The following is a 57671-nucleotide window of genomic DNA, read 5'->3' as shown; positions in this document are numbered from 1 at the left end:
GCCTTTGTATAAAGAGCTTGCAACATCTGCCAAAGGAAAAACATGGGCACAAGCGGTTTATAAAAAAGCACGTCCAGGTTATCACCCGTTAGCACAGGGTACAGTAGACGCTATTTTATTAAAATAAGCGTTAGCCTAGCTCAACTTAGTCAGGTTTATTTAAACTTAAGTTGAGCCTTCAACAATATTATTAATTAACGTTGTTGATAAAACTCAGACATAAAAAAACATCGCAATTAGCGATGTTTTTTTATGTCTGCAACCAACGGATAAAAGCGCTAATACTATGGAGCTGTTAGCCGTTTATCGACGATAACATCCACTTGGCGCAATTTATTTTGTTGTGAAATAACCACACGTATTTGCTGTAAATCTTGTTGATAATTTAAGGTTAAACGACCACGTTTACGTTCGCGATCTATCGGTTCACCGTAACTTTTATTGTAAAAATCTATCACGTTATCTTCGGTGTTAGTGGTGAAGTAGTTGATAACCGCGGGTGTTTGTTCATCAAACTTAGCAAATACGCGCGCGCCTTCAATAACAGGTATATTAACCTTCGCCATCATACTTTTATCTGTATCAGTGGTTTCTGCGTTGATACTACAGCTGAACATAAGCAGTAAAAAAGTACGAGATAAAGTTAAACTCTTTGGTATAAAGCGTAATGCAGGCATTACCAGATCCTTTTAAGTTTTTGGGATTATATAAATAAACAAACTAACAATATATTGAGTGTGCACGTTGATGTTTTTACTGTCAAACTTTAGTAAAAATGTCCGCTTAGTTCAATGGTTACTATTTAAACGTGCGATCAAACAAGCAACAAATTATGGGTAAAGCTTATGCTAACTGTTTATTTGTTGCTAACATACTGATTATTATTTGATTTGCTATGCACGGTCAACAAATTCATTGCGGTAATGATCAACCCATAGTGCCGTAGCACCACAAATAGCGACTGGCATCACGACTAAATTAACTAACGGGATCATTGAAAAAACCGCGGTGGTTATACCGAAACTGTAACTTAATCCTTGTCGTTGTTTCAAGGCTTGACGCATTCTAGTAAAGCTAATTTTATGGTTATCAAAGGGATAATCTTTATATTGCACTGCCATCATCCAAGCAAGAAATAGAAACCAAAGTATCTGACCTACAACGGGTAAAATCCAATAAAGTAAAAAGAATCCCGCTGCACGTGGCAAGTAATAACCCAGTTTACTCATCTCGCGACTTAACGTTCTAGGAATATCTTTTACCACATCAAACGCACTACCTTCATGTAAGGGTTGATCTGTTAACAAGGCTTCTACTTTTTCTGAGAGCAAACCATTAAAGGGGGCAGCCAACCAATTGGCGACAGAACTGAAGATAAATGAAAACACCACTAAAATAAATAATACTGCTAATGGCCAAATGAAATTACTTAGCCATGAAAACGACTCTCCTAGCCAATCTTCTAGGGTCAACATGTAACTTTCTAGCTGTAAAAACATATAATAAAAAGCATAGCTAAACAGCACTAAATTTACCGACAATGGAATAAATACGAAACGACGAATTCCAGGGGTACGGATCAACTCAAAGCCTTTGATAAAATATCCGGCACCACCGTTTGCTAAATGGGGTTTGCTATTATTGTTCATTGTTGTTTTATTAACCTAACTAATTGATATTCATAGCACGATTATAGGATCCTTAGCATGATATGAACAGTATTGTGATGTTACAAAATACATCAATGTCTGATACAGTGTCGATAGTTACTGATGTTTAATGTTAATTCTATTAGGTTACAAAATTTTAACCAATAGATACTGTGATTAGGTTTTTCGATTTAATGCGACTCAAGCATATAAAATTGGCAGGTTTTAAATCCTTTGTCGATCCCACCAAAGTCCCCTTTGAACAACAAATGACCGCAATTGTTGGGCCAAACGGTTGTGGAAAATCGAATATTATTGACGCCGTTCGTTGGGTATTAGGCGAAAGCTCAGCGAAAAATCTTCGCGGCGAAGCCATGACTGATGTTATTTTTAATGGTGCAGCCAGCAGAAAGCCTATTGGCCAAGCTAGCGTTGAACTTGTATTTGATAATACCCAAGGCCGCATTCAAGGTAACATGGCAGATCGTACTGAAGTCTCAGTACGCCGAGTGGTTAACCGTGAAAGTACTAATACCTATTTTTTAAATGGTACAAAGTGTCGCCGACGCGATATTACCGATATTTTTTTAGGAACCGGTTTAGGTCCTCGCAGTTACGCTATTATCGAGCAAGGCACTATTTCTCGCTTAATTGAGTCCAAGCCGCAAGAATTACGCATATTTATCGAAGAAGCGGCTGGCATTTCAAAATATAAAGAACGTCGCAAAGAAACAGAAACCAGAATACGACATACCCGAGAAAACCTAGTTCGACTCAACGACATTCGCCTTGAGCTTGATTTACAAATTGATAAACTGCATCAACAAGCACAAGCCGCTAAACGCTTTCGTACATTAAAACAACAAGAACGAAAATATAAAGCTGAGCTGGCCGTTTTACGCTGGCAAAAATTTGATCAACAACGTCAACAGCATCAAACACGTATAGTTGCACTTGAAAACAAAGTGGCAAGCCAAAATGCTGAGCAAAGTCAAAATGATGTTGTGATCATTGAACTAAAAACAATCATGAACGCATGTAATGATAATAACCAAACGTTGCATCAACAAAAGCTTAATGTCACCCAAGATATTGCTCGTGCAGAGCAGCAAGTTAAATACTTAAAAGAACAATCAGACAAAACTCAAACCGATAATGAACTTACTCAGCAACAATTACTAAATGCACAACAATTAATATTAGCTGAACAAGAACAATTAACGTTGTGCAATACACAACTGAATGAACAACAACCTGAGTTACAAACAATAGAAGCGGCTTTAGAAGCTTGTCAAAGTGAATTAACGCAACATCAAGCTCAACTAAAAGCGTTGCAAAGCCAATGGCAGCAAGAACAGAAAAAACGTAATGCGAACCAACAGCAAAAACAAACCTTGCAGGCTAACATTACTCAACAAGAAACCATTATCGAACAGGTTAAGCAGCAAGTAACTAATTTGCGCGAACAAATCGCCTTGCAACCTTTACTTGAAAATGGCGGAGGGCAAGCGTTACAACAACAGAAAAATAACGTTGTAGCCGCCTTATCAAAACTGAAAAATCTGCATAACGAGTTAGCCGAGAAAGAAACAAAGCTACAAAAAACATCAGTAGACTTAAACCAACAACTTGCGGTGATTTCAGCTCAACTTACAGTGAAAAATCAAAAAATAACAGAGTTGCAGGTAAAGCTTAGCGATAAGTCTCCTTGGAGTGAAAAACAAGCCACATGGTTTAATCAGCAAAATATGACCGACTTTGTGACATTACAAAGTCAACTTGATGTAGAAGAAGGTTGGGAGCAAGCGACCGAAGTAGTGTTATCTCACTGGTTAGCTGGGCATGTGGTTAATGGTTTACCTAACGCGGATGCAGAAGGTAACTTAAGTGCGGAAAACTTGTGTTTTATTTACCAGAGCATAGAGCAAGCTATTGACCAAAGCTCTGAGCAAGACAATGCGAATAATGGTCATAGTGATCCGGTGATAAAAACTAACACTTTAGCCAGTAAAGTCAGTGGAGTTAACGTTTTAACAACATACTTCAACGGTATTTTATTGGCAGAGAACTACCTTGAGGCCAAGCAAAAACTATCAAGTTTAGCGAGCCATGAAAGTGTCATTTGTCCGGATGGAACATGGTTACATCATCATATGTTAACCAAAGGGAAGCTTGAACAAGGCTATGATTATATTAGCTTACAGCGTCAGCTTGATACTGAGCAATTAGCGCTTGAACAGCTTATCAACAGTCAACAAAGCATTGAGCACCAGCAAAAACAAATAACTGAAAAGCTAGCCTTATTAACGCTGGAAAAAAATGCTAATAGCGAAAATGTCACGCTACAACAAACGAAGCTTAACGAATGCGATAATGCTATCTCACTAAAAGCTCAGGCGAATCAACAACAACAAAGTCAGCAAAATAAATTAACTCAGGAAGTAGAAGCACTACTCAAAAGTGAATTGTCGGCTAAGCAAAAGTTAACTGAATTTCAACGTCAATTAACTCAAGTATTCGATAACACTGCACCTAGCGTTGATGATTTCTCTCAACAACAAACCGAGTTGCAGCAAACAATAGAAGTAATACAAGCACGAAGCCAAACATTACATCAAAGCAGACATCAGCTGAGTTTAGTGGTTGAGCAGCTTAAAAGTCAGCGTTTGCAGCGCGAGCAGAGTATTCGCTCAAATCAAGAAAATGTTAATTTACTAACTCAAAGGTTAACCAGTAATAGCCAAGTTTTTACTGACAACAGCCAACCAATTCAAGAGTTTGAACTGCAATTGCCACAATGGCTTGATAATTTAACGGCCATTAATGAGAAATTACAATTTAATCAAAAAACCTTGAATGACAGCCAAACACGTTTAGCTGAATTAGAAATACAACAAAAAACCAGTCAAAATAAAATCAGTGGTCTAAATGAGCAATTAGCACGCTTACAGTTAGACAGTGAAGGTTTTAAATTAAGGGCTGAAAGCGCCTTAGAGGTTTTAGCTGAGCTACAACAAAGTATCGACAATGTGGTTGAAGCTATGCCTGAAAACGCTAAAGAGTCAATTTGGCAGGCGCATTTAATCAAGTTGGCTAAAGACATACAAATGTTAGGAGCAATAAATTTAGCCGCCATTGAAGAATACGAAACACAGTTTGAACGTAAAAGTTATCTTGACCAACAAGATCAAGACCTTAATAATGCAATAACTACGTTAGAAGCGGCTATAGCTAAAATTGATAAAGAAAGCCGTCATAAGTTTAAATTAACCTTTGATCAGGTTAATAAAGACCTACAGGTGCTATTTCCTAAGGTCTTTGGAGGAGGTCAAGCGTATTTAACGTTAACAGGTGAAGACTTACTGGAAACAGGAGTTACCATCATGGCTAGACCGCCAGGGAAAAAAAATAGCACAATTCATCTATTATCTGGTGGAGAAAAAGCGCTGACCGCATTATCATTAGTGTTCGCGATTTTTCGATTGAATCCTGCTCCATTTTGTTTACTTGATGAAGTGGATGCACCTTTAGATGATGCAAATGTCAGTCGTTTTTGTAATCTAGTGCGAGAAATGTCGCAAACAGTGCAATTTATATATATAAGTCATAACAAAATAGCTATGGAGATGGCGTCACATTTAACCGGAGTAACCATGTTTGAACCAGGTGTTTCACGTATGGTAGCGGTAGATATTGACGAAGCAATCGCCATGGCAGAAGTATAAGAATAGGTTAGGTAATGGAAGATAATTTCAGAAATACATTAATTATTATCAGTGCTATCGTGATAGCAGCCATTTTTATTCATGGTTACTGGACCATAAGAAAAAATAAAAATCCTTATAAATTGAAAGCTAAGGCGGAGCCAGTTGTGCCTCAGTCGCGTGGTTTCGATGGCTCTGGTTTTGATCAAGATGGCGTAAGTAAACCTAAAGTGGTCGGTTCAAACGCTCAAGCAGATGGTGTTGTAAAATCTCATCAGGTTGAAAGCCATGCTGATTTTCACAGTGATGAGCCTATGCCTAGCGCAATTCCTCCTCGAAATTTTGAAGACAAATTTCATGAACAAGGTGATAACTTTGGTGAGTTACTCAATGATACCGAAGCTGTACCTGAGCATTTAAAACAGCAAGCCTTATCAGATGCACCTAATTACGGCGAAGAGTTACTTTCTGAATCTGAGGTTGATCTTGAAGATAGTAAAGAAGTTATTGTTAAAAAACCGATATATTCTGAACCGGTTTATCAACAGCCTGTGACTCAAGCAAAGCCAGAAATACTAATAAATAAACCCGTTTCACGTAAAAAAAGCGTGCGTAAACCTGTTGTTAAACGCAACCAAATGGAAATTAACTTTGGTGATGAAGCAATAAAGGATATGCCGAGTATATCGGCGACCAATGAAAACAAAAAACCAGCGCCTGTTGAAATTGAGCCACAAGTTATTGTGTTATCTGTTGTCATGCCAGAAGGGCGAAGTATGTCGGGTGCTGCGTTATTACCCTCATTGTTGACCTTAGGCATGAAATACGGCGAAATGAATATATTTCACCGTCATCAAGATAACGCAGGTAACGGTAAAGTTACTTTTAGCTTAGCGAATATGATGAATCCAGGGACATTTAATTTAGATGATATCGAAAACTTTAGCACGCAAGGCATCACTCTCTTTATGACCTTACCTAACCCTGGTGATGCTTTTGAAGTATTTGAGCAAATGTTAAATGCGGCAAAACAGCTGGCCGTTGAATTTCGTGGGCAATTGCTAGATCACAAGCGCAGTGTAATGACCAAGCAAACCGAGCAGCATTATATTGGTCTAATTCGCGAGTTTGAACGCAAAAGTCGTATTGGCTCACTTTAGTATTCTTATCGCTAAAATTTACCGTCAATAATATAAGTTAAATAAAAATATATTATCGACGGTAAAATATTCACCTTCAAAGTAAATAAATCTTATGTCTGAACAAACCGTTATTAATCGAATCACTGAAATTTGTCAGTTGATCAATCACTATAATCATCAATACTACGTGCTTGATGAACCTAGTGTGCCTGATGCAGAATACGACCGATTAATGCGTGAGTTAACGACATTAGAAACAGAGTATCCGCAGTTAAAAACTGTTGATTCGCCAAGTCAAAAGGTTGGCGGAGCGGCGCTAAAATCGTTCAGCCAAGTGACGCACCAATTACCAATGCTGTCGCTAGATAACGTGTTTTCTGAACAAGAGTGGTTGGCATTTGTTAAACGTTTAGGCGATCGTCTAACTAAAAGCGGTGTGAAATCAACGCTTGATTTTGCTATTTGTGCAGAGCCAAAACTTGATGGTTTAGCAGTGAGTATACGCTATGAAAAAGGTGTTTTTGTACAAGCCGCAACCCGTGGTGATGGAACGGTTGGTGAAAATATCACTGAAAATGTTCGTACCATAAAGTCGATTCCATTACGTTTACAAGGCAACAGTTTTCCTGATGTTTTAGAAGTGCGTGGTGAGGTTTTTATGCCCAAAGCGAGCTTTGAAGCGTTAAATAAGCAAGCAATTAAAAAAGGCGAAAAAGGTTTTGCTAACCCACGTAATGCTGCCGCTGGTAGTTTACGACAATTAGACTCTAAAATTACAGCAAAACGAAATTTAGCTTTTTACGCTTATGGCATTGGTTATGTTGGCGCATTAGCCGATATCGATAATACCTTAGCTGGCGAAGCTGAAAGTATTGACGAACGTTGGCTTGCTAATTCTCATCACCAACGTTTATGTCAAATAAAAGCATTGGGTCTACCTATGTGCCCTGAAGTTCGGTTATTGAACAATGCCACTGAGGTGGAAGCTTTTTATCAAGATATTTTACAGCAACGTGAAGCATTAAGTTATGAAATTGACGGCACCGTATTTAAAGTTGACGACATTGCATTGCAACAAAAACTTGGCTTTGTAGCACGAGCACCGCGTTGGGCCACGGCCTATAAATTTCCAGCTCAAGAAGAACTTACCATACTAGAATCGGTCGACTTTCAAGTGGGCAGAACAGGTGCAATTACGCCTGTGGCACGTTTAAAACCGATATTTGTTGGTGGGGTTACTGTGAGTAATGCTACGTTGCATAATCAAGACGAAATTGACCGTTTAGGCATACAAATAAACGACACGGTTATTATTCGTCGTGCGGGAGATGTTATCCCTCAAATTGTTAGCGTTGTACTTGAACGCCGCCCTGATAATGCCATCGCTATTGCTTTTCCAAGTGAGTGTCCAGTGTGTCAATCAGCTGTGTTAAAAGCTGAAGGCGAAGCTGTTTTGCGTTGTACTGGCGGTTTATATTGTCAAGCCCAGCGTAAAGAAGCTATAAAGCATTTCTCTTCTCGTAAAGCACTAGATGTTGACGGTTTAGGTGATAAATTAGTTGAACAATTAGTTGATGAAGGTCTAATTAAAACCCCAGCAGATTTATTCAAATTGACCGAACTTGATGTTAGTACCATGGAACGCATGGGACAAAAGTCAGCGACTAATTTAATTAAAGGACTAGAAGCGGCTAGAACTACAACGTTGGCAAAATTTGTTTATGCGTTAGGTATTAGAGAAGTCGGTGAAACAACGGCTGCCAACTTAGCGCAATATTTTCTGAACTTTGATGCAATTAAATCGGCAAACGCAGAGCAATTACAAAAAGTTCCTGACGTTGGTGTCATAGTTGCAAAAAACATTGTCAATTTTTTTGCTCAAGATCATAACGTTGAGGTAGTTGAAGAGCTTGAAAATATTATGTCTTGGCCTGATATTGAGCGTAAAAGTGATGATGAGTTACCCTTAAAAGATCAAACTTTTGTGTTAACAGGCACTTTAAGTAAAATGGGCCGAAATGAAGCCAAAGCTGCACTACAAGCGCTAGGGGCGAAAGTTTCAGGTAGCGTTTCTGCAAAAACAGATTATTTAGTGGCTGGTGAAAAAGCGGGCTCTAAATTAGTAAAAGCACAAGATCTTGGTGTCAGTGTTTTAACCGAAGATGAAATGATCACACTGCTAAGTAGCTAAGATAGAGAAACAGTTAAATAGCTAAACGGATAAAAGCATAAATAAACAATACTATTGGCAAAGGGAGTAACACCGTAAATAGTATTGTTTCACACCACTCTATGGCTCGATAAAACTTAAACAAAGACACATTTTCCTCTCGAGTTGAAGGTAGCACCTGAAAGAAAAACATAAACGCAGCCACTACCAAGCTTTCAATCGCAATAAATAATATTAAGATCGCTAACCAAACTAATACACTGGGTGTTTTAAGTTGAATTTGCGACTGTAAGCCAATAAATAATATGAAGAAAAAACAACTCCACGCTAAAAGTTGCCATTTAAATCGGGCAAATGTAATGGCAATATAATTAAAAAGTTCTGGACTGATGGAAGAAAGCATTAAGTAAAAAATAACTCCTGCTGGATATTTTTAAAGTAAAGAAACATAAACGGGTGAAAACTCAGGTGAGGAGACAAAAGTTTATGTTTTTGTAAAGTTGAAAATATCAACGTACCTGAAGTATATCGATTAACGCGATGAAATGTCAGTGATAGGTTACTATTACAGAATAAAAATTAACTCAGGTGTGTATGCCGATGTAAATTTTTTCGTGCAGACTTTCGACTCCTCTTGTCATAAAATAGTAGCATTAACTTGAAAGCACGAGTTTAAAAATATTAACTTAAGTGCATGAATTTTCATCACTCAATAAACTAGGTCATTGAATGAATATTAATTTTAAAATTACGGCTTTATCTGCGCTATTTGTAACGCTTAGTGCTACAAATATTGTGGCTACGGCAAGTGGATATATTGAACAACTTAACGCTGATAAAGAAACTGTCTCGGTTATATCAGAGCAAAAAAAATCGTTATTAATAAATAACGATATGACTAAAAATGTTGATACTGAAGTAAAGCATAAACCACTTACACAACAACAAAAATCGACACCATTAGCTAGAGCACTGGCGCAGTCGGATAATAAACTGACAGAAAAATCGTTTTACGAAGACAGAACCCTAAACCTTGAGATTAGTGAGCTTAGAGATAACAGCGGTTTAGTTTATTTAGGCGGTAAAGTTTCAGATGCTGAGTTAAGCGGCTATTTAGAGCAATTGAAAGCTGAGTTAGGTGAAGAACAATTTGCTATATATCGACAGCACCAAGCGGCACGTGATCATCAATCTTTCCATGTTACTTTAATAAACCCTTACGAATATCAAACCATTGATAAAGCTAAATTAGCACCGAAGACACAATTTCGTGTTATTTTACATGGCTTAGGACGAGTTGAAAAAGACGAGAAAAAGAGCTACTTTGTTGTTGCCTCCTCACCTGATGGACAATTTATTCGTCAAAACTTATTGTTAAAAAATAAAGACTTCCATGTTACTTTAGGTTTTTATCCTGAAGACATTTTTGGCGTGAGTAAAGGTCGTGACACGCTAATTAACAAATAAATTTCATTACTTTTAAATTATAAAATTGTGACACATTTGTGATAACTCTGTGAAAGTTTAGCAATGTTTGCTTTGCATACTAAGTGCGTAATCATTTAGTCATCAAGGGAAACTTATGAAACTTATTAAAACTGCATCTGCTATTGCACTGGCCTGTTCAAGCTCGGTGCTAATGGCACAAACTATTGATATTCAAATTACCAACCTCACACATGCTCAACACTTTACGCCACGTTTAGTGATAGCGCATGACAATACAGTTGACGCTTTTGAACCTGGTGTTGAAGCAACATCTGCTTTAGCTTGGCTTGCCGAAGCTGGCGTGATTGATGATGCTCAAAATGCTGCATCTTCAGGGCAGAACTTTGAAGCACTTTTAGGACCAACAGATACTGATAATACTTCAAATACTTGGCATCGTATTGATGGTTTAAGCGCACCATCAACCACTGAAAACTATACCTTTGATACCATGGATAAAACGCATCTTTCTATTTTAGCCATGTTAATACCAACCAATGATGCCTTCGCTGGCTTAGACAGCATTAAAATACCTACTACACCTGGCACATATACTTATATGGTAAACGCCTATGACGCAGGTACAGAATTAAATGACGAATTAAATAGCACGCGAACAGATATTGTAGCGCAGGGCGGTACACCATTAGGTGGTTATGGCGCACCAGGTGTTGCGGGTGCAGGTGCATCTCCAGTGCCATTAGGTGTTGGTGGTATGGGTGTTGCGGCCAAGGTAGGTTTTGCAGAAGATGGTAGTGCAATTGGTGCTAACGAAGTGGTAGATGGTACAGACGGCCCAGTACATATTCATAGAAATGTTTTAGGTGATACCAGCCTTACTGATGGCGCTAGTGATTTAGTGTCAACTGAACACCGCTGGTTAAACCCTGTTGCACGCGTAACTATTACTATCCCAGCCTCTTAATTTAGGGAGAATTGATCATGAATATGAACAAACTAACGTTAGCTTTGCTGCCTTTAATTGCAGTTTTAGCAACTGGTTGTGGTGGCGATGATGGCGAAAGCGGCGCTACAGGTCCTGCAGGTAGTGCTGGTGTTGATGGTACAAATGGTACCGATGGCACAAATGGCTCTGACGGCACTAATGGAAACCTTGCCGTTTTCACTGTACAGGTCACTAATTTAACTTATGCTCAACCATTTTCACCGGCGGCTGTAGTGTTACATGAGTCTGGCTTTAATACTTTTATCGATGGCGAAATGGCTAGTCTAGGTTTAGAACAGCTTGCAGAAGGTGGCGACCCATCAGGGTTAATATCAGAAGCTTTAGCTGCTACTCAGTATTTAGATGCTGTAACAACCCCAGGTGCAACATCGCCTAAATCTATCGGTACGATGTCGACACTTTTAGTGCCGCTTTTAGATGTTGACGACTTACGCATTAGTTTTACCACTATGCTAGTTAATACCAACGACGCCTTTACGGGACTAAATGCTGCAGACATTAGTAATATGACAGTGGGTCAAACTATGAGCTTTATGGCACCGACTTGGGATGCTGGTACCGAAGCAAATACCGAAACAGCTGACACAATGCCAGGGCCAGCAGCCGGTGCGGCAGGAGGCGGTGGAGCCAGTGCAGGTTTTAATGCTGAACGTGATGATCTTTTTGATAGTGTTCATTTTCATCGTGGTGTTATTACTAACGAGAATGCAGCTGATGAGAGTAAAGAAGGTTTAAGTACCTCGGTGCTTACCGAAGCTGATCGTTGGGACAATCCAACCGCGCGTATTGTTGTAACCCGAACACGATAATGAGTAGGGCGTTTTTAAACGCCCTCAGGTTTTAAATTATTGATGTCATTGTTATTGAGTTTAAATAACTCGCTTTATTAATAAAATCACGAAAGTATTTCTGTGCTGGCAAGTTCTTATGTAAAAGGCACAGAAATATATCGAATTTTAATTATAAGACAAAAATATTTTACATAATTAAAAAATTCTTTACATACCTATTGGAGTTAATTCAGTCTGTGCTAAGTTCTTGTGAAAAAAACATAATAACGGAGCAGAACATGGATACCATTTTGGTAGTTGAAGACGATCAAGACATTGCAGATTTAATCAGCTTAAACCTGCAAGAAATTGGTTTAACCGTTGAACATTGTTTATCTGGCGAAGTAGCGTTAGAGAAGCTAGCAAATAATCAATATGATCTTGTTATGCTTGATGTCATGTTGCCGGGCATATCAGGCTTAGATGTTTGTCGGCAATTACGTGAACAAAAACCCGAGCAAGTCATTCTAATGGTAACTTCAAGAAACAGTGAAATTGATCGTGTACTTGGCCTTGAGCTAGGCGCTGATGATTATATGACGAAGCCATTTAGTGTTCGTGAATTGCAAGCTAGAGTGCGCAGTCAATTGCGGAGAGTACATTTGTTATCAAAAATTAGCCAACAACAAATAGAAAAGCAATCACCAGAGCAGTATTTGACCTTAGGTGTTCTGAAGATAGATTGTGTTTCTCATTTAGTTACATTAAACGGCAATAATGTTGAATTGACATCAACCGAATTTGACTTGCTTTTTTACTTAGCTTCTCACCCAGACCAAGTATTTTCTCGTGAACAATTACTAAGCTCAGTTTGGGGATATCACCATAGCGGTTACGAACATACGGTAAATTCACACATTAATCGATTACGTAATAAAGTTGAAACTAATGCTACTAAACCTGCCATTGTACAAACTGTATGGGGTGTAGGATATAAACTTTGTCGTCATGGTGTTGCAGCGTGAGATTATCACTTTACCACAGACTATCGTTGTCACTGTTAGTGGTATTTATTGTCATTATTAGTGTGTTTTTTGTTTGGGCAGAAAATTTAGAGCAAACAACACGCTATGAGTCAGAACAAAACTTACATCTATCACTTGCCGCTAATTTAGCTCGTGATAACCCGTTGTTACAAGAAGGGGCTTATGATCATCAAGCCTTAAAAAACCTTTTTCACACCTTAATGGTATTAGGACCAGCATTTGAATTTTATTTTGTTGACCCTAATGGCGTTATTTTAACTCATTCAATTACACCGTCATTAATTAAACGCGATCGTATTGATCTAAAACCATTAATTCAGCTAACACAAAATGAGATCAGCTTACCTATTTATGGTGATGATCCACAACATGAGAGCCGTGAAAAAATATTCTCAGCAGCCCCCGTTTTTAATGGTAGCCAGTTAATTGGCTATCTGTATGTTATTGTCACCGGAGAGCGTTATGAGTCTGCTTATAACCGTCTAGACTCTGACCGACAAGCTGAACTTTCTATGGTTATGCTGGTGGGAGCATTGGTATTTCTCTTCATTGTTATGCTGGGCATTTTTTACTACTTTACTCGACCACTTCGTCGCCTTAACCATGATATTCAGTTATTAAAAAATGCAGGCTTTGATAAATCATCGCTAAAGTTAACCTCTTGGATGCCTAATAGCAGTAATGAAGTACATCAATTGGGCGTGGCTTTTGAAGAAATGGTTAATCAACTCAATGAGCAATTAAACCTTTTACAACAAAGTGATGTGAAACGAAGAGAGTTGTTAGCTGATATTTCTCATGACTTACGAACCCCCTTGTCATCATTACAAGGTTATATTGAAATGATCGCCCATAAAGGCAATGAGTTAACGGCTGAGGTACGAGAAAAACACATTAATACCGTACTAAAAAATACCCTACAGTTGAAGTTACTTATTGATCAAATATTTGAGCTTACACACCTTGAAGGTGGTCAAGTTACCTTAAACTTTGAAACTTTTAATCTAGCCGAATTGCTCTACGATATTATGGCAAAGTTTAATTTGCAGACCAACGCAAAGCACATCGATATTTCAGTAAAACCCAACAGTTCTTATACTCAAGTTTATAGTGATATTGCTAAACTTGAACGAGTGATCAGTAATTTATTAGAAAACGCTATTCGCCATACTCAAGAGAGAGGAAAAATTGAGTTAATTATCGAAGAGTTAAATGAAAATCAATGTAGCCTTACAATTTCTGACAACGGAACGGGTATAAAAGCAGAAGAGCTATCGTATATTTTTGACACCCGTTATCGCGCAAGTAACGCCATACAAGATAAAAATAAACATACGGGCTTAGGGTTAGCTATTACTAAAAAGTTATTAGAATTATTGAAATCTGATATCAAAGTAAAAAGCACCTTAGGCAAAGGTACTGCGTTTTCGTTTAACTTAAGACGAGTAATACCAATAGAAGAAATTAAGTAACTAAATAAGTAGGTCAATTGATATAGCTTGCACTGACCTTAACGCTTTGAGTCTTTAAGACTGTAATTTTATTTTTCTGTCGTTAAAAAATCAGAAAACAATTCATTGTGCATAAATATAAACAGCAACAGCGATACAAATATATTCGATAGTGAGTTCATATTAGCCGCTCGGTTAAACTCTTACCGCTCATCACTAGACCTTAATCCAATAAATAATAGATATTTAACTTTTCATTACTTAGAATAAGCTATTAACGTATTTATTTTAAAGTAAATTTTTTTAGGAGAGCAGATGAAAATTAAATTGGCGATATGTTTAGCAATAATCACCTTAACCGGTTGTACCAAATCTTCAACAGGTCGTTCGCAGTTAATGATGATGTCTGCAGACGAACTCAATAAAATGGGAAGCGCATCTTTTGAAGAAATGAAAACCAAAGAAAAAATAAGCCAGTCACCTAAAATCAACCGCTATGTGCAATGTGTTGCTAACGCTATTACTGTCAATGTACCAAAGTCTGCACATGACGGCGCGTGGGAAGTGGTGGTATTTGACTCCGAACAAGTCAATGCCTTTGCATTACCCGGTGGAAAAATTGGCGTTTATACTGGCATATTAAAAGTAGCTGAGAACCAAGATCAATTAGGCGCTATTATTGGTCATGAAGTGGGGCATGTTATTGAGCAACACTCGAACGAGCGTTTATCATCAAGTCAAGTGAGCCAAATGGGTCTTTCTATTGTCAGTGTAGTGCTTGAAAGCCAGAATGTAGAAAGTCGAAATATGATGATGGCAGGTTTAGGTTTAGGCGTGCAGTATGGGGTATTGATGCCATATGGTCGTAGCCATGAAAGTGAAGCAGATATTGTCGGCCAAGATTTAATGGCTAAATCTGGTTTCGATCCTAAAGGCAGTATTAAACTTTGGCAAAATATGGCAAAAATCTCAGCAGGTTCGCCACCTGAATTTATGTCGACTCATCCATCAAATGAAACGCGTATAAAGCAGTTAACTGAACATTTGCCGAAATCATTACCTATTTTTAAAAAATCAACATCGCCTAACTGTGTTAAACCCACTATTTAGCATTACGTTGTAATGTTTAATCGCTTGGTATTTTGATTAGTTAACGTTGAATAAACTAACTTCTTATTGAAAGAAAAAGCCCGTTAATTCGGGCTTTTTGTTGTTAAGTGTATGACCCATACTAGGACGGGTCAGTAGGAAGAATTAAAAGAGATAAAGGTTATTTTCTGGTAATTCGCCAAAAAGCAAAACTAGCCACGAAAAATAAAATCATAGGGTAGTAGGCATTTGCCACTACGTCTAAAGGGGATATTTTTAAAGTCGCGCCAAGCAGTAAAGCTTGTGCTCCATAAGGCAATAATCCTTGGTTGATACAAGCAAAAATATCTAACATGCTGGCTGAATGAGCAGGGCTGAGCTCTCCATCTTGTGCTAAGCCTTTAGCGGTTTCACCAGTAACAATAATAGAGACGGTATTATTGGCAGTAAAAAAGTTACAACAAAAAGCTAAAGCGCCTATACCAATGCCTGCGGCACGCTTTTTGTTATGAGGACTAAGCTTTAGCGTTAATCGTTCAATACTTGCTGTTAGGGCACTTAATCCGCCTTGACGTTTAATTAGCTCACTTAAGCCACCAATAAATAACGACAAAATAAAGATGTCTTGCATACTGGCAAAACCTTTATTGATATCGCTTACCCATGTTGCTAATTGATAGTCATTGTTCAACATGCCAATAACGGCTGCCAAAACTATTCCGATGATCAGCACCATAAAGACATTCATACCTGAAAGTGCCAGTGCCAGAATAACGATATAAGGCAAAAAACCGATAACGTCGAGTTCTTGGCTAGCTACATGGCTTATTGTAACGCCATTAGCTGCGAGTAGTGCTAAACAAATGAGTGCGGCAGGGACAGCGAATTTAAAATTAACTCGAAACTTATCTTTCATTTGCGCGCCTTGGCTTCTCGTCGACGCTATGGTGGTGTCAGAAATTATCGATAAGTTATCACCAAAAATAGCACCCGAGATAATACAGCCGGCAATCAAGCTAGCATCAATATCGGCAGACTCTACAAATCCTAAGGCAATCGGTGCAATAGCGGCAATGGTGCCCATTGAGGTTCCCATGGCTGTAGCAAGAAATGCAGCGACTAAAAACAAACCAGGCAAGAGAAAATAATCAGGAAAAAGTGACAAACCTAATTGTACGCTAGCATCTACACTGCCTGTTGCTTTAGCAACCGCCGCAAATGCGCCAGCGAGCAAATAGATAATACACATGGTTATAATATTTTGGTGCCCAGCCCCCGCTATAAATTGATTGATTTGCTCGTTGACTGTTTCTTTGCCCATATAAATAGCCAGTAATATGGCTGGAATAATGGCAATACTGGCGGGGAGTTGGTAAAAGGCAAAGTCAGCCCCTTGGAGCGTTAGTACTATACCCGTTCCAAGAAATATCCCCAGGAAAGCACCAAAAGGTATGAGGCTTTTCAAGCTAGGCGCTGAACTGCTTTTGTTTGATGAGTTTGATGCTGGTATTGGCGAATTATTGTTGGTCATTAATCAAATCTTTTCAGTTATTGTTTTTATTCAAAGTAAACAATAACTTTTTCTCAAGGAATGTCTATGTTGGATTGCATTATATGACGTTTAAATTGCTTGTCAATCTAGACGTCTAGAAGTTTAAATTTGATAATTCATTAGTGATGAGATATTTTTTTATTTATGCTTTATTTGTATTCGAGCTTTAATGGTAATTTTTATAGCTAACTTAACTATATTGAAACTTGCAGATTTTTGTCTTTGAACAAAGTGATTATTAAAAAGTAATAAATTATTATATATTTATTTTCTATAGGTTATTACCAATATTACAAAGTAACCAATAGCCTTTTTACTTGTTTATTCATTTTTAATGTCACTTTAAGTACGCTATATTTTATGTGCTTATTTGATGGTGGCTCTGTTTTTTATTTTGTTAGTGGTTGTATTTACTGTTTAATTTTTACTGTCTTTAGGGCGTGTGTTGTTAAGTGAATACTGTGTTTTATTGTTGTTTAAAATATCACCACGTAACCTGTGTTAACTTTTTGTATTACCAAAATTCATATGCCTTTAATCGTTATTGGTAATGTTGGATTGTAATGTAAATGTAACCAATGTATAAGTAATCCCTAGATTGAAAACTTTTGTATATATTCACATTATTGATATAGCGGCTGGTAGGGTTAGATTTGAAATAGAGCAGGTCAATTTACTGAGCTCATTTATGCTAAATAAATAATCAAATCAACAATATTAGTTCTTCAATAGAAGTTCTATAATAAATACAATGGACATAAAAAGCATAACGACAACTAATGGAGTTAACAACATGACATCGATAAAAAATAATATTGCCCCAGGTGTAATTACCGGCGACGAAGTTCAACAACTTTTTGCCTATGCAAAAGCCAATGCTTTTGCATTGCCAGCTGTAAATGTTACAGGAAGCAATACTATTAATGCTGTGTTAGAAACCGCTAGTGAAATTAACTCACCAGCCATCATTCAATTTTCTGGCAGTGGTGCAGCATTTTATGCTGGTAAAGGATTAAATAACGATAATTTACGTGCTTCTATTGCGGGTGCGGTAGCTGGTGCTAAGCATGTTCATGAATTAGCTCCACTTTATGGTGCACGTGTGATGACTCATACCGATCATGCCGCCAGAAAATGGTTGCCTTGGATTGATGGCTTGCTTGACGCAGGCGAAGCTTATTTTAAGCAACACGGTAAGCCGTTGTTTACTTCTCACATGATTGATTTGTCTGAAGAGCCACTCGAAGAGAATATTGAAACGTGTAAGCGCTACCTTGAGCGCATGAACCGTATGGGCATGACGTTGGAAATAGAGTTAGGCATTACCGGTGGTGAAGAAGACGGAGTCGATCATTCTGACGTAGATAGCTCACGTTTATACACCCAACCTGAAGAAGTCGCTTATGCATATAAAGAATTAGGTGAAGTGAGTAACAAGTTTACTGTTGCGGCTGCCTTTGGCAATGTGCACGGTGTTTATAGTCCAGGTAACGTTGAATTACGTCCTACTATCTTAAAAGATTCGCAACAATATATTCAGAAAAAATTTGCTACGGGTGAGCAACCAGTCGATTTTGTTTTTCATGGTGGCTCAGGCTCAAGTGCTGCAGACATTAAAGAGGCGATTGGTTACGGCGTAATAAAAATGAATGTCGATACTGATTTACAATGGGCATTTTGGAATGGCGTAAGAGAGTACTCTGCTGAAAAGCATGCCTTTCTACAAAGCCAAATTGGCAACCCTGACGGTGAGCATAAACCTAATAAAGGAAATTATGACCCGAGAGTTTGGCTTAGACATGCTGAACAGTCATTTAAAGAGCGCTTAGTTTTGATCTGTAAAGATTTAAATAATATCAACTCGTTAGGTTAAGGTGACATAAATTGCATCAGTACATAAATATATTTAACGACTTTAGCCACGTACAGCAAAGTGAGATATTATTTTGAAAGCCAATGATGACATTGCACTGCGATTACTCGCGAGTGAATACCCGTCAATAGCTTCTGTAACCGATGCAATTAGTAAACTCGAAGGTGAATTGGACCTGCCAAAAGGAACAGAACATTTTGTTTCTGATTTACATGGTGAATATGAGTCTTTTTGTCATATTATTAAAAATGGCTCAGGTTCAATCGCTCAGTTAATTAGTCAATTGTTTAACAAGCAATTAAGTGCTGATGAACAACATCAATTAACGGCGTTAGTTTGCTACCCAGAAGAAGTACTTTCGTTTAATAGCGAAGGCAGTGACCAAGATGCAAAATGTTCAATGCAGTCACTGGTAAACTTGGTGCTAATTTGTCGTAAATATAGTCAAGTGTATGCGCGGTCAAAAATTCTAGCATTACTGCCTGATATCTTTACTAAAGAAATAGCAACGCTAATATACGAGCCACAATCGGACATGGGTTTATCTGAGAGCGGCCATGCTACTCAAGACAACTTAGAAACTCTTTCAAACAATATTCTCACAGACAATGTTATCTCAGACAATATTCTCACAGACATTGTTAGCTCAGGTCAGACTAAAGCATTTACTTTTGCCGTTGCAGAATTGATTCAAAAGCTAGCAATCTCAAAGCTGCATGTTGTTGGTGATATTTATGACCGTGGTCCAGGTGCTCACCACATCATGGATATGCTAATGAAATATCATAGTGTTGACGTGCAATGGGGCAACCATGATATTTTATGGATGGGGGCTGCTGCAGGTAGTGAAGCATGTATTGCTACCGCGATTAGGATTGCGTTGCGCTATACCGACCTTGAAACACTACAAAGTGGTTATGGTATTAATTTACTGCCACTTGCTGCTCTTGCCGTTGAACTTTATGGTGATGACCCTTGTGAACAATTTCAGCCTAAAGTGCCCGAAGATCAAACGTTAGAGAACAACGAACGTAGTTTATTAGCGCAAATGCAAAAAGCGATAGCGATAATACAATTGAAACTTGAAGGTCAAATCGTCAAAAGACGCCCGCAATATCAAATGGATGATCGTTTGTTACTCGACAAGATAGATCATGCTGCAGGTACGGTTAGTATTAACAAGGTTTCTTATGCATTAATTGATCAACATTTTCCTACCATTTCGGCTGATGACCCGTATACCCTGAGCAAAGCAGAACAAGTTGTTATTGAACAACTAAAACAGGCATTTTTGAATAGTAAGCATTTACAGCAGCATACACGTTTTCTTTATAGTCATGGTGCAATGTATCATGTTAGCAATGAGCATTTGTTATTTCACGGTTGCGTAGCGATGAATGATGATGGTTCGTTTAAATCATTTAAGGTCGCAGGCGAAGAGTTTTCAGGAAAGGCCTTTGTCGACAGGGTAGATACACTGGCAAGACAAGGCTACTTTGCACCTGCTGGGTCAACAGAGAAAACTTATGGCGAAGATGCCATGTGGTATTTATGGTGTGGTGAACAATCGCCATTATTTGGTAAGCAAAGAATGGCGACCTTTGAGCGCTATTTTATTGCTGATAAAGCCGTACATTCAGAAGGTCGTAATGCTTATTATGACTTGCGTAACGAAGCAGAGTCAGCGAAAAAAATATTGCACGAATTTGGTGTTAACTCGGATAACGGACGCATTGTAAATGGCCATGTTCCCGTAAAGGTTAAAAAAGGCGAAAGTCCGATTAAAGCCGATGGTAAGCTATTAGTGATTGATGGTGGTTTTGCGAAGGCTTATCGTGGAACAACAGGTATTGCTGGTTATACGCTAGTGTCTAACGCTGATGCATTATCATTAATAGCGCACAAACCGTTTGAGTCGATTGATAGCTACATAAAACGTGGCCCGCAGGTTGATTTTGATATCGAATGTATCGAGACTATGACTCCAGCACTTAAAGTTAAAGACTGTGATGAAGGCATTGAAATCAATAAGAGCATTGTTGAGCTGAAAAATTTACTCAATGCCTACCAAAGTGGACAGATTTAAAAGCTTTAACAGCAATAAAGTCTATTACTCTACAGATCTTACTAAGCGCTTAATAACCCCCAATCATCCTGAAATTCCTAACCTTTTTTATATGACATAAAAAAGGTTAAATACGGCAAATACCTGAAGATATAACTAACCAGAAGTTTCACTTCTCTTATTTGAAAGCTTCAGCTGCATTTCTGCAAACTCTTGAGATTCAATGAGTGCCTCTATTAAATTCTTTTTCTTCAACAACACCTTACATATTTGTAGTCCTAAATAATTGCCAATGGCGGGGAATTCAGGAATATTTACAAATTGAATACCTTGATAAGGACTATTTTTAGACGATGAATTAACAGTACTCGCACGTACAATTTCATGAAAAACAAAGTCACTAAACGGAGCGCTGTTTTTATAATGTGGATTTTTATAGGTTGAATAGCGTGTGCCCGGGGGGATAGAGATCCAGTTACTTTGCTTAGCGACTTCATTTATGTATTTTTTCGATGTTGCCCATTCAATAAAATTTTGGGCATTATCATATGAGCTTGATGAAGCCGGTATTGCTAGGGCCCAAGTCCATTGCCAGCTTGCCCCTTCAGCAGTTACTTCATAAGGCGCAGCTGCAAATCCCGTTTTATCGTGTACAGTAGAGTTTTTAGGATTAAACAAAGTACCCGCAGCTACGGTAGCATCGACCCATATCGCACATTTACCTTGAGAGAATAACTCAAGGTTTTCTTGATATCCTAAAGTCTGAGCATTTATAGGGCCATATTTTTGCATTAAATCTATGTAAAGAGATACTCCTGCTTGCCACTCTTTCGATGTTAATTGTGGTTGCCAACCTTGGTTAAACCACTTGCCACCATAGCCGTTAACAATGGTTGCTATTAAAGCAATGTTTTCTCCCCAAGCTGGTTTTCCACGTAAGCATATGCCGTTTATACCTTTGTTTTTATTATTTAACTTTTTAGCCATCGCATAAATTTGAGACCATGTCGGTTGACTAGGCATGTTAATCTTTGCCGCTTCAAATAAGTCTTTACGATAGTATGTCATCGAGCTTTCTGCATAAAATGGTAATGCATAAAGTGTATTTTTATAACTTAAATCATCTTTAATTGAAGAAATAATATCAGAGACTTCATAATCGTGCTTTAGGTCTTTTATTGGATGTAACCAACCCTTTTCTGCCCAGAGCATGGCTTCGTATGCTCCTATAGTTATAATGTCAAATTCGCCCCCAGAAACCGCAAGATCACTCATTAATCGTAATCTTAATACCGACTCGTCTAGAACACGCCATTCTAGTTTTATATTAGGATGATGAGCCAGGTATTGATGAGATAATTCTTTCATCATTAACAGCTCTTTATTGTCAACGGTGGCTATTCTAATGGTGTTTTTATCATGTTGACTTTCAAATGCTAACAAGCCGTGCTTGTATAAAATTTTGTTCACTAATCCGGTTGCACTAATGTGTTTAAGCCCTTGATTAAATGCTGCTAAAATTTTCTCTGTTTCTGAGGCGTTGTGTTTATAAAACGCTAAATGTACACTTAAATAATCGCTGCTAGCAGGAACAAAATCTAATTGACCAATCAAATAAGGCAGTGTTTTTACAATTAAGTCAGACGCTGTGTGTTTATCTATAAGAACATAGTCTAGCCTTCCCACATCTAACATTTTCAGTAACTGTTCGAGGCTATTTACTTCTACCATAATGGCGTTTTTAAATTCAGACTTTACTACTTTAAAAGTCGTGCCTCTTAGTACACCAATGTGCTTTGAATCGTATGATTTGAAAGCGGTATTACTCTTTTTCTTCAATAATCCTAACTGAATGCCGGGTAAGGGATCTGAAAGAGTATAGTTTTCAATTGATACTGTGTTTTCTATAACCGGAAAAACACCTAAATATTTTTTACTGTTTTTTATCGATTTGGCTCTAGCGGCAGGAAAATAAGATATTTTTATTTTGTTATTGGATTGCGCAAATGCCGAAGCAATAATTTCTGCAATCGCACCTTCTTGTTCCAAGGATGCTCCTACATATGGCTCCATCTCATAGCTCGCAAAATTTAATTCTTTACCGTATACCTTCTGAGTAAATATTGATAAGAAAAAAATAATGTAACTTAAGAATATAAAATGTGAACTACGCTTCATATATTTTCCTAAAATGAATAAGCCTAAATGAGCATTTAAGCGGCTAACTTATTGCATGTACTACTGACTATGAATCTCAACTTGTTGGTTTTAGTTCGACATTGAGGAGGGACTTGCCAGCTAAATAAGAAAAGTTGCTGTAAATTACTAAGGGAATAAAAGATGAGGTTTATGATTTTGATTGGAAAATACTTTTGCTGGGATTTTAATATACTGTTAATATTTAATAAACTAGCGCGAAAATTAATTTCAGCTAAGTAGGTGTTAAAAGTATTAGCTGTATTGGTATTTTTCATTGGTTAAACTCCCTTTATGTTGAACGATAAACCTTAGTTTAATTGACTGAGATTTAAAGCTCATACTGAAAAAAACAGGTCGCTGTTTTCAACCCTTTTAAATCATGACTTTATTTTATTGTAATATAACTACTATTATCACCTACTTTTGAGTATAGCGACGAATTCGTCATTAGCAAAAACTATATTTAGCTTTATGAACAATGTCTTACCCAGTGGTATTGCTAACGGATATTACTTTTTAAAATTTATGCTCTCTACCTAGGTTTAGGTTAATTTAACACAAGGTTATGTGATATTTGAGGTTACCTAATTATCCATATTAATGACAATTTATTACTGTGTTATTACTATTTTAATGCACTTTTTAACGAGGTATTGTGAGTGTTAATTTTGTTGGAAAGGTTAAGAGCACAGCCATTAATCTTATTTTTATTGTACTAGCTTACATATTTATAAATAGATAAGTGGAGGGGTTAACAATCGATAGTATTGATGAACATTTATTGCGACATGAAAATTAAATTAGCCCCTATAACAAATGAGTTACAGAGGCTAAAAGTTCTATTTACTTAGTGCTTATTTAACTGATGGTGCGTCTTTTACGGCAAATGTTAATCAAGCCTTTAGTTGAACCATCCATATTAAGTGGCATATCAATATTAGAAAGCTTACTAAATATTTCATTACCTAGTGCTTTACCTAATTCTACACCCCATTGGTCAAATGAGTTTATTTGCCAGATCACACCTTGCACAAATACTTTATGCTCATATAAAGCAATCAGACTCCCTAAAGCTTTAGGGGTTAATTTTGGCATTAATAGGGTATTACTAGGTTTGTTACCTTTCATGACTTTATGAGATGACAAATAGCTTATTTCATCAGTGCTACATTTTGCTTTAGTCATGGCTGCAATCACTTGTTCTTGTGATTGACCTTCCATTAACGCTTGGCTTTGACCCAAGCAATTAGCAATGAGCATGTCATGATGATCTGAAATATCAACATGCGGGTTCAGTGGCAAAATAAAGTCGACAGGAATTGGCGTTTTACTTTGATGAATCAATTGATGAAATGAATGTTGCCCATTTGTACCTTCACTACCCCAAATAATTGGTCCTGTATCGTAATTAGTTTCGTGGTTATCTAAATTAACCGATTTGCCGTTACTTTCCATATCAAGCTGCTGTATGTAGGCAGGCAAGCCTCGTAAATAATGATAGTACGGCAATAATACTTGCGATTGAGCACCATGGAAGTTTCGATACCAAACACCTAGAAGCGCCATAATTACCGGCATATTTTCTTCATAAGGGGCTTGTCTAAAATGTTCATCCATTTCAAACGCGCCATTTAAAAACGCTAAGTAATTATCATAGCCAATGCCTATGGCAAGCGGTAAGCCAATGGCTGACCAAATAGAGTATCGACCACCGACCCAATCCCACATTGGAAATATATTTTTCTCATTAATACCAAAGCTTTTCGCCGCTTTAATATTACTCGAAACGCAGGCAAAGTTATGTTCAATATCAGTAACTTTAGCTTGTTTTAAAAACCATTCTTTCGCCGATTCAGTGTTTCTCAGCGTTTCTTGAGTAGTTAATGTTTTTGATGAGGTGATCACTAAGGTGGTTTCTGGATCTAAAGTCGATAACACATCGTGAATATGACAACCGTCAACATTGGCAACGTAGTGCACATTTAAATGTTTTTGGCGGTAAGGCTTTAATGCCTCTGACATGATTTTAGGCCCTAAAAATGACCCACCAATACCAATAGCCACAATATCTGTAAAAGCTTTACCGCTATAACCTTTTGTAGCACCAGACGAAACATCATTAACAAAGGTTTTAATTTTTTCTAAGGTACCTTTAACCAATGGCATAATATTTTCGCCATCAACATAAACCGGCTCATCAGAAAAGTTACGCAAAGCGGTATGTAAAACAGGGCGGTTTTCAGTGGTATTAATTGGCGCACCAGAAAACATCTGCTCTATTTTTTCTTTAACACCACATTGCTCGGCCAAATCAACCAACAATTTTTTTGTTTCGGGTACTAAATGGTTTTTTGAGTAATCTAGGGTGAGCCCTGATGCTGTTATGGTGAATTTATCAAATCTTTCAGGGTCAATTCGAAACAAAGACTTTAAATGAATTGTTTTACTATCTAAGTAATGAATTTGTAAGTTTTGCCATGCCAGAGAATTAGTTAACATGTTTAATAAGCCTTATAAAATTTAAGTTTGTTTCAAAAAATAAATGAGTAGGTAACTAAAATAATTTATTTCAGTTTAGCTTAGCTTTACGCGCAGCAGAGCTCATCTAATTTACTTAATACTTCTGCATGTGTTGGCGGTTGACAACCAATTTTAGACACATTGATTGATGCTGCAAGAGAACCATATTTTAATGCATATGCTAAGTGTTCTTTCTCAGCAGCAGGGGTTAGTGCATTATCTCGTAATAACTGAGCCAGCATGGATGAAAAGAAAGTATCTCCTGCACCTACGGTGTCACCCATAGGGACTGCTTTATAAACTGCCTGCTTAATATTTATATTTTCAGTGATAATATGAGCGCCATCTTCACCTAATGTTAGCACTACCATTCCATTGGTCATATCTTTAAGCATATTACTTGCAAGCTCTTGAGGATCACCGACTAAGTCTTGTAAAAGTAAATCTTCGTCACTGACCTTAACAATATCTGCGTAAGTAATTAATTGTGCAATAGCGCTAACATATTTTGCGTGATCAATTTCAACACCTTTGCGCACGTTTACATCAATACTAATTTTTACACCTTTAGATTTCAATGCAGTCATTACAGGAATTAATACGTCAAGCATTTCAGGTACAAGCGCTAAAGAACCCGTATGAAAAAGGTCTAAATCTTCAGGTAAATTACTTAATAATCTATCAGCACTTATATCTAAATCGGCTACAGACTTACGATATAACCTATAATCAGGGTTACCTTGTTCATTTTTATAAACTAATGCTAATGATGTGGCTTGAAAAGAGCGGTTATTCTGTGGCATATGGATGTTTTCAATGGTTGCCGAATTGTAAATTTTATCTCCAAAGCTATCATTAGATATTGGAGAAAGGTAGCTGCAATTGAGCCCCTGTCTAGAAAAACTTCTTGCAACATTATAAGGTGATCCACCAATAAAAGGACGGTAATCGCCATTTTCTTGCTCAATCATATCAAATAGAGCTTCACCGAAAACCGCTACTTTAAATGTCATTTTAATTCCTTATTTTACGCGTTACTATTTTGTTATTAGTGGAGGTTAATTTTTAACTTTTGATACAACATTAAATACAGTTAATACTAATCTATGCTCAGTAAACGTTCAGCTGTGTATTCATTCGTTATTAAACCATTAATTAATTTTGATCTAAGTGCGCCTAATATGGCAAATACTTTTTCTTCTCCAGCAGCAATGGCATATACCGCTTTATCGGAGTTTACTTTTAGCGGTGTACTGGCAACACGATCGTTAACGGCACAGTCAATTAAATTACCGTTGATATCTAAAACCCAACTAATTAATTCGCCGACTGCACCTTTAGTTTGTAATTCTTTTAGTTCTTCAGGGGTAACAAAACCGTCTATATGAAGTGGCGAGTTAATGGCTAAATTGCCAACGCCGACAAAAGTCACATCTGCTTGCGCAGCTAACTTTAAGTTACTCGCGATATAGTGTTGTGCGTGTAACTGTTCTTTTTCTTTTTTACTGCTTGGCAGTACAGGTAATGGCATTGGGTAATGTTTAGCGTTAATGTGCTCAGCCATTCTCATAACAACGTCATAGGACGAAGCAGAACCATCCATTGCCATGTTACCCAGCAATGCGACTATTTGATGTTGCTCACAATTCAATAACGCGAGTTCTTCCACACAAGCACGTAAAACACGACCAGTACCCATTGCGATTACTTTAGGCTCTGGCGATTTTAAATGTAACTCTATTTCACTCGCTCCGGCTTGGGCTAGGCCGAGTGTTGAAGAAGACTCACCGTCAGCGCTTGGCACAACAATACAAGATTTCAGTCCAAATCGCTGTTTAATTTTAACTTGTAGATCCATGCACTTAGCAATAGGGTGCTCAAGCCTTACTTTTATCAAGCCTTCACTTACCGATAAGGCAACCATACGTTGTGCAGACTGGCGTGAAACATTGAGTTTTTTCGCTATTTGCTCTTGGGTATGCCCAGCAACGTAATACAACCAGCCAGCTTTAGCTGCGTCGTCTAGCTTTCTGATTTCTGCATTAGATCTTTTTAACACCGTCTACTTCTCCGTTCCAATTGATGAACTAAGTGAAGGTACTTGCTCAAATAACTGGTTCCAATGTCCTATTGTACTAACATCGTCAGGTATTTGAGTAGTAATATCTCTATTTTTCAAGTGACTAGCACCCACATATCGTATGACATGCATTTTGGCCGCTAATCCAGCACGGATACCTGCGTTTGAATCTTCAATCACTAAACAGTTTTCAGGCGCTACGCCCATTTTGTTTGCAGCATGTAAAAATAAATCGGGTGCTGGTTTGCCATTTTTTACTTCAGATGAGGTAAATACACGACCATCGAAATACTGATCAAGTTTGGTGTAATATAATGAATGTTTGACTTTTTCAGGGCTACCACTAGTTGCAACACAACTTTTGACGTTAAGTTGAGATAATAGCCACTCTAATTGTTCGGTTTTTTGCAGTTCTTGGGCAAAAGTCTCTATCAGTGCTTCACGATAACGTTGTCGAAACTCACTTGTTAGCGTTACACCATAGTCAGTTAAAACCTTAGCGGTAACATGTTCGAAATTAAAACCTAAGAAGTTAGTAAGGAAATACTCTTCTGACGCCACAACACTTAGCTCATTGAGCATGCTAAGTAATACACGTTGACTGAGTATTTCACTGTCTACCAATACACCGTCGCAATCAAAGATGACCAAATTTATAGCATTACTGCTTGATAAAGGCTTAGATTTAGTCATCTTTGTACTTCCTATTGTGTTGTTATTTTAAATAGTGCTTTAGAGTAGCAAGAGTACCCACATCCCAAAGCATTTCCAACCAAAAGGTAAAGTTTTTTGCAAAGTTATCGTTATTACCAAGATTTCCAAATATATCATTCATTTGTAGAAATATTGACGCATTGTCTTTAGCTAAAGTGGCTTGTGTTATTAACCTTGCTGATTGCGGATCATCAAGCGTAAAATCACTTTCAGTATTACCGCCTTCAAAACAAAGACGGCACCATAAAGCAACCACAAGTGCGAGGCCTTTACAGTCTCTATTACTTGCTATGTTAGCCGCTATAATTGGCAAGATAAACTTTGGTAAACGGTTTGATGCATCTTGGCAAAGCCTAGGCACAGTATCGCGTACTTCCGGATTAGCGAATCTTGATTCTATTATCGCAAAGTATTCGTCAAAGCTAACACCAGGTACGGGTGCAAGCGTTGGAATAACTTCTTCACTTACTAACTTTTTAAGGTATTGACTGATCATTGGATCAGCCATTACATCATGTACAAACGAAATACCTAATAGTGCCGCAGGATAGGCAATAGATGCATGTCCGCCATTTAGAATTCTCAATTTCATTAATTCAAATGGGGCTACATCTTTGACAAACTCTACGCCGACGTCCTCTAAAGGGGGGCGACCATTGACAAAATTGTCTTCTAGTACCCATTGTCTAAAAGGTTCACAAAAAACTGGCGCTTGGTCTTCAATATCAAACAATGTTTTTAAACGTTCACGCTCTTGTGCTGATGTCGCTGGCGTAATGCAGTCAACCATTGAGTTGGGAAACGTAACATTTTTGCTGATCCAATTTGCTAATTCAGGGTCAATTGCCTTGGCCATTTCATTAACAGCACGTTGTGTAACATCACCATTGTGTGGAATATTGTCACAAGACATCACCGTGAAAGGCTTAATTTTTTTCGTGCGACGGTTTTTAAGTGCCGCAATAATTAAACCAAATACCGTAGAAGGGGAGTCGACATTAGCAATGTCGGCTTGAATTTCTGGATGAGCCAGGTTAAATGCACCTGTTTTATCATCCATAAAGTAACCACCTTCAGTAATGGTTAAAGATACAATACGAATTTCGCTTTCACTGAGCGCAGCAACTAAGGTAGCTGCATCATTTTCAATAAAATCGGTCATCGCTGCAGTTACCTGAGCGGTAAGATTTTTATCATCTAATTCAACAACGGTAGTTAACCAGTCTTGTTGTATTAGTTTATCGCGCATAGCGGCATCGTATGACTTGATACCGGCACCACGAATGGCCCAATCGTGAGCTACTCCGGTGTTGAATAATTTATGCATGTACATCGCTTGATGCGCACGATGAAAATTACCGACACCGATGTGAATGATCCCAGGTGATAGAGATTCTCTGCTGTAGTTAGGTTTTTTAACCTTACTTGGCAGCGTATCAAGGGTAAGATTGTTTAGCTTAATTGACATAGGTATTTGCTCTTAGTTTCCAACAGGCTATATAGAAATAATGCTAGCGTGTGCTTGTGGCAAAGTGACACCAGCGGCATCAAAATGAAGCATTTTGTTGTCCATAGCACTTAGGAAAATTTTGTCGCCATAAACAAAAGGACAATCACCACCGGCTTTAACGGTGAAGGTGCCGCTGCCTTCAATATGCACATGTAAAAAGGTTTCTGATCCAAGGTGTTCAATTACACCCACTTTACCTGCCCACATGCCTTCTTCTGTTGAAATGTTAAGATGCTCAGGTCTTATGCCTAAGCTGCAAGTTGGGTCACCATCTACCGGGTCAATATCGATAAAATTCATTTTTGGTGAACCAATAAATCCAGCAACAAACTTATTAACAGGGGTGTTATAAAGCTCTAACGGGCTGCCAACTTGTTCGATTATCCCAGCATTAAATACCGCAATACGATCGGCCATTGTCATTGCTTCAACCTGATCATGGGTTACATAAATCATGGTTGTTGCTAGTGTTTTATGTAGCTCAGAAATCTCTAAACGCATATTAACGCGCAAAGACGCATCTAGATTAGACAAAGGTTCATCAAATAAAAATGCAGAAGGCTGACGTACAATGGCGCGACCTATGGCAACACGTTGGCGTTGGCCACCTGATAATTGCCCAGGTTTACGCTCTAGGTAATCAGACAAGTTGAGTATTTTTGCCACATTAGCAATTTTGCTTTCAATTTCTTCTTTGCTCACTTTTGCACGCTTTAATGGAAAAGCGATATTGTTGCGCACCGACATATGCGGGTACAAAGCATAAGATTGAAATACCATAGCTAAACCTCGTTTAGCTGGGGGTGTAGCTGTAGCATCTTCGCCATCAATTTCTATGTTGCCGCTTGTGGTGTCTTCTAAGCCAGCAATCATTCTTAATAATGTTGATTTACCACAACCTGATGGACCAACAAATACGATAAACTCGCCGTCTTTAATTTCTAGATCAATTGGCTTAATTACGCTTACATCACCGAAATCTTTAGTTACTTGCTTTAAATTAATACTACCCATTTTCAAATCTCCTATTTAACTGCGCCGAAACTTAATCCACGCACTAATTGTTTTTGACTAAACCAACCAAGTATTAAAATTGGCACAATGGCCATTGCTGACGCTGCAGACAACTTGGCATAAAATAAGCCTTCTGGGCTTGAATAACTGGCGATAAATGCGGTTAGCGGCGCTGCATCTGCGGCGGTTAGAATGAGGGTCCAAAAAGCTTCATTCCACGCTAAAATTACATTTAACAATAATGTTGAAGCGATACCGGGTAAGGCTATCGGTAACAGAACATATAATATTTCTTCGCCGATAGTTGCGCCGTCCATTCTTGACGCTTCCAGTACTTCACTTGGGATCTCTCTAAAGTAGGTATATAGCATCCACACCATGATAGGTAAGTTGATTAAGGTCATCACAATCACCAAACCTATTTTAGTATCGAGTAAACCAAAATTACGGAACAACAAGTAAATTGGAATAAGCACACCTACTGGCGGTAACATTTTGGTTGAAAGCATCCACATTAATAAGTTTTTAGTGCGCTTAGTTTGGACAAATGCCATCGACCAAGCGGCTGGAACGGCAATTAACAATCCTAAAATACTTGAACCCAATGAAATCACGATAGAATTCCAAAAATGGTTAAAGTAAGGAGAGCGTGCTAACACGTCTTCATAGTTTTCTAATGTCCAGTCAAACATGAATAAACTTGGGCTAGAAGATATAGCTTCGGCTTCTGTTTTAAAGCTGGTGATCAAGGTCCATAATATTGGGAAAAATATTAAGCTACTGATTGTCCAAGCTAAAAAGGTATAAATTAATTTTGATTTATGACTCTTATTTATCGACATAACTTAATTCTCCAAGTTCTTACCAATTAATCGCATTAAGAATATTGCAACTATATTGGCGATAATAACGGCAACAATGCCACCTGCTGAACCACCACCTACATCGAACTGTAGTAATGATTGTGTGTAAATTAGATAGGTAATATTGGTTGACTCATAACCTGGTCCACCGCTAGTCGTTACTAGAATTTCAGCGAAAATAGACAGTAAGAATATGGTTTCTATTAAAATTACCGCGGTAATTGCTCTCCCTAAATGAGGCATAACGATGTAATAGAACTTACTGAATGGTCCAGCACCATCTAAATCTGCTGCTTCAAGTTGCTCACGATCTAATGATTGAATTGAAGTCAGTAATATTAGCGCTGCAAAAGGTAACCACTGCCATGAAACAATGATAATAATTGACAATAATGGTATTTGAGCAAAGAAATCTATTGGGGTAACGCCAATCCAATCGGCAAAATGAGCGAATAAACCATTAACAGGGTTCATCAACATATTTTTCCACACGAGAGCCGAAACAGTCGGCATAACGAAAAATGGCGCCAGTACCATAATACGGACATAGTTACGTCCCCATATAGCTTGATCAAGCAATATTGCTAAACCAATACCACCGCCTAGGGTGATCAATAAAACACCACCAACAAGTAAGATTGTATTAAAAAATGAAGTAAGAAATGCTGGGTCTGTTAGGAAAAATTCATAGTTTAAAAATCCGATGAATTCATTATTTCCGGGCGTAAGCAAATTGTAATCTAAAAACGAAAAATACAATGTCATGCATAACGGCACCAACATCCAAGCCAACAGCAAAACTACTGAAGGAAATAACATTAACCGAGCGAGTGTGCGTGAGTTTGTTGTCGCCATCACAGAGACCTTTTAAAAGTAAGTAATTGGGTAAGCACTTGCGGCTTACCCACCAATAACCAATGAACTATTTCGGATAACGTGCTTTTCTCATTGCACGTTCAACTAGGCGTTGAGAAGTTTCTAACGCTTCTTTCACTGTCATTGTTCCAGTTAATGCTGCAGAGAACTGTTGTCCAACTGCTGTTCCTATTCCTTGAAACTCTGGGATAGCAACAAACTGCACACCGACATAAGGAACCGGTTTTACGGTTGGGTTTTTAGGGTCTGCTGATTGAATTGAATCTAAAGTAATTTGTGCAAAAGGAGCTGCAGCCATATATTCAGGATTTTTATAAAGTGAAGCTCTTGTTCCTGGAGGAACATTTACCCAACCTTTTTTGTCTGCTACTAATTCAGTGTATTCTTTAGACGTTGCCCAACTAATAAACTTCATTGCAGCGTCAGACTTCTTACTACTTGCAGGTACGGCTAAAGTCCAAGCCCATAACCAGTTACCACGTTTACCTAGATTATTATGAGGGGCTAAAGCAAAACCTACTTTATCAGCGACTAAAGAGTCTTCTTTGTTAGTAACAAATGCACCAGCAACGGTTGCATCAATCCAAATACCACATTTACCTGTTTGGAATAACGCTAAGTTTTCATTGAAACCGTTTGCTGAAGAGCCTGGAGGACCCGATTCTTCCATAATATCGACATAGTATTGTAATGTGTCATGCCATTCTTGCGTGTCAAACTGTGGTTTCCAGTTTTCATCGTACCAGCGAGCACCGAATGAGTTAGACATAGCGGTAATAAGTGCGATGTTTTCACCCCAACCTGCTTTACCACGTAAACAAATACCGTAAATGCCTTCTTCTTTATCCGTCATTGCTTTTGCTGCTTTGCGAATAAAATCCCAAGTTGGGCTTTTAGGCATTTTAAGACCGGCTTTTTCGATAAGGTCAGTGCGGTACATTACCATTGAGCTTTCACCATAAAATGGTGCAGCAAATAGTTTATTATCAAAGGTTAAACCACTGCTAATCGCAGGGAGTAAATCTTTTATGTCATAGTTAGCGCCTAATTTATCAAGCTCTGTTAACCAACCTTGTTTCCCCCAAATTGGAACTTCATATGTACCTATGGTCATCACATCATATTGCCCACCGCGTGTAGCAACATCAGTTGTCACACGTTGGCGAAGAATATTTTCTTCTAGTGTTACCCATTTCAGTTCAATGCTCGGGTTTTTGTCAGTAAAATCACTACTAAGTTCTTTCATGGTGATCATGTCACCATTGTTTACCGTAGCGATAGTGATTGTTTCTGCTGAAACAGCAGCGCTCATGGTCATAACGCCGCAAGCCAACATAATTAATCTGTTCATCATCTGGTATTCCCCATATTCAAAATTAATGTCTCACTTAAGGGTGATAAATGAGACTGTTATTGTATTTTTAATTTTTTTTAGTCTAGGTAGACTGGAGCCGCATTACAATGCTAAGCCCCTTACTTACTAAGTTAAATTAGCCAACTTAAGTTGGCAGATAACTTAAAACTTAACCGATATTTCTGACGTAAATCCGTCAAAACCTGTACCGATTTGACCGCCTGAGTTAACACCTTCTTCTTGATCAACATATTCAAACTTTAATAATGTTTTGTCATTGAACCAGTAACCAGCGGCTACTTGAATACGCTCTACATTGTTGTCAGTTTGTGCAATTAAATCTGAAGTGTTTTCAGCATCAGAGTAACGAGCTGCTACATAGAATTTGTTAGGAATAATGTAGTGTTGTGCTTCAATGGTATAGTACTCAACAGAAGTATCACCTTTAATTACGGTATTTGAATCAAAGGTTGTTCCGTTAGCATCAGCAACGCCATTATCGCCGAAGTATGTAACACCCGCTACTGCATTACCTGCAGCATCTGCGAAAGTGTAATCATCAGTTGATTTACCAACCATTAAAATAACACTGGTATCAGGGGTAGGTTGATATGCTAAGTTTAACTGAATAATAGATTGTTCTAGTCCAGGCATTACGCCTACATGTGTATCACGTTCGCTAGAAGGGCCAGCAGAGAAGTTGTAGTTTTCACCATCACCAAAGCGGTAATTAGTTGTTGTTACACCAGCCAAGCTTGCTACGCCGTTTTCAAAGCGTAATTGATCGCCTTGATTAGCTTGGAAATAATTTAAACCTACTTTAAAGCCACCTTCAAATTCAAGCGTACCTTGAATACGGTAATTGAAACCACGATCTTCTTGGAAAGCTTCGCCAAAACTTGAAGTAGTAATATGACCTGCAACATTGTAGCCACGGATAGTACCGCTATCATAAGACTCGCTGTAGCTTAATTGCATGCCATTTTCTGCTGTTGCATAGTCAGTGATACCGTTACCAATTAAGGCATTACCTTGGTTATCAGCGCCATCTTGAAAACCTTTAAATTGGAAAGGAGCTGCACCAATGTTACCTAAACGGAGTGTTAGGTTTGCGTTTTCACGTGCTTGACCGCTTAGGCCAAGTAATTCAAATTCGATACCTGCAAAATCTTGGTGAAAGGCAAAATCTCGGTCACCGTTGTTACCGAAATCATTTGGCTCTTCTGCAATGTCGACATCGGCTACGATATGCTCGTTGATGTGAAACTTAAGTTGTAAGTTTACTCTTAAACGACCAAAGCCAGAAGATTGTTCTTCATCAACAGGACGAAAAGCTCCTTCTTTTGCTTGAATTGATTGGTAATTTTGTAATGCTAAAAAGTTAACTTCTGCAAGACCATCTAGAAATTCAGCAGATTGCACGTATGCAGGCGATGATGCTGCCATTACCGCTGCAGCAAGCATACCTAGTTTACCAAATTTCGATGTTGACTTGTTGTTAAGAGCTTTGTGTGTTTTTGAGTTAGACATGTATATTTCCCCTTTCTACCTAATGGCAGAGTTAGTTTTTTTATACCTCATTCAAACTAAAGTATGAATAAGAGCAAAGTATGAATATTTTATATTTTATTAATAATTCTACTGCTTTTACATTGTTTCTATTGATTGGCATAAAGTCCGGTTAGGGCAATTGCTCAATGCATGGTCATATTCCCACGAGGAGTTTTTGTCGTCAACCAGTTTGTTCGAAAAACATGCGGTATATTTGAATTAAATTTTATATTTGTTTTTATTCAGACAGTTATAGTGTTCATTTATTTTCAATTAAACGGATTTATTGTTTTTCATAGTTAATGTGATGTTAATAGAGGCTTTCTTATATAATAAAAACGTATAAAATTTTAAATTTCACAGTCAAAAATACATAAAGTTACTTGGCATCTCTGGCTGTGATATAAATATATTAAATATAAGTATAGACAGTGATTATTAGCGGATTATAAAAAATTTATTAAGTTAAAATTTGCCAATGTAAATTGTAATAATTTAACAATAGCGAATTAGAATATGAGCAATATGATGTTTTTTTTTGTACCAATTAAAATTACATAAGACTAATAAAATCATGAAAGCCTTCGGCAAGTGCTTTTACATCTTTGGGATAAAATTTTACATGCGGCATTTCAGACATATCAATGTATTCAACACTTATTGGTGACTCTATTTTTATTAACTCTTTACTTGCGGGATGGGTTTTTTGAAATAAACGCAACAGATCAACTTTAAAGTTAATAACCCCCTTTGTTGTCATGATTTTATTAGGTATGTCAAAATTGAGCTCGGTATAACTTTCGTCGAAGCCAATATGGTAAACCAATGGAAGTTGGCTGTTATCTATTGTTAACGTACCTTCTAATAACAAAAATTTATAACCGACTTGCCAGTTCCAGGCCATTCTACTGTTTGGGTCTAGATCACCTGAAAACATAAGTGAGCCATTTGCTTTTGGGTCTATACCAACACCAAAGGTTAATTGTTTAAGGTTACTAATTTCTATTTTGGGGATAACAATTTGGTCGAAAGCCTTATTCCCGTCAAATCTAACAAGATGATAGCTCTCTTGTTCCGTAAGGCTTTTAGCCGGAAAGCTTAGGCGAATATTACTAATGAATAACTGAAAATCTCTGATTGAAAATTCGCCATTACCACCGGGGTTTTTATAGCTTTGAGTGTTCAGCACCAAAGGTTTATTGCCAACAAAGGGGTGAAAGCGCAAAGTTAAGTCTTGTGGAGAAGGGCGAAGCCAAACTGAAATCACCACTAATACAAGTGCTAGCATTAATAGGCTAAAAAACACTTTGCTCTTATTAATCTTGCTGTTGTTATATTTAGTCATCACTATTCTCGGCGATAAAAGGGTCTGAAAATGCACGGTTAGCTAAGAATTCTTCATCAGTTAGTGTATGTAAAAATGCAATAATGGCGGTTACTTCATCATCATTGAGGTTTAAGCTAATATGATCGTTTTGTGTTTTTGGAATATTATCTGCTTCAATAATTAATGGGCTGAGTGTTTTACTGCGCTTAATGCCGCCATTATAATGCGCTAAAACCTCATGCAAAGTAGCAAAACGGCCATCATGCATATATGGAGATGTAACCGCTATATTGCGTAATGTGGGTGCTTTGAATAAGCCTCGATGCGCTTCATTTTGCGTTAACGTAAATAAGCCAGGTTGTAATGTTTGATCATTATCTAAGCCATTATTGCTAAAGCCATCAAACATAGTGCCAAAGCCGCTGGTGAGAAATTGGCTATGACAATCAATGCAATTTCCCCCACGTAATACCACTTTAGTATCAGGATGGGCCATAAAAAGCTTACGACCTTGTTCTTCTATGGCGGTAAGAGGTATTTCGCCACGTAAATATTGGTCGTATCGTGAATTAGCCGAAATCAATGTTCGCTGAAAGCTTGCTAGGGCTTTCGCTATATTTTGTGCACTTATATTTCCAAAAGCTTGTTTAAATAGCTTTTTGTAGGTCTTATCATTATTTAAATCAACGATCAGTGTTTCGATATTACGCGCCATTTCATCATGGTGTGTAATGGGAATAATTGTTTGTTCTTCAAGAGATGAAGCACGACCATCCCAGAAAAAATGCTTGGGTCCCCACATTAAATTCACTAAGCTCATGGAGTTGAAAGCAAGAGGAATTCCTGACACGCCTACGGATGTTTTTAAACCGTCAGTAAAGGCAAGTGCTTGCTGATGGCAGGTCGCGCAAGACACTTTCTTGTTGCTAGACAATATTGGATCATAAAAAAGCCTTCTGCCAAGTAGTACTGATTCTTGGGTTAAAGGATTACTTTCTGGCACGGTAAAACGGCCAAATATAAAAGGTGCCGTGAATTCGACAAGGTGAGTGGTCGGCTTTTTATTTTGTAAGTTGTAAATAGTTGCCGCTATAAATAGAAAAGCGATGGCGACAACTATTGCGGTGATTTTCATGACAATTAATGATGATGCGTAAAGCCTGAGCCAAATAATGCTTCAATATTATCGATACCTTTTTTGTACTTTTCTTTGAAGTTTATTTCGCCCAGTCGCTCGCCCGTAATAAGATCATGCACGGTGACCGAGTGGTGATTTAGTTTCACGAGAAAATCTATGTCGGTGGGGTCATTGTCTTTAGCGTCACCTAAATTTAACAAATTGTTTTGTACGGCAATGAGCTTGCGACCGGCTGCGGTTTTATAAAATATCATGTGATGCGCACCGCTTTCTGCCTTTATATCTTCGCCTGAAGATACTAAATTGGGTAACTGTTTTAAATCGTAGCGTTTAACTATACCGGGCACGCCATGACTGATAAATAATTCATCTTCATTACCATAAAACTCTAACGGTACTGCTGTACCTGCTGTAGCTCCGTCATATAATTTTTCTGGCGTATTAAACGTTTTAGTTTTCTCGTTATAAGGAACTTTCCAAGTCTCAAAACCGAATAAAGTATTAACCAAAATAGCTGGCTCCACCCCTTCGACAATACTGGGACGAACAAAAAGCACTTCGACAGGCGATGAAGGGAAGCCCACAGGCTTGGCATCTTCAATAACAATAGTTTCTATTGGTTTTAAAGTGTTTAAGTCGATAATGGTTATGGAATTACCAACTTCTGTGGCAATGGCTGGGTGAGTAGAAGATGTGACTACCATTCTATCGCCATAAGCTGAAATGCCATGTGGGAACATGATATAAGGCTGACCTGATTCTACTTGAGACTTTCTTGCTTCGATAATTTTAATGACTTCATTCGTTTGGGCATTGAATACGCCGACCGTACCTGCGTCAATTTGAGTTAAATCAGAGCCGCCCATAAAGGTAACGAACATCGTTAGCTCACCATTGACGTTATGCCACATAATATCTTCTCCAACATTTTGTCCGTTGGTGTTTAAGCATTCGAAATTACTAATTATCGGCTCAGCTTTTGCGTTTCTGACCAAGTCAATTTCAGCTAAGCTGCATTGAGAGCCTAGCCCCGTGGCATACAAACGTCCGTTAGGGCTGTAATAAAGGTGGTGCATAGGTGCATCAAGTTTGGGGAGTGGGTAGTCATAAAGTATATTTCCAAAATTGGCCGAGTCGGGATCCATATCAATAATAGCGATGCTATCGGAAGTACCTAAGGTTGGCAGACCACTAAGTAATACCATTGCTTGAGTTTCTTCAATGTTAATAGCATCATTTTGTGTAGTTGTTTGTTCTCTAGTCGCTTTACTACTCGTTTCAGTTTTATCAATTGTTGCAGTACTCGATGTTTTGCTGGCATCGCCACAACCACTGAATAAGACTATAGCTAAGGCAATTAATATAACTTTGCTCATGATAATGTCCCTTGAGTTATTTGTTTGTATTATATTTTTGAACAAACTCATAAAAACAGATAAACATTACTCCATACCCCTTACTACAATTGAATACTGCAATTAAACGTATTTCTGTTTTTCTAATACTATCTATGTTCTTGTAAATTAGATGTCGTAATTTCATCTATAGTGATGAAACCGTAGTTACAACCCATAAGTTTAGTTGAAATCATGGGTATCACAAATTGTTGTTATTTAAATTTTAGCCCTGAAGCATCTGATCATTTGAGTATCTTCATGATAAACTTCACCCTAAATTAGAACTAAAAGGATGAGTGATGCATTTTGTTATCGTTGGGTGTGGTGCTGTTGGTGGTTATTTTGGTGGCCGCTTAGCGCAGCACGGTGAAAATGTTACGTTTGTTGCCCGGGGTGAGCAATTTAAAACCATGCAAACATCGGGATTGATGATCAAGAGTATAGAAGGTGATGTTCAGCTAAATAATGTTAATGTGGTTGATGGCGAAAGCTTAACGATTAATAGTTTAGCAACACCTGCCGATGTTATATTTCTCTGCGTAAAGTCTTATCAATTAAATACAGCTCTTGCACAAATAAAACCATTAATCGTAAATAATACCCGCGTAATACCTTTATTAAATGGTGTTAATGCTGCGGATATAACGCAGGCTCAGGGCATTCCACGTGAAAATATTATTGGCGGTTTAGCAAAAATTATTGCTGAAAAATCGGCTACAGGTTTGATCAATCATACCGGCGCAAAACCTCATATCACTTTAGGTGCTTTTATTAATAAACCCTTAGTAGATAGTACGGCTTTAAAAATGAATGAGCAGGGGACTGCCTTGAAAACTGATGAAACTGAACGGCTTAGTGAAATAGCTAAACGCTTAAAATTAGCAGGTATTAGTGTAGGGGTAACGAGTGATATAGAACTGGCATTGTGGCGAAAGTACATACTTGTTGCTGCCTGGGGAGCTTTAGCCTCTGCGAGAAAATTGAATTTAGGCGAAATTCGTTCACAAAGTCATATCGCATTTTTATTAGAGCGCATTGTTAATGAATATGCAGATATTGCGCGAAAATCTGGCGTAAACCTTGGCGATAAACATATTAAAGAAACATTGAGCTTTTTATCACGCTTACCCGACAGTAGTGAAACCTCAATGCAACGAGACTTGGCAGCGGGGAATAACTCCGAATTTGATGTACTCGTTGCTTATCCAATGATGCTAGTAAAAGAATTTAATTTATCAGCCCCGGTGTTAACACAGTGTTATCAGAAAATTACTGAAGGTTAGATAGAGTAAAAGATGATTGCAGGCAAAACGTGTCAAGTACAATTAAAGATAAAAAATTTATAATAAATAACAAAATCGCTAACGCTAGCCCTTCAGAGGGCGTGAAATTTATGCTATTGTATCGCGAATTTTTATCGTATAAATTAAGTGAAGATTAAATAATGTCTGAAAATAAATTTGAAACAATTGAACAACGCGTAAGCTATGGCGTAGGTCGTCAACTAGGTGACCAACTTCGTAACAACCCTTTTAAAGACTTTGACGTATCAGCTGTACAAGCTGGTTTAGCAGATGCTATTGCAAATGCTGACAGCCAAGTATCTGATGAAGATTTAAATGAAGCATTTGGTATTGTATCTAAAAAAATGCAAGAACTAGAGCAAGCTGAAGCTAAAGTTAAAGCAGCTGAAGGCGAAGAGTTTTTAGTTGAAAATGCAAAACGTGATGAAGTAACAACAACTGAATCAGGTTTACAGTACGAAGTAATCGCAACGGGTGAAGGCGAAACGCCAACTGCTGCAAGCACAGTACGTGTGCATTACCATGGTACATTCATCAATGGTGATATTTTTGATAGCTCTGTTGAACGTGGCCAACCTGCTGAATTTCCAGTAGGCGGTGTTATTGCTGGTTGGACTGAAGCATTACAATTAATGACTGAAGGTTCTAAATGGCGTTTATACGTACCTTATGGTTTAGCTTACGGTGAGCGTGGCTCTCAAGGTGCAATTCCTCCGTACGCAACCTTGATATTCGACGTTGAGTTGTTATCGGTTGTTAGCTAAATAAGATTTTTTTAAAAGCCCTCAGTTGAGGGCTTTTTTATAAGCTTAATTAATCAAATTGGTGTAACCCAGTTTGAGTTATACCCAGTTTGAGTTATACCCAGTAGGTATTAAGTAACCAATGCAAAAAACAGTTATCGAAAAATTATTTCAACGTTATATCGCGGCGTTTCATCAGCAGAATATGGCAGAAACACAACAGTGTTATCAACTGCCATGTACTTTGCATACACCTGACAAAGTTGTTTTAATTGATAACGAAGAAGCCTTCAAACGAGAGTTCATAGATATATTTACTGTACTCAGTCATGCAGAGATAAAAAATTTCGTGCCATTAAAGTCGAGTTTTAGTGTGTTAAAAGACGATTTAGTACTGGCTTGTATTGATTGGCAGTTTATTGACTCTAAAGATGAAGTTTTTACCGATTTCTCTGCTTTTTATCATTTGCTTTTAAAAGAAGGCCAATGGCGAATATTTAATGTAGTGTCACAAGAGCTTAGTCAATCAATTGATTTAAATACCCCTTTTAACATTGCTTATAAGTCAGCTTATAGCATTAGCGTTTAGGAATACGTTTTCATGAAAGTAAAAGTAGCTATTTTAGGTTGTAGCGGGCGTATGGGCCGCAATTTAATTCAGGCAGCAATAGAGCATAAATCTGTTGAGCTTGTTGGTGGTAGTGTTCGAGTTGGTTCTTCATTCGAAAATTTTGATTTGGGCGAAATAGCGGGTATTGGCGCTATTGGCAAAAAAACAACCACAGATTATCAAACATTATTAGCGGCAGATGTGTTAATTGATTTTACCTCAATTGAAGCTACGCTAGAGCACATTAACTGGTGCAAGCAACACAATAAAGCGCTTGTTATTGGTACCACAGGTTTTTCAGATCAACAAGTAGAGACGATTAAGGATGCCGGTAAGAGCATACCGGTTGTTTTGGCTCCAAATACCAGTGTTGGCGTTAACTTATTGTTTAAGTTACTTGAGATTACGGCTAAAGCGATTGGTAGCTATACTGATATAGAAATTTTTGAAGCGCACCACAGATTTAAGAAAGATGCACCGTCGGGCACGGCTGTGAAAATGGGCCAAGTTATTGCTGATACCTTAGGACGTGACCTTAATGAGGTAGCCGTATATGGCAGAGAAGGTATTACGGAAGAGCGCAGCCGAGAAACAATAGGTTTTGCAACGGTTCGCGCTGGCGATATTGTTGGTGAACATACCGCATACTTTGCTGATATTGGTGAACGATTAGAGTTAACCCATAAAGCAAGCTCACGCATGACATTTGCTTTAGGCGCTATGCGCGCTGCTTTTTGGTTAAGTGAAGCCAATAACGGCTTTTATGACATGCAAGACGTACTAGGTTTAAAAGATTAGATAAATTACTTTAATTAATATAAACCTGACTAAATGGTTAGTATTTACGGGTGGTTTTTAGAGTAAAGTGTTGTTTTTGAGGTCTTTGTATCAATTACGTCAAAAACAGAGAGTTTTTTACAATTATTACTAGACGAAAGAAGCTTACAAGCGTAAAATAAGTGGATTTTGTCAAAAATTTACAGTTCATGACGTTCATGAGTAAAGTTTTGGCAATTTTTGTACGTATCGCTTTTATCATTAATGGTTAAGTTATTAGTTGTTTGACCATTAATTTTCTTTCTTCTTAACGGAGGTTACATTGACTAAATCTGCCATTTTAGTGCTTGAAGACGGCACTGTATTTAAGGGCACCGCTATCGGTGCAGAAGGGGCGTCTGTTGGTGAAGTAGTTTTTAATACTTCAATGACTGGCTACCAAGAAATTCTGACTGATCCCTCTTATGCAGAGCAAATTGTTACCCTTACTTATCCACACATAGGTAACACAGGTACCAATAGTGAAGATGAAGAATCTAACACTATTTGGGCAAAAGGTTTAGTAATTCGTGACTTACCATTATTAGCAAGTAACTTTCGCAACGAGCAAAGTTTAGGCGACTACTTAAAAGCAAAAAATATCTTAGGTATTGCCGATATAGACACCCGCAAACTTACGCGTATTTTACGTGAAAAAGGCGCGCAGAACGGTTGTATTATCGCCGGTGATATTACTGATGCAAGTGTTGAAGCTGCTAAAGCGTTATCTCAAGCGCAAGCATTTCCAGGCCTTAAAGGTATGGACTTAGCTAAAGTTGTTTCAACTAAAGAATCATACCAATGGACAGAAGGCAGTTGGCAGCTAGGAAAAGGCCATATTACACCTGAAAAATCAGAGTTTCATGTGGTTGCCTACGATTTCGGTGCTAAACGTAATATTTTACGTATGTTAGTAGACCGTGGTTGTAAACTTACCGTAGTACCTGCACAAACGTCGGCTGAAGAAGTATTAGCGATGAACCCTGATGGCATTTTCTTATCAAATGGTCCAGGTGATCCAGAACCTTGTGACTATGCTATTACGGCAATTAAAAAATTCTTAACAACAGATATCCCTGTATTTGGTATTTGTTTAGGTCATCAATTGTTAGCGTTAGCCAGTGGTGCTAAAACCATTAAAATGAAGTTTGGACACCATGGTGGAAATCACCCAGTAAAAGACTTTGAGCGCAATGTTGTGATGATCACCGCTCAGAACCATGGTTTTGCTGTTGATGAAGATAACTTACCTGAAAATTTAAAAGTGACGCACTCATCATTATTTGATGGTTCTATTCAGGGTATTCATCGTACAGACAAACCAGCATTCAGTTTCCAAGGCCATCCTGAAGCGAGCCCAGGACCAGCAGATGCTGCACCATTGTTCGATCATTTTATCGATTTAATCGTTGCTTCGAAAAAAGCTTAGCCCTTAGACAAGAGAAGAGAGAATAGAAAATGGGAAAACGTACTGATTTAAAAAGTATCTTGATCTTAGGCGCAGGACCAATTGTTATTGGCCAAGCATGTGAGTTTGATTATTCAGGTGCACAAGCGTGTAAAGCACTGCGCGAAGAAGGTTACCGAGTTATTCTAGTAAACTCGAATCCAGCAACCATTATGACCGACCCAGAAATGGCTGATGCCACTTACATCGAGCCAATTCACTGGGAAGTGGTACGTAAAATTATTGAAAAAGAACGTCCTTGTGCGGTATTACCGACTATGGGTGGTCAAACCGCATTAAACTGTGCGCTTGAGCTCGAAGCTAAAGGCGTATTAAAAGAATTTAATGTTGAAATGATTGGCGCTACAGCAGATGCAATTGATAAAGCTGAAGACCGTAGTCGTTTCGACAAAGCAATGAAAGCCATTGGTTTAGACACGCCAAGAGCTGAGATTGTACATACACTTGAAGAAGCCCACGCAGCAAGTAAAAACTTAGGTTTCCCTTGTATTATTCGTCCATCTTTTACCATGGGCGGCTCGGGTGGCGGTATTGCTTATAACCGCGAAGAATTTACTGAAATTTGTACACGTGGTTTAGACCTTTCGCCAACTTCTGAATTATTAATCGATGAATCATTAATCGGTTGGAAAGAGTATGAAATGGAAGTGGTTCGTGACAAAAATGATAACTGTATCATTATTTGTTCGATTGAAAACTTTGACCCTATGGGCATTCATACCGGTGACTCAATCACGGTTGCACCAGCACAAACGTTAACTGATAAAGAATACCAAATTATGCGAAATGCATCGATTGCGGTATTACGTGAAATTGGTGTTGAAACGGGTGGCTCTAACGTTCAGTTTGGTATTTGTCCTGATACTGGTCGTATGGTTATTATTGAAATGAACCCACGTGTTTCGCGCTCGTCGGCGCTAGCATCAAAAGCAACGGGTTTCCCAATCGCTAAAATAGCAGCCAAACTTGCCATTGGTTATACGCTTGATGAATTAACTAACGATATAACAGGTGGCGCTACACCAGCTTCATTTGAGCCGACTATCGATTACGTTGTGACAAAAATTCCACGTTTCAACTTCGAGAAATTTGCCGGCTCTGAAGACAGACTAACGACGCAAATGAAATCAGTTGGCGAGGTTATGTCTATTGGACGTAATCAACAAGAATCATTACAAAAAGCCTTGCGCGGCCTAGAAGTTGGCGTAAACGGTTTTGACCCTATGGTTGATGTGACTCAGCCGGGTGCTAAAACTAAAATCATGCATGAACTACAAGAAGCCGGTTCTGATCGCATTTGGTATATCGCTGATGCCTTTCGTTTAGGTTTATCAGTTGATGATATTTATCGTTTAACTAAAATTGACCGTTGGTTCTTAGTTCAAATTGAAGATATTGTTTTAGAAGAAGCAAAAGTAGAAGAAGGTGGCTTAAAAATATTAACACCTGTGTACTTGCGTCAATTAAAGCGTAAAGGTTTTGCTGACTCTCGATTAGCTGACTTAATTGGTGTTGGTGAAGCTGAAATTCGTAAAAAGCGTCATAAAGCGGGTATTTTCCCTGTTTACAAACGAGTAGATACTTGTGCTGCTGAGTTTAGTTCCGATACAGCTTACATGTATTCAACTTACGATGAAGAGTGTGAAGCTAACCCGACAGACAAAGAATCAATTATGATCTTAGGTGGCGGTCCAAACCGCATCGGTCAAGGTATTGAATTTGATTACTGTTGTGTACATGCCGCATTAGCATTACGTGAAGACGGTTATGAAACCATTATGGTTAACTGTAACCCTGAAACAGTTTCTACCGATTACGATACCTCAGACCGATTATATTTTGAGTCAATTACTTTTGAAGATGTACTTGAAATCGTGCGCATTGAAAAGCCTAAAGGCGTTATCGTGCAATACGGTGGTCAAACACCACTGAAACTAGCTCGTGCTTTAGAAGCGGCAGGCGTGCCAATTATTGGTACTTCTCCTGATGCAATTGACCGTGCAGAAGACCGTGAGCGTTTTCAACAAGCAGTTGACCGTTTAGGTTTATTACAACCGGAAAATGCTACCGTAACATCTCTAGAAGAAGCGATGGCTAAGGCCGAAGCTATTGGTTTTCCATTAGTGGTTCGTCCATCTTATGTTCTAGGTGGCCGTGCAATGGAAATCGTTTATGACTTAGATGATTTACGTCGTTATATGACTGAAGCGGTAAATGTATCGAACGACTCGCCAGTGCTGCTTGATCACTTCCTTGATGACGCGATTGAAGTTGATATTGATGTGGTTTGTGATGGTACAGATGTGGTAGTTGGCGGCATAATGCAGCATATTGAACAAGCAGGTGTTCACTCAGGTGACTCAGCATGTTCACTACCAGCGTATAGCTTAAGCCAAGAAATTCAAGATGTAATGCGAAAGCAAGTAACAGACTTAGCATTTGAGCTAGATGTTATTGGTTTAATGAATACACAAATGGCTGTTAAAGACGGCAAAGTGTATTTAATTGAAGTAAACCCAAGAGCTGCGCGTACGATTCCATTTGTTTCGAAAGCTACTGCTGTGCCATTAGCTAAAATCGGTGCTCGTGTAATGGCGGGTAAAACTCTTAAAGAGCTAGGTGTTACTAAAGAAGTTATCCCACCTTATTTCTCTGTAAAAGAAGTGGTTATTCCGTTTAACAAATTCCACGGTAGTGATCCATTAGTTGGGCCAGAAATGCGTTCAACGGGTGAGGTTATGGGTGTAGGCGAAACATTTGAAGAAGCTTATGCTAAAGCCAACTTAGGCGCAGGTGTATCGGTTCCTAAAGATGGTCGTGCATTAATATCTGTGCGTAATAGTGATAAAGAACGTGTAGTTGATTTAGCAAAACAAATGGTCGCATTAGGCTATGAAATTGATGCAACACACGGCACCGCTGTTATTCTTGGTGAAGCGAATATACCTTGTCGTTTAGTTAATAAAGTACATGAAGGTCGCCCACATATTCTTGATAGAATTAAGAATGGTGAGTACACCTACATTATTAATACCACAGAAGGTCGTAAAGCGATTGAAGATTCAAAAGTTTTACGTGGTGGTGCTTTACGTTACAAAGTCGCATATACTACAACATTGAATGCCGCATTTGCCGCTTGTCAATCGCACGCAGCAGATGATCGCAATATCGTAAATTCAATACAAGAGTTACACAAACGCTGTAAATAAGTTACTTGAATCGTTAATTTGTTCTGAAATATAAACAAATTAACGGTAAAGTCAGTTTAAGCGAATAATTTTCTAAAGGTGGTTACCTTCTATTATTTAGTATAGGTAAACCGCCTTTCTTGTTAGAAAAAGAAGAGTAAAATGACAAAATATCCGATGACATTGCTTGGTGCCGAGCAATTAAAAGAAGAATTGAGAATATTAAAAACCGAAAAGCGTCCACGTATTGTAAAAGATATTGCCGATGCTCGTGAACATGGCGATTTGAAAGAAAATGCAGAGTACCATGCTGCTAAAGAAGAGCAGGGTTTCTGTGAAGGTCGCATTCAAGATATTGAAGGTAGATTATGTAATGCGCAAGTGATAGACGTTACAAAAATTCCTAATACCGGTAAAGTGATTTTTGGCACAACGGTGACTTTACTCAATATTGATACTGAAGTTGAAGTTACTTACAAGATTGTTGGTGATGACGAGGCCGACTTTAAAACTGGACGTATATCACTAAACTCACCTATTGCCCGTGGTTTAATTGGTAAAGAAGTTGATAGTGAAATTGAAATAACAACACCAGGTGGTGTAGTTGAATATGAGATTATTGGCGTAGAACACCTTTAATCTTTAATCTTTAATATCAGCACTAAATAAGCCTAGTAGAGTAGACTTAATGTCTGCTCTCTACTGTGCAAAATAATAGTTTAAGCCAGTAAGCTCAAATTTATTTAGAGTTTACTGGTTTTTTTGTGCCTGACAAACCTCGTCATGCGATCCACTAATTGCTTTTACATTTTTATAACCAATACGCTGCAATTGTTCTGCGGCTAACGTCGCACGACCACCAGAAGCACAATGCAGGTATATTGGTGTTTCTACATCTGCACAGTATTTAGTGATATTCATTTCTAAAACACCGCGAGGAATAGCGATTGAGTTTTTTACTGGCGAAGAGGCTGTTTCTTCAGACTCTCTAACATCAATAAATATCGCATTTTTTTGAGTGAAAGCGTGTGCTGCACTAACACAACTAACTGATGCTTTAGCTTGTGCGACTAATTCAGGTACTGACAAAATCATTTAAAAGTCCTCATAAAATATAGGTAATGAGAATATTGTATGGCAAGTTACATTTTTTGTATATTAGTTTTTTCTAATGTAGTGTTTGTTACTGATACCATAACATTCGCTCTACAATTTATAATAAAGGTTTACGATGGCTTGGAATGACAAGTTTATAAAAATAGATCACAAAAAAAGGGCATAAGCCCTTTTTTTAAAAACCAAAGCGTTTTATCACTATTTACATAAAGCCAAAGTAAACTTCAACTAAATAGAAATAACTTAAACTTTCGGAATACGAATTTTCTTTTCTTCCGTTTGACGGAAAATAACTAAGGTTTTCCCGATCACTTGCACTTTAGTTGAATTTGTTTCACGACAAATAGCTTCAACAATAAGTGCTTTGGTTTCACGATCATCCGTAGGGATTTTAATTTTAATTAATTCGTGGTGATTTAAAGCGAAGTCGATTTCGGCAACTACAGCTTCTGTTAGGCCATTGTTGCCTAGCAATACCACGGGTTTAAGGCTGTGTGCTAAGCCTTTTAAATACTGAATTTGTTTTTTATTTAGGTTCATTAACAATTTTCGTTACAAGTTAGCTTGAATTATCACTATTTTACCTCCATCTAGTTTGTAATACTAATATTGTTTACAAACTGTCTGCTTTTTACCGTACTTTTCTGTTTTATTATGGTTAAAATACACCTGTTACTTTTTTGGTGACGCGTAAAGTGAACAAGTTACCAAACAAGTACCTTTGAATAGCAACAATATATAAGTGGATTGAATGAGCAAGAATAAAGTCAGTGTCAGTAGTGCTCGATGGCTAAAAGAGCATTTTGATGATGAATATGTAAAAAAAGCACAACGATTGGGCTTACGCTCTCGTGCTGTTTTTAAAATTGAAGAGATAAATAATAAAGATAAGTTGATCAAACCTGGCATGAAGGTGGTTGATTTAGGTGCGGCTCCTGGCGGTTGGTCTGAATACGCCACGAAAGTGGTTGGTAATAGTGGGCAAGTTGTTGCATGTGACATTTTAGCAATGGACCCTATTGCAGGCGTAGATTTTCTGCAAGGTGACTTTCGCGAAGAAGCGGTGCTAGATGCTTTATTAACTCGAATTAATGGTAAAAATATTGACGTTGTTATGTCTGACATGGCAGCAAACTTTACCGGTAATGATGCAGCAGACGCGGCACGCAGTATGTATTTAGTCGAATTAGCACTAGATATGTGCAATCAGGTGTTAAAGAAAGATGGCGCTTTTGTAGTAAAAGTGTTCCAAGGAGAAGGCTTTGAGCAATTTATGAAAGACGCTCGAGCCGCATTTAAAACCGTTAGAACTCGCAAGCCTGAATCGTCACGTGCTCGCTCACGTGAAGTTTATCTTGTGGCTACGGGCTTTAAATTGTAGTAAATTAGGTGGAATTATTTCATCGCACCATTTTTAACATTATCAAGAGGTCATTAAGTTGAGCGATATGGCAAAAAATCTTATTTTATGGTTAGTTATTGCAGTTGTATTAATGTCTGTTTTCCAAAGTTTTACCCCTGGAAGCGGCAAAGAGCAACAAGTGGATTACACACAATTTGTTCAAGACGTTCGTCAAGGGCAGATTAGAGAAGTTGACGTTGACAGAAATGGCGTTATTAACGGTATTAAACGCAGCGGTGAAAACTTTGTTACCGTTATTCCTGGTGGTTATGATCGTGATTTAATTAACGATCTAGTTAAGCAAGGTGTTAACGCATCTGGCGAATTACCAGAAGAACCTAGTTTCTTGATGACCATATTTGTTTCTTGGTTCCCAATGATACTGCTTATTGGTGTATGGATATTCTTCATGCGTCAGATGCAAGGTGGGGGCGGTAAAGGCGCAATGAGTTTTGGTAAATCAAAAGCGCGTTTATTAGGCGAAGATCAAATTAAAACTACTTTTGCTGATGTTGCAGGTTGTGATGAAGCAAAAGAAGAAGTATCAGAACTAGTTGATTACTTAAAAGATCCGTCACGCTTTCAAAAACTTGGTGGTCGTATTCCATCGGGTGTTTTGATGGTAGGACAACCAGGTACAGGTAAAACGTTATTAGCAAAAGCTATTGCCGGTGAAGCTAAAGTTCCTTTCTTTACTATTTCAGGTTCTGATTTCGTTGAAATGTTTGTAGGTGTTGGTGCTTCTCGTGTACGTGACATGTTTGAACAAGCTAAAAAATCAGCACCATGTATCATCTTCATCGATGAAATTGATGCAGTGGGTCGCCAACGTGGCGCAGGTATGGGTGGTGGTCATGATGAACGTGAACAAACACTTAACCAAATGCTAGTTGAAATGGATGGTTTTGAAGGTAATGAAGGCGTTATTGTTATTGCCGCTACTAACCGTCCTGATGTGTTAGATCCAGCGTTATTGCGTCCTGGCCGTTTTGACCGTCAAGTTACTGTTGGTTTACCTGATATACGTGGTCGTGAACAGATTCTTAAAGTGCACATGCGTAAAGTGCCTTTAGGCGACGATGTTAAAGCATCAGTAATTGCTCGTGGTACTCCTGGCTTCTCAGGTGCTGACTTAGCTAACTTAGTTAACGAAGCGGCTTTATTTGCTGCACGTGCAGAGCGTCGTGTTGTAGGTATGGCTGAGTTTGAAAAAGCTAAAGATAAAATCATGATGGGTTCTGAACGTCGTTCAATGGTAATGAGTGAGTCAGAGAAAGAAATGACCGCATATCATGAAGCTGGACATGCAATTGTAGGCCGTTTAGTGCCAGATCATGATCCTGTTTATAAAGTGAGCATTATGCCACGTGGTCGTGCACTAGGCGTTACTATGTACTTGCCTGAACAAGACAGATTTAGCCATAGTAAGCAGCATCTAGAAAGTAATATTTCATCTTTATACGGTGGACGTATTGCTGAAGAAATGATTTATGGTTTTGAAAAAGTATCAACCGGTGCTTCAAACGACATTGAGCGTGCTACACAACTTGCACGTAAAATGGTAACACAGTGGGGCTTTTCTCAAAAAATGGGTCCAATGTTATTTGCTGAAGAAGAAGGTGAAGTTTTCTTAGGAAGAACATCTTCTAAATCATTAAATATGTCGGATGAAACTGCCCGTGCCATTGATGAAGAAATCAAAGACTTTGTTAATCGTAACTATGAACGAGCAGCAACTATCTTAAAAGAAAATGAAGATATTCTTCATGCAATGAAAGACGCTTTAATGGAATATGAAACCATTGATGCATTGCAAGTTGATGACTTAATGAATCGAGTTAAAGTTCGCCTACCGGCTGATTTTGAAGCAAAAGACTCTGACGATAAGTCAGACAAAAATGCCGATTCAAGCAAGCCATCAGCTAAAAAAGATGAAGAAGTAAAGGAAACTAAAGAGCCTAAAAGCTCAACTGATAACTCAGACATTCCAACTTCGTAGCTGATACAGTAAATTATTAAAGCCTCAATGGGTTAAATCTAACGATTTAATGCATATTGAGGCTTTATTATTTTAACTTTTTAAAACCGCTAGTCTGTTTCAGAAGTTAAAGTAATAAAGAACTCGTGATAAAAGAGAATGCAGTGCGTAATCAACTTAATTGCCCTAACTCAGTACTCGATTTAGCAACCCCTCAGGTAATGGGTATTTTAAATGTTACACCTGACTCCTTTTCAGATGGCGGTAAGTTTGCAAATTTTGAACCGGCATTAGCACAAGTTCAGCGTATGATCACCGATGGCGCTACCATTATTGATATTGGTGGAGAATCTACTCGACCTGGGGCTGCAGAGGTTAGTGAGGCAGACGAACTTGCACGTGTTATTCCTGTATTAGAAGCCATCAAAGAACGCTTTAACGTTTTAGTGTCTATTGATACAAGCAAAGCTAAAGTGATGAGTGCTGCTATCGCGGCAGGTGCTGATATTATTAATGATGTGCGTGCTTTACAAAACGATGGCTGCTTAGCTGCTGTTGCGAACAGTAATATCCCTGTTTGTATAATGCATATGCAAGGCTTACCCAGAACAATGCAGAACAGCCCAAGCTATGATGATGTTATTACCGAGATTATAGTTTTTTTTCAACAACGAATTGATGCATGTATAAGTGCGGGTATTGCGCGAGAGCGAATAATTTTAGATCCAGGTTTTGGCTTTGGTAAAACACTTGAACAAAATTTTCATTTACTTGCGCATTTATCAAAGTTTTCGGTACTCGATTTACCCATATTAGCTGGGATGTCACGAAAGTCGATGATTGGTAATTTATTAAATCGAGATGTTGAGCAACGGCTTGCAGGCAGCATAAGCACCGCCATTATTGCCGCTCAGCAAGGAGCTCATATAATTCGTGTTCACGATGTTCAAGAAACTGTGGATGCATTAACTATATTAAAAGCAGTGACTGATAATTGCTAATTAGCTAGATAAATCAGTCACGATAATTTTTAAGATGAATAAAATAAGCATAGTGAAATAAAGGAAGATAAAAAATGTCACAAAGAAGATATTTTGGCACCGATGGAATCAGAGGTTTAGTAGGCCAATATCCAATTACACCTGAGTTTGTCATGAAATTAGGTTATGCAGCTGGTCGCGTATTAGCGGCACAAGGCACTAAAAAAGTATTGATCGGTAAAGACACCCGCATTTCAGGTTACATGTTAGAATCTGCATTAGAAGCAGGCTTCTCTGCAGCCGGTATTGATATTGGACTTTTAGGACCTATGCCGACTCCAGGTATTGCATATTTAACTAAAACCTTCCGTGCTGAAGCAGGCATAGTTATCAGTGCTTCACATAACCCATTTTATGATAATGGTATTAAGTTTTTCTCTCAAGATGGTCAGAAATTACCTGATGATGTTGAATTAGCGATTGAAGCTGAGTTAGATAAAGAGATGAGTTGTGTTGACTCTGCTCATTTAGGCAAAGCAACGCGTATTGCCGATGCAGCAGGTCGTTATATCGAGTTTTGTAAAAGTAACTTCCCAAGCCAATACTCATTAAAAGGTATGAAAATCGTAGTTGATTGTGCTCATGGCGCAACTTATCACATAGCACCAAACGTTTTTCGAGAGTTAGGCGCTGAAGTTATCGAAATTGGTACTTCACCAAATGGCACGAATATTAACCACGAATGTGGCGCAACGTCGATGGCAGCAATTAGTGCAGCCGTAGTTGAGCATCAAGCTGACTTAGGTGTTGCACTGGACGGTGATGGCGATCGCTTAATGATGGTTGATCATACCGGTTATGTTATAGACGGTGATGAAAGTGTTTATGTTATTGCCTGTAATGATTTACAAAATGGCAGTATTGATGGTGGTGTTGTTGGCACATTAATGAGTAATATGGGCTTAGAACTGGCGCTTGCAGATATGGACGTACCATTTGCACGTAGTAAAGTTGGTGATCGCTATGTTATGGAAATGCTTAAACAAAAAGGTTGGAAATTAGGCGCAGAAAACTCTGGTCACGTTATCAATTTAAACCATACTTCTACAGGTGATGGTATTATTGCCGCGTTAAATGTTTTAACCGCCATATGTAATTCAGGCAAAACATTATATGAATTGCGCCAAGGTATGACTAAATTACCACAAGTCCTCGTCAACGTTAGATTCTCAGGAGACAGTGATCCGTTAGTTAATACTGAAGTGTTAGCATCAGTCGATCGCGTGAATGAAAAACTTACGGGTCGTGGGCGAGTACTTTTAAGAAAATCAGGTACTGAACCACTGATTCGTGTCATGGTAGAAGGCCCTGAACATGATGAAGTTACAGCCTTAGCAAATGAGATTGCCGACGCTGTAAAACAAGCTTTTTAGAAAAAAAGTTCGATAGAGTTTAAAGTCGAATGAATAATGAGCAATTAAACATGATATTGCGTGAAATACTTGTATCTTGTCGACAGGTTAGTTAATATCTCGCCGCTTTGATTTAGGAATGATAAATGAATAGACTTTCGATAGTTGCAGCAAACTGGAAAATGAACGGCAGTTTGGCTTTAGTCAACTCAATGGTTTCAGAATTACATAACGTAACGTTAAACGAAAACGTTGAAGTAGTTGTTTGTCCTAGCTTTCCTTACTTAGCGGCATTTAGTGCAGCAAGTAAGAGTGTAAATTTATCATCAGCATTTAGTTTAGGTGCTCAAAACTTAAGCGAACATACTAAAGGTGCATTTACTGGCGAAATTTCAACGTCAATGTTGCAAGAAGTTGGAGTTAACTACGTTATTGTAGGGCACTCTGAACGTCGCAGTATTTATAATGAATCAAGCGCTTTAGTTGCAAAAAAAGTTAATGCGGCACTGACAGCAGGACTTAAACCTATTTTATGTATAGGTGAGAGTGAAGCCGAACGTGTAGCAAACCAAACCGAAGTTGTTTTAGCGGCGCAATTACAGCCCGTTATTGATGAAATAGGTATTGAAAATTTTAAAGATGTTGTTATTGCGTACGAGCCTGTTTGGGCAATAGGTACTGGAAAAACAGCATCGCCAGAAATGGCACAGGAAACCCATCAATTTATACGTGAATTTATCGCAAAAGTTGATGAAAACGTCGCAGTTAAATTGCCATTGTTGTATGGTGGCAGTGTCAATGCGAGTAACTGTGAAGAATTATTTGCACAAGCTGATATCGATGGTGGATTAATCGGCGGTGCTAGTTTAAAAGCCGAAGAATTTAAAATAATTTGTTCGGCAGCAAAGGGAAAATAAAATGTTGTATCAAGTGTTAATTGTAGTGTATTTGATCGTTGCTTTATGTTTGATTGGCTTAGTGCTAATTCAACAAGGTAAGGGTGCTGATATGGGCGCATCTTTCGGCGCTGGTTCTTCAGCCACTATTTTTGGTTCAAGCGGTTCTGGTAACTTCTTAACTAAGTCGACCACGTACTTAGCCATAGCATTTTTTGCTATCAGCTTAGTATTAGGTAACCTAACGGCAAACCGTGTTAAAGCAGGTGCCGACTTTGATGACCTAGCTGTGCCAGTAGAACAAAGTATTCCAGCTGATTCATCAGTTGTCGAACCAAAATTTGATAACGCTGATGTACCTGCAAGCGACGCTTCTGCAGAAAAAGGCAGCGACGTACCAAACTAGTTTTAAAATATTTGCAGATATGGCGGAATTGGTAGACGCGCCACCTTGAGGGGGTGGTGCCTTAGGGCGTGAGAGTTCGAGTCTCTCTATCTGCACCAAATACAGGTTCGATTAGAACCGATAAAGACCGGAATAACCTTTATAATAAGGTGTTCCGGTTTTTTTATGTCTTAATATTCTTACAAAAAGTAACCTAGTGTGCAAAGTAACTTTATAGCGCTATAACTGCTTTTTTACTTTTTGGATATGCATGAAGCCATTGAGCAGTTATCACTAAAAATATATACATTATAAATGGTATTAACAAGCTAACGCTCGGTTCAATCAAGATGTAATTCATGACATAACCTGTGTCAGGGTCATGAGGTAGTATGCAAAAATCAACTTATCTTATTTAATAACACCTTAAGTAATATAAATGTGAGAGTTAATGATAACTGAAGAATGTACTTTATTAACTTGATAGGTGAGGCTATGCGGTGTAAATGGATGTTAACGTTGGCTTGCGTTAAAGTACGTTTTTATAAATTTCCGCATCAAATTGTGTTACTTCTTCATAAACATTTTGCCCCAATAATTAAGTGCCAAATGCTTTATGCTCTGCAATGATAATAAGTCTGAGTAAAGAGCCTATCAATAGACAAATATTAAGTTGTTTTAACCTAGCGCTAAATACCTCTACTAGATTTACTTTTATTAATAATCATAACAATTGATATGTTGACGTTACGGCTTAAGGGCTTTCAAAGCGCTGCCGATACAGTTTATTAACGAATTGTTGGGCTATATAAGCGAAGGTGTTTAATGGCTTAAAATTGGCTTCTAGTTTGCCTCGTTATGCTTTTTTATAACGAGTATGATTTATGATTGTTTATATTTATGGAGCACTTTACTGAAAAATTACACATTAGGCATGTCAAATTTAATAATACTCTTTATATAATGCCAACTAAGGTGATTAATCTTTTGGATTACAGATAAAACTGAATTGAAATTGCTCAAAGGCGAACTTATTGATAAACGTACTTTTAAGCTGATGAGAAATTATAGGGTTTGTAATTGATACTAAAGAAAGGGAAACTTGGTCGAGATATACTTTATTTGCACTAGAAGCCTCGCTTATATAAAGCCTCATAAAACGAAATACCTATTACACTTCGTTTTATGAGCGCCATCTTACACAACTAACTATATTGGTTATTTAATGCTTTCTAATAACGCTTTAGCTTCATCTCGTTCGGAAAAATTAATATCGCTAGAAAGCGCAAGGCCTAATTCTCTTTTTGCTTCCTCAACTCGATTAAGTTTCATTAATGTGTAGCCTAAATGATAGTTAATTGCGGGATCATTAGAGTTCATGGTATAGGCTCTTCTAAGTAAGGTTAAGCCTTCTTCAAACTCTCCTCGTAAAGCTTTTATCCACCCGTAAGTATCTAGTATAGCGGAAGATGTATCATCTAGTGCTAATGCGTTGAGGGCATATTTTTCAGCTAAAGTTAGATCTTCCTTTAATAAAATATTTGCTAAGTTATTTAACACTTGCGCTTTATTTGGAAGTTCTTCGACTTCTTTTAAAATTTCATAGTGAACTTTAGTATTTACTGTATCACCAATATTTAAGTAATGATCTGCTAAAAGGTTACGCATAAAATGAAAATTTTCGTTTTTGCTCAAAATTTCATTGGTGAGACTTTGAAATGCTTCATGACCAAAGCCTAATGTTGTCATTTGGTACAATTTTACTAATGCTTGAATAAAATTGTGGTCTAATGAAAGCGCTGCTGCATATTTTTCACTGGCCAGAGTTAACTTTTCTTGTTTTGCTAGTAAATCACCACGAACT

46 protein-coding genes and 1 tRNA gene (1 of these 47 running past the window's edge) are annotated in these 57671 nt (G+C 38.0%); 26 read left to right on the top strand and 21 right to left on the bottom strand.

Going from position 1 to position 57671, the window contains the following annotated elements:
* Positions 1-127: the final stretch of a M1 family metallopeptidase gene (locus tag H4J50_RS04615; protein WP_404842740.1), read on the top strand. 1721 nt of this gene lie to the left of the window's left edge; only the last 127 of its 1848 coding nucleotides appear in the window; the start codon falls outside the window, past its left edge; it ends in the stop codon at positions 125-127.
* Positions 128-284: 157 nt separating this feature from the next.
* Here the strand turns inward: H4J50_RS04615 and H4J50_RS04610 are convergent, their stop codons facing one another.
* Entirely contained in the window at positions 285-677 is a 393-nt protein-coding gene (locus H4J50_RS04610; RefSeq protein WP_182254727.1) for a hypothetical protein, read from the bottom strand.
* Positions 678-893: 216 nt separating this feature from the next.
* A complete protein-coding gene (cysZ, locus tag H4J50_RS04605) occupies positions 894-1649 on the bottom strand; it encodes a sulfate transporter CysZ (RefSeq protein ID WP_182254725.1) in 756 nt (251 codons plus the stop codon).
* 194 nt (positions 1650-1843) lie between these two features.
* Here cysZ and smc point away from each other — a divergent pair, with 194 nt between their 5' ends.
* The 3 genes from smc to ligA all read left to right on the top strand — a co-directional run bounded on the left by smc (position 1844) and on the right by ligA (position 8686).
* Positions 1844-5374 (top strand): chromosome segregation protein SMC, encoded by a 3531-nt coding sequence (gene smc, locus H4J50_RS04600; RefSeq protein WP_182254723.1) that lies wholly within the window; start codon positions 1844-1846, stop codon positions 5372-5374.
* A 14-nt stretch (positions 5375-5388) separates the two neighbouring features.
* Positions 5389-6513, top strand: a complete 1125-nt coding sequence (gene zipA / locus H4J50_RS04595; protein WP_108456590.1) for a cell division protein ZipA — start codon at positions 5389-5391, stop codon at positions 6511-6513.
* A gap of 94 nt (positions 6514-6607) precedes the next feature.
* Entirely contained in the window at positions 6608-8686 is a 2079-nt protein-coding gene (gene ligA / locus H4J50_RS04590) for an NAD-dependent DNA ligase LigA (RefSeq protein WP_182254721.1), read from the top strand.
* A gap of 13 nt (positions 8687-8699) precedes the next feature.
* Here the strand turns inward: ligA and H4J50_RS04585 are convergent, their stop codons facing one another.
* Positions 8700-9068: a hypothetical protein gene (locus tag H4J50_RS04585; protein WP_182254718.1), complete on the bottom strand. Its 369-nt coding sequence runs from the start codon at positions 9066-9068 to the stop codon at positions 8700-8702.
* Between the two features lie 326 nt (positions 9069-9394).
* On the opposite strand from H4J50_RS04585, the gene H4J50_RS04580 reads away from it, so the two are divergent.
* The 6 genes from H4J50_RS04580 (at position 9395) to H4J50_RS04555 (ending at position 15497) form a co-directional block, all read left to right on the top strand.
* Complete coding sequence (locus H4J50_RS04580) at positions 9395-10132, top strand: hypothetical protein (protein ID WP_182254716.1); 738 nt, start codon at positions 9395-9397, stop codon at positions 10130-10132.
* A 115-nt stretch (positions 10133-10247) separates the two neighbouring features.
* Positions 10248-11078 carry a spondin domain-containing protein gene (locus H4J50_RS04575; protein WP_182254714.1) on the top strand — a complete coding sequence of 277 codons (831 nt, stop codon included), beginning with the start codon at positions 10248-10250 and terminating at the stop codon, positions 11076-11078.
* 17 nt (positions 11079-11095) lie between these two features.
* A complete protein-coding gene (locus tag H4J50_RS04570) occupies positions 11096-11929 on the top strand; it encodes a spondin domain-containing protein (RefSeq protein ID WP_182254712.1) in 834 nt (277 codons plus the stop codon).
* 260 nt (positions 11930-12189) lie between these two features.
* Entirely contained in the window at positions 12190-12915 is a 726-nt protein-coding gene (locus H4J50_RS04565; RefSeq protein WP_108456584.1) for a response regulator transcription factor, read from the top strand.
* Complete coding sequence (locus H4J50_RS04560) at positions 12912-14408, top strand: cell wall metabolism sensor histidine kinase WalK (protein WP_182254710.1); 1497 nt, start codon at positions 12912-12914, stop codon at positions 14406-14408. The genes H4J50_RS04565 and H4J50_RS04560 overlap by 4 nt, the downstream gene beginning before the upstream one ends.
* A 294-nt stretch (positions 14409-14702) precedes the next feature.
* Positions 14703-15497, top strand: a complete 795-nt coding sequence (locus H4J50_RS04555) for a M48 family metallopeptidase (RefSeq protein WP_182254708.1) — start codon at positions 14703-14705, stop codon at positions 15495-15497.
* 160 nt (positions 15498-15657) lie between these two features.
* Here the strand turns inward: H4J50_RS04555 and H4J50_RS04550 are convergent, their stop codons facing one another.
* Positions 15658-17007, bottom strand: coding sequence for a Na+/H+ antiporter NhaC family protein (locus tag H4J50_RS04550; protein ID WP_182254706.1), 1350 nt, complete (start codon positions 17005-17007; stop codon positions 15658-15660).
* Positions 17008-17821: 814 nt separating this feature from the next.
* On the opposite strand from H4J50_RS04550, the gene fbaA reads away from it, so the two are divergent.
* Both fbaA and H4J50_RS04540 read left to right on the top strand, forming a co-directional pair.
* Positions 17822-18901, top strand: coding sequence for a class II fructose-bisphosphate aldolase (gene fbaA, locus H4J50_RS04545; protein ID WP_204100621.1), 1080 nt, complete (start codon positions 17822-17824; stop codon positions 18899-18901).
* Positions 18902-18974: 73 nt separating this feature from the next.
* Positions 18975-20987, top strand: a complete 2013-nt coding sequence (locus H4J50_RS04540; RefSeq protein WP_220466096.1) for a fructose-1,6-bisphosphatase — start codon at positions 18975-18977, stop codon at positions 20985-20987.
* 135 nt (positions 20988-21122) lie between these two features.
* Here H4J50_RS04540 and H4J50_RS04535 read toward each other — a convergent pair whose 3' ends face one another.
* From H4J50_RS04535 to H4J50_RS04470, 14 genes are all read right to left on the bottom strand, one after another.
* A complete protein-coding gene (locus tag H4J50_RS04535; RefSeq protein WP_182254704.1) occupies positions 21123-23144 on the bottom strand; it encodes an extracellular solute-binding protein in 2022 nt (673 codons plus the stop codon).
* A gap of 879 nt (positions 23145-24023) precedes the next feature.
* A complete protein-coding gene (gene pgi, locus H4J50_RS04530) occupies positions 24024-25664 on the bottom strand; it encodes a glucose-6-phosphate isomerase (RefSeq protein WP_108456578.1) in 1641 nt (546 codons plus the stop codon).
* 86 nt (positions 25665-25750) lie between these two features.
* Complete coding sequence (locus H4J50_RS04525; RefSeq protein WP_182254702.1) at positions 25751-26698, bottom strand: carbohydrate kinase; 948 nt, start codon at positions 26696-26698, stop codon at positions 25751-25753.
* Between the two features lie 86 nt (positions 26699-26784).
* Positions 26785-27744: a sugar-binding transcriptional regulator gene (locus tag H4J50_RS04520; RefSeq protein WP_108456576.1), complete on the bottom strand. Its 960-nt coding sequence runs from the start codon at positions 27742-27744 to the stop codon at positions 26785-26787.
* 3 nt (positions 27745-27747) lie between these two features.
* On the bottom strand, positions 27748-28458 hold the full coding sequence (locus tag H4J50_RS04515) for an HAD family phosphatase (RefSeq protein WP_108456575.1): 711 nt from the start codon (positions 28456-28458) through the stop codon (positions 27748-27750).
* Between the two features lie 22 nt (positions 28459-28480).
* Positions 28481-29947, bottom strand: coding sequence for a mannitol dehydrogenase family protein (locus tag H4J50_RS04510; RefSeq protein ID WP_182254700.1), 1467 nt, complete (start codon positions 29945-29947; stop codon positions 28481-28483).
* A 27-nt stretch (positions 29948-29974) separates the two neighbouring features.
* A complete protein-coding gene (locus H4J50_RS04505) occupies positions 29975-31003 on the bottom strand; it encodes an ABC transporter ATP-binding protein (RefSeq protein WP_182254698.1) in 1029 nt (342 codons plus the stop codon).
* 11 nt (positions 31004-31014) lie between these two features.
* On the bottom strand, positions 31015-31845 hold the full coding sequence (locus tag H4J50_RS04500; protein ID WP_081149847.1) for a carbohydrate ABC transporter permease: 831 nt from the start codon (positions 31843-31845) through the stop codon (positions 31015-31017).
* Between the two features lie 3 nt (positions 31846-31848).
* Complete coding sequence (locus H4J50_RS04495) at positions 31849-32721, bottom strand: carbohydrate ABC transporter permease (RefSeq protein WP_108456573.1); 873 nt, start codon at positions 32719-32721, stop codon at positions 31849-31851.
* 67 nt (positions 32722-32788) lie between these two features.
* On the bottom strand, positions 32789-34096 hold the full coding sequence (locus H4J50_RS04490) for a sugar ABC transporter substrate-binding protein (protein WP_108456572.1): 1308 nt from the start codon (positions 34094-34096) through the stop codon (positions 32789-32791).
* A gap of 162 nt (positions 34097-34258) precedes the next feature.
* Positions 34259-35626 carry a hypothetical protein gene (locus H4J50_RS04485; protein ID WP_108456571.1) on the bottom strand — a complete coding sequence of 456 codons (1368 nt, stop codon included), beginning with the start codon at positions 35624-35626 and terminating at the stop codon, positions 34259-34261.
* 574 nt (positions 35627-36200) lie between these two features.
* A complete protein-coding gene (locus H4J50_RS04480) occupies positions 36201-36992 on the bottom strand; it encodes an MbnP family protein (RefSeq protein ID WP_182254696.1) in 792 nt (263 codons plus the stop codon).
* On the bottom strand, positions 36985-38109 hold the full coding sequence (locus H4J50_RS04475; protein ID WP_182254694.1) for a cytochrome-c peroxidase: 1125 nt from the start codon (positions 38107-38109) through the stop codon (positions 36985-36987). The genes H4J50_RS04480 and H4J50_RS04475 overlap by 8 nt, the downstream gene beginning before the upstream one ends.
* 5 nt (positions 38110-38114) lie before the next feature.
* Positions 38115-39488, bottom strand: coding sequence for a hypothetical protein (locus H4J50_RS04470; RefSeq protein WP_182254692.1), 1374 nt, complete (start codon positions 39486-39488; stop codon positions 38115-38117).
* 320 nt (positions 39489-39808) lie between these two features.
* Here H4J50_RS04470 and H4J50_RS04465 point away from each other — a divergent pair, with 320 nt between their 5' ends.
* The 7 genes from H4J50_RS04465 (at position 39809) to greA (ending at position 48277) form a co-directional block, all read left to right on the top strand.
* The gene (locus H4J50_RS04465) at positions 39809-40792 is read left to right on the top strand and encodes a ketopantoate reductase family protein (protein ID WP_182254691.1); all 984 of its coding nucleotides are present in this window, start codon (positions 39809-39811) and stop codon (positions 40790-40792) included.
* A 161-nt stretch (positions 40793-40953) separates the two neighbouring features.
* Positions 40954-41577, top strand: a complete 624-nt coding sequence (locus H4J50_RS04460; protein WP_108456566.1) for an FKBP-type peptidyl-prolyl cis-trans isomerase — start codon at positions 40954-40956, stop codon at positions 41575-41577.
* 121 nt (positions 41578-41698) lie between these two features.
* Complete coding sequence (locus tag H4J50_RS04455; protein ID WP_182254690.1) at positions 41699-42145, top strand: hypothetical protein; 447 nt, start codon at positions 41699-41701, stop codon at positions 42143-42145.
* A gap of 12 nt (positions 42146-42157) precedes the next feature.
* Positions 42158-42964, top strand: coding sequence for a 4-hydroxy-tetrahydrodipicolinate reductase (dapB, locus tag H4J50_RS04450; RefSeq protein ID WP_108456564.1), 807 nt, complete (start codon positions 42158-42160; stop codon positions 42962-42964).
* Between the two features lie 301 nt (positions 42965-43265).
* Positions 43266-44411: a glutamine-hydrolyzing carbamoyl-phosphate synthase small subunit gene (gene carA / locus H4J50_RS04445; RefSeq protein WP_108456563.1), complete on the top strand. Its 1146-nt coding sequence runs from the start codon at positions 43266-43268 to the stop codon at positions 44409-44411.
* Between the two features lie 29 nt (positions 44412-44440).
* Positions 44441-47659, top strand: a complete 3219-nt coding sequence (gene carB, locus H4J50_RS04440) for a carbamoyl-phosphate synthase large subunit (RefSeq protein ID WP_108456562.1) — start codon at positions 44441-44443, stop codon at positions 47657-47659.
* Between the two features lie 141 nt (positions 47660-47800).
* A complete protein-coding gene (greA, locus tag H4J50_RS04435) occupies positions 47801-48277 on the top strand; it encodes a transcription elongation factor GreA (protein WP_182254689.1) in 477 nt (158 codons plus the stop codon).
* A gap of 111 nt (positions 48278-48388) precedes the next feature.
* On the opposite strand, the gene H4J50_RS04430 is transcribed toward greA, so the two are convergent.
* Positions 48389-48733, bottom strand: coding sequence for a rhodanese-like domain-containing protein (locus H4J50_RS04430; protein ID WP_108456560.1), 345 nt, complete (start codon positions 48731-48733; stop codon positions 48389-48391).
* 264 nt (positions 48734-48997) lie between these two features.
* A complete protein-coding gene (gene yhbY / locus H4J50_RS04425; protein WP_108456559.1) occupies positions 48998-49294 on the bottom strand; it encodes a ribosome assembly RNA-binding protein YhbY in 297 nt (98 codons plus the stop codon).
* Positions 49295-49505: 211 nt separating this feature from the next.
* On the opposite strand from yhbY, the gene rlmE reads away from it, so the two are divergent.
* From rlmE to H4J50_RS04390, 7 genes are all read left to right on the top strand, one after another.
* The gene (gene rlmE, locus H4J50_RS04420) at positions 49506-50135 is read left to right on the top strand and encodes a 23S rRNA (uridine(2552)-2'-O)-methyltransferase RlmE (RefSeq protein WP_108456558.1); all 630 of its coding nucleotides are present in this window, start codon (positions 49506-49508) and stop codon (positions 50133-50135) included.
* 67 nt (positions 50136-50202) lie between these two features.
* Positions 50203-52155 (top strand): ATP-dependent zinc metalloprotease FtsH, encoded by a 1953-nt coding sequence (ftsH, locus tag H4J50_RS04415; RefSeq protein ID WP_204100619.1) that lies wholly within the window; start codon positions 50203-50205, stop codon positions 52153-52155.
* A gap of 200 nt (positions 52156-52355) precedes the next feature.
* Entirely contained in the window at positions 52356-53135 is a 780-nt protein-coding gene (gene folP, locus H4J50_RS04410; RefSeq protein ID WP_182254735.1) for a dihydropteroate synthase, read from the top strand.
* Between the two features lie 74 nt (positions 53136-53209).
* On the top strand, positions 53210-54547 hold the full coding sequence (glmM, locus tag H4J50_RS04405; RefSeq protein WP_108456556.1) for a phosphoglucosamine mutase: 1338 nt from the start codon (positions 53210-53212) through the stop codon (positions 54545-54547).
* A gap of 125 nt (positions 54548-54672) precedes the next feature.
* Complete coding sequence (tpiA, locus tag H4J50_RS04400) at positions 54673-55443, top strand: triose-phosphate isomerase (RefSeq protein ID WP_182254688.1); 771 nt, start codon at positions 54673-54675, stop codon at positions 55441-55443.
* Between the two features lie 4 nt (positions 55444-55447).
* Positions 55448-55828: a preprotein translocase subunit SecG gene (secG, locus tag H4J50_RS04395; RefSeq protein WP_182254733.1), complete on the top strand. Its 381-nt coding sequence runs from the start codon at positions 55448-55450 to the stop codon at positions 55826-55828.
* A 13-nt stretch (positions 55829-55841) separates the two neighbouring features.
* Positions 55842-55926 (top strand) — tRNA-Leu (locus H4J50_RS04390).
* 1099 nt (positions 55927-57025) lie between these two features.
* Here the strand turns inward: H4J50_RS04390 and H4J50_RS04385 are convergent.
* Positions 57026-57671: tetratricopeptide repeat protein (locus tag H4J50_RS04385; protein ID WP_182254687.1), on the bottom strand; the 646-nt coding region annotated here is incomplete at its 5' end.

This window comes from Colwellia sp. 6M3, assembly GCF_014077595.1.
Classification (GTDB): domain Bacteria; phylum Pseudomonadota; class Gammaproteobacteria; order Enterobacterales; family Alteromonadaceae; genus Cognaticolwellia.
The sequence above is the reverse complement of the archived record's forward strand: the minus strand, read 5'-3'. Positions and strand labels throughout refer to the sequence as shown.

Coding starts and splice junctions, on each gene's coding strand:
- ftsH (WP_204100619.1), top strand. CDS start 50,203: ATGGCAAAAAATCTTATTTTATGGTTAGTTATTGCAGTTGTATTAATG.
- H4J50_RS04470 (WP_182254692.1), bottom strand. CDS start 39,488: ATGAGCAAAGTTATATTAATTGCCTTAGCTATAGTCTTATTCAGTGGT.
- H4J50_RS04610 (WP_182254727.1), bottom strand. CDS start 677: ATGCCTGCATTACGCTTTATACCAAAGAGTTTAACTTTATCTCGTACT.
- H4J50_RS04565 (WP_108456584.1), top strand. CDS start 12,190: ATGGATACCATTTTGGTAGTTGAAGACGATCAAGACATTGCAGATTTA.
- dapB (WP_108456564.1), top strand. CDS start 42,158: ATGAAAGTAAAAGTAGCTATTTTAGGTTGTAGCGGGCGTATGGGCCGC.
- H4J50_RS04575 (WP_182254714.1), top strand. CDS start 10,248: ATGAAACTTATTAAAACTGCATCTGCTATTGCACTGGCCTGTTCAAGC.
- H4J50_RS04570 (WP_182254712.1), top strand. CDS start 11,096: ATGAATATGAACAAACTAACGTTAGCTTTGCTGCCTTTAATTGCAGTT.
- H4J50_RS04525 (WP_182254702.1), bottom strand. CDS start 26,698: ATGACATTTAAAGTAGCGGTTTTCGGTGAAGCTCTATTTGATATGATT.
- folP (WP_182254735.1), top strand. CDS start 52,356: ATGGGTATTTTAAATGTTACACCTGACTCCTTTTCAGATGGCGGTAAG.
- zipA (WP_108456590.1), top strand. CDS start 5,389: ATGGAAGATAATTTCAGAAATACATTAATTATTATCAGTGCTATCGTG.
- H4J50_RS04550 (WP_182254706.1), bottom strand. CDS start 17,007: ATGACCAACAATAATTCGCCAATACCAGCATCAAACTCATCAAACAAA.
- H4J50_RS04490 (WP_108456572.1), bottom strand. CDS start 34,096: ATGATGAACAGATTAATTATGTTGGCTTGCGGCGTTATGACCATGAGC.
- H4J50_RS04480 (WP_182254696.1), bottom strand. CDS start 36,992: ATGACTAAATATAACAACAGCAAGATTAATAAGAGCAAAGTGTTTTTT.
- glmM (WP_108456556.1), top strand. CDS start 53,210: ATGTCACAAAGAAGATATTTTGGCACCGATGGAATCAGAGGTTTAGTA.
- H4J50_RS04500 (WP_081149847.1), bottom strand. CDS start 31,845: ATGTCGATAAATAAGAGTCATAAATCAAAATTAATTTATACCTTTTTA.
- tpiA (WP_182254688.1), top strand. CDS start 54,673: ATGAATAGACTTTCGATAGTTGCAGCAAACTGGAAAATGAACGGCAGT.
- ligA (WP_182254721.1), top strand. CDS start 6,608: ATGTCTGAACAAACCGTTATTAATCGAATCACTGAAATTTGTCAGTTG.
- cysZ (WP_182254725.1), bottom strand. CDS start 1,649: ATGAACAATAATAGCAAACCCCATTTAGCAAACGGTGGTGCCGGATAT.
- H4J50_RS04465 (WP_182254691.1), top strand. CDS start 39,809: ATGCATTTTGTTATCGTTGGGTGTGGTGCTGTTGGTGGTTATTTTGGT.
- H4J50_RS04535 (WP_182254704.1), bottom strand. CDS start 23,144: ATGAAGCGTAGTTCACATTTTATATTCTTAAGTTACATTATTTTTTTC.
- H4J50_RS04430 (WP_108456560.1), bottom strand. CDS start 48,733: ATGATTTTGTCAGTACCTGAATTAGTCGCACAAGCTAAAGCATCAGTT.
- H4J50_RS04475 (WP_182254694.1), bottom strand. CDS start 38,109: ATGAAAATCACCGCAATAGTTGTCGCCATCGCTTTTCTATTTATAGCG.
- H4J50_RS04515 (WP_108456575.1), bottom strand. CDS start 28,458: ATGACTAAATCTAAGCCTTTATCAAGCAGTAATGCTATAAATTTGGTC.
- H4J50_RS04580 (WP_182254716.1), top strand. CDS start 9,395: ATGAATATTAATTTTAAAATTACGGCTTTATCTGCGCTATTTGTAACG.
- H4J50_RS04505 (WP_182254698.1), bottom strand. CDS start 31,003: ATGGGTAGTATTAATTTAAAGCAAGTAACTAAAGATTTCGGTGATGTA.
- smc (WP_182254723.1), top strand. CDS start 1,844: ATGCGACTCAAGCATATAAAATTGGCAGGTTTTAAATCCTTTGTCGAT.
- H4J50_RS04495 (WP_108456573.1), bottom strand. CDS start 32,721: ATGGCGACAACAAACTCACGCACACTCGCTCGGTTAATGTTATTTCCT.
- H4J50_RS04510 (WP_182254700.1), bottom strand. CDS start 29,947: ATGTCAATTAAGCTAAACAATCTTACCCTTGATACGCTGCCAAGTAAG.
- H4J50_RS04455 (WP_182254690.1), top strand. CDS start 41,699: ATGCAAAAAACAGTTATCGAAAAATTATTTCAACGTTATATCGCGGCG.
- H4J50_RS04585 (WP_182254718.1), bottom strand. CDS start 9,068: ATGCTTTCTTCCATCAGTCCAGAACTTTTTAATTATATTGCCATTACA.
- rlmE (WP_108456558.1), top strand. CDS start 49,506: ATGAGCAAGAATAAAGTCAGTGTCAGTAGTGCTCGATGGCTAAAAGAG.
- fbaA (WP_204100621.1), top strand. CDS start 17,822: ATGACATCGATAAAAAATAATATTGCCCCAGGTGTAATTACCGGCGAC.
- pgi (WP_108456578.1), bottom strand. CDS start 25,664: ATGTTAACTAATTCTCTGGCATGGCAAAACTTACAAATTCATTACTTA.
- H4J50_RS04555 (WP_182254708.1), top strand. CDS start 14,703: ATGAAAATTAAATTGGCGATATGTTTAGCAATAATCACCTTAACCGGT.
- H4J50_RS04460 (WP_108456566.1), top strand. CDS start 40,954: ATGTCTGAAAATAAATTTGAAACAATTGAACAACGCGTAAGCTATGGC.
- H4J50_RS04485 (WP_108456571.1), bottom strand. CDS start 35,626: ATGTCTAACTCAAAAACACACAAAGCTCTTAACAACAAGTCAACATCG.
- greA (WP_182254689.1), top strand. CDS start 47,801: ATGACAAAATATCCGATGACATTGCTTGGTGCCGAGCAATTAAAAGAA.
- carB (WP_108456562.1), top strand. CDS start 44,441: ATGGGAAAACGTACTGATTTAAAAAGTATCTTGATCTTAGGCGCAGGA.
- yhbY (WP_108456559.1), bottom strand. CDS start 49,294: ATGAACCTAAATAAAAAACAAATTCAGTATTTAAAAGGCTTAGCACAC.